Here is a 52,079-nt window from a genome sequence, read left to right on the forward strand (position 1 = left end):
CTGGCGAACAGTGCACTGTTCGCCAGTTTTATTTTGAATTTGTTAGGTGGGGATTCCCACTCGGCATCTTATGTCAAAGATTCACTTTCTAAAGAGACTGATTCCACTTTAGTTGTGGGCAGTTTAACATTGCCCGCCACAATTCCGCCTAAAATAAGGGCCACTCCGAGCCATTGTGACAAACTTACGTTTTCGGCTAAGACGAGCGATGACAAGATAACTGCAACCGGAAGTTCTGAGGCTGTTAATATCGTTCCAAGTCCTGGGCCGATATGCTTCATTCCAATAGAAAATAAGAGCGGTGGCAATGCTACGCCAAATAGTCCAAGGATCAATCCATAAGGTGCTACTCCCATTAAAACTGGTAAGTGGAATAAATCCGTTGGCGTGAAAAATAAAAAAACAGTGATCAATCCGCCAGTGGAAAGTAGAGCACTTTTCTGCACGGGTGGTGTATCTTTTTCCACGGAGCCGCTAAGAAAGATGAGAGCGGTATACGTTAAAGCGGAAAGCAGACCCCAAACTATCCCCTGCCATGATATTTGAACGCCGCCTTCTGTAATAATGCCGGCTGCTAAAATGGAGCCAATGATTAAAATACCAATCGAAACCAATTTCCCGATGCTTGGTGTTTTTTTATAAACCATCCACTCAATTAAAGAGCCAATCCATACAAATTGAAATAAAAAGATGATCGCAAGTGAAGCATCCAGGGTTTGCAGTGACTGATAATAAAATACACCTGTTAAACCAACTGGAATTCCTGATAAAAGTAATTTACCTATTTGAGGTAGAGAAAGTTTTTTCTTTTTCGAAAAAAGAGCGACCCCCCAGATTAGCAAGGTCCCAAGTAAGTATTGACTTCCTGTTACCTGTGTCACGGTAAAACCTGCCGAGTAAGCAAGCTTTACAAAGGTTGATAATACTCCGTAACAGCAGCCCCCTAAAAAAACAATTAGTGCATATTGCCAAGTTTTCATTTTTCCTACTCCTTTCATTCCATAAAAAAAGCCACACAGCTCTCATATGAAAGCTGTGTGGCGAAAATAGAGATATCTCTAGAAAAGTCCACAAACAAATAAATTTTGTTATTTAATTTGACTTTGTTACTTTAAAACAATTGAAAAAGAATGTCAATGAAATTATTCCTCGAAATAGAGCGGTCCTTATTGAACCGCTCTATTTTGTTATTTCTTATTGAAGTGGAAATAACAAAAAAAAACCAGGTGGGATCAGACCTCCATTACAGTGTAGTTGTGGGAGTTTGCCCTTTTTTCGCAACGTTTAATTCGAGTTTTTCACTTAAGAAAGTGGAGCCCAGAACCAGGCCGCCGCCAATCATTTGAATCCATGTCATGCCCTCGCTTAAGAAAATTGAGGCAATGATCACAGCTGAAATCGGATCAATGTAGCTAAGAACAGCAATTGTTTGCCCCTTGAGTTCTTGGAGAGAAGTAAAGTATAAAAAATAAGCAAAACCCGTATGCACAATACCAAGGATCAAGATAAAAATAATCGAAGTTGGGTTTAAACGACCCAAGTCTAAATTGCCCTGCCACAGTACATAGGGAAACAGAACCAAGGCGCCTGCCATTAATTGCACTAACGTGATTTCGAAACCAGATAAATTTTTGATGAACTTGTTCATTAAGACTACACTTGCATAAAATGCGGCCGCTAAAAGGCCATAGCAAATACCGAGGGTGTTGTTCTGCGAACCGCTTGTACCGCCAGCTCCAGGATTAACGATTAAAAATAGACCAATCATTGCCATTGCGATGCAAATAACCTTCACACTTGTTAGTTTTTCTTTAAGTAACCATGGTGCTAGGATCATCACAAATATCGGTGCAAAGTAATAGCTAATGGTGGCATTAGATATCGTCGTATACCGATAAGCCTCAAATAAAAAAATCCAATTAAGTCCAATCGCAGCCCCTGATAATAGAAGAAGAAGCGCATTTTCTTTTAACACTTGATAAGATGGCTTATGTTTGACAAGGAAACTAGCAAGAAGAAGGAATAGACTTCCGATGACCCCTCTCAAAAACGCTATTTCACTTGAAGACAGCTCAATCTTTTTTACAAAAACCCCAATGCTTCCAAAAATGAGCATCGTTAGGATGAGTCTCATTTTCCCTTTCATGTTGATCCCCCCTAGTTCTTTATCTAAATACCAAATGACTGATCCAACTGCTGTTGCAGCAAGGGCACCTTAAAATCATACCTTACTTTGTTATAAACTTGAATAACGTAAATTGTATGAAATGGATGATTTCGATTCATATTAAATGAAAGGAGGCATCCTGGAAATGAATTTTACTTGGTTATTTGGGCTATTATTTTTATCTCAACAAGTGAATATGCCAGACAGTTTATTAATCACTAACAACGGGCACCCTTTATCGGTTGTTAATTGTACTGATTTATCGATGAACTTACCTGGATTACCTATTATTAATACAGAAAAGTTAAAAAAATGTATGGATCAAATTGACAAACATATTTATAAAATGCCTAAAAATGCAATGAAAGATGAGTCCGGAAAAATTATACCCGAACATGTTGGGTATCGCTTATTTCGTCAGAGGTTCACAGAAAAAGTTTTTTCTTATTATTTTAACAATGGTTCATCTAAAATAGAGGTCCCCTTACTTACCATTTATCCTAGAGTTGACAGTGAATTACTTGGAAATATTCAAAATGAAAAAATCGGAAAATATGTGACATCCTTCAACACGTCTAACAAAGGACGAACCAATAACATTTATCTTGCAACCGAGGCTATTAATAATTTTGTTCTTTTCCCAGGTGAAATATTTTCCTTTAATAAAGTTGTTGGAAAAAGAACAGCAGGAAAAGGATACTTGCCTGCACCAGTGATCCTAAGAGGAGAATTAGCAAAAGATATTGGCGGTGGAATCTGTCAGGTATCATCTACCCTATTTAATGCAGTAGATAATGCCGGATTAGAAATTACTCAGCGTTCCTCACACAGCAGAAAGGTAACATACATTCCACCTGGGCGGGATGCCACCGTTAGTTGGAATGGACCAGATTTTGTTTTTAAAAATAAATACAATCAACCAATTCTAATACAATCAAAAACGGTAGGAAACAAGTTAACCATCGAGATATATTCTTCAGATGTCATTAACTATACTCCTAAAAAAGTGCCACACCTTCCTTATGATCAAAATCACCTACCCAAGTAAGGTTACGGGGTAATAAAATAGAATTAAACGAAAGCTGCCTGTCTCTTGATCTTGAGTGATAGGCAGTTATTTTTTGCGACAGGGTGGGTGAATACTATAGGGTAAAATTCCTTTCAGCTTAAAAAGGAGACGTAAAGATTATGAAGTGTAATAGTGGAGCCATTTTGACAGTAGCTATCTTGTCTATCATGAGTGGATGTCAGGAAAGTAGTTATGAGAACAATCACACTATAGATAAAGGAAAGATGGTGGAAGAAACGATGACCCCTTCAGTTCATGTAGATCCTGCCATTGACCTCTCAAGAAAACAAACCACCTCGATTATCATTGAATTTAAAACAAAACCAGCGAAAGTAGCTGTTATTGAAGCGGAAGCAAAGGGGATTCCATTAACAATAGAGGAAGCGAAGGAGCAGGTGGAAGAAAGCCATCTTACTTTTCAAAAGGAACTTCACGAGTTATTAGATAAGAACCAAGTACCTTATACCGTAAGGCACAAATATAAAACTGCCTTTAACGGTGTCTCTATGGAATTACCCGCAAATGAAATCAAAAGGTTGGCAGAATTCTCATCGGTCATTTCAAAAATATCTCTAAATCGAAAAATCAAACTAGACCCTCCTATTTTACCTTCTGAACAACTGTGAAAATAAAGTAAGGTTGTTCTTATCCTTCGTACATAAACACCCCTAAAACTGGAAAACTAAATAAAAATTGGGGGTGGTTCATGTTGAAGAAAAGGATCTTAAAGCCGCTTTTTAAGAAGCTAAATACGGAACCACAATTTCAGGAAAAGTCCAATGCACAGGAGATTGATTTAAAAAAACAAGATATTAGCAGTAATTATGATCAAAATTTAGCGACATTTAAGTCCATTTTCAGTGTTCCTAAAAATACGGATGTCAAGGTACGGGAGTTTACCATTCGTGCCCTAAATCGCCGTGCCTTTATCATTTTCATAAGTACAATGGTCGACTTAGAGCATATTAAAGAAAGCATATTGGAAAAATTATTGGGAAACGAGCAACCTTCAGTAAAGATTCCAGATATTATTTCATACCCAATGGCAAAGGCGTCCACCAATATAGAAGAAATTACTGAATTCATTTGTGGTGGAATCACAGCACTCTTTGTGGAAGGTGATTCTCAATGCTATTTATTTGAAACCACGAAAACTCGAGGCCGTTCCATTGAAAAATCAGATAATGAAGTGATTGTAAAAGGAGCAAAAGAAGCTTTTAACGAAAAGGTAGTTGACAATATTGCCTTAATCCGTAAAAAGATTAAAAATGAAAATCTTATCGTGGAAACTAAGATAATTACAAAGCGATCAAGAAACGATGTGTTTCTTGTCTATCAAAAGGACCTGGCAAATGATGAACTACTTCAAACCATAAAAGATAAGTTATCTTCGCTCGAAACCGATAGTATTCTCGATTTAAGTATTTTAGAGCAATACCTAGAGGAACGACCGAGGTCCTTATTTCCAACGATATTATATACGGAACGACCTGACCGGGCAGCTTCATTCATTGAAGAAGGTCACGTTATTTTGTTAATGTCAAATTCACCAAGCTGTCTTGTACTGCCTTGTACCTTTTGGGCATTGTTCCATTCACCGGAAGATCATTACCTACGTACACCATATGGTAACTTTATCAGGATTTTGCGATTTCAAGCTTTATTTGTCGCCGTTTTTGCCTCTCCTATTTATATTGCGATTACAAATTATCATGTAGGGATGATCCCGCCTGATTTATTAATGGCCATTGCTGGAACTAGGGAACGAGTCCCTTTTCCATCTGTTATTGAAATTTTAATGATGGAAATTGCTTTTGAACTTATTCGAGAAGCCGGATTACGTGTGCCATCCCCAATTGGCCCAACGATTGGGATTGTCGGTGCATTAATTTTAGGCCAAGCCGCTGTTCAAGCCAATATTATTAGTCCAATTGTTATCATAGTTATTGCCTTGAGTGGCTTAAGCTCTTTTATTATCAGTGATGTGAGCATGAATTTTGCTATCCGGATCACTCGCTTTTTGTTTATCTTTGCAGCTGGCTTTCTCGGTATTTATGGAGCCACTTCTTTATTTATCCTTGGCCTCTTTTATTTAGTTTCATTAAAATCATTTGGCACTCCTTACTTTGCACCCATGACGCCACATTCCTCCTCGTCAAAGGACTTACTTATCCGTCATGTTCCCTTTAAAGAAAGGTTTCGCCCAGGGTATGTAAAACCAAAGGATATGGTCAAACAAAGAAAGGGATAAAAAATCTTATGAAGCAGCAACCTGGAAAGCTTGGTATTCGTGAATATGTGTCCATCGCTATTTTAATGGTGGGTGCGAAAGCAAGTGAAGACACACCTGCTAAACTGTATAATCAGGTCCAAAACGCAGCATGGATGATCCCAATCGTAGCAGCTGGAATCGCTTTTATCCTGCTCTTTTTATTAATAAAAACGATGTCATTGTTTCAAGACAAAAATCTATTTTCGGTTATTCAAAAATTACTTGGACGATATATTGGGTTTTTTGTTTGCCTTCTGATATTGGTCATCAACTCATTTTCGATTTCGTTCGATTCAAGAACATATACAAATATCATTAAGACGTTTTATTTTCCAACAACACCAAATGTAATTATCTATGCCCTGTTAATGGCCGTTTGTACCTATGGGGCGAAAAAAGGAATTCGGCATATCGGTTCGGTTGCCTATCTTATCATTTTTTATGCAGTACTTTCCTTGTATCTTGCCTTATTTTTAAGTACTCAAGCAAGCAGTATTCAATCCCTTTTCCCAATTTGGGGTTCTGGAAAACTGGAAATTTTGAAGCAAGGCACACTTAATCTATCCCTTTTTTCTGAACTTCTTCTGTTTGCCATGATTACACCTTACATCAAATCAAGCAAAGAATTTCGCAAAGGAACATGGATTGCCTTAGTTTATGTCTGCTTCCAATTGATTGTTGCTATTATGGTTTACATCTGTTTGTTAGATACATCCTTACAAGGAATTGGTTATCCATTCCACACAGCCATTCGTTTTATTTCACTGGGAACTTTTATTCCGAATATCGAAATCGTCTTTTTCGTCATATGGTTACTGGCGGCATTTATTCGTTTCACAGCATTTTTGTACATCAATGCCCTTATGTTTGGTCATCTATTTAAAATTAAAGACTTTGAATTCCTGATTCCATCACTTGCGACGCTTTATTTATTGATTGGATCCATTCCGGAAACACCTATTGATGTCAGTCTAGGTATTAAACCGATTATTTCATATGCTTCTGGATCTGCGTTTATCACCATTCCAATCATTTTATGGTTGGTCGCATTGGTAAAAGGAGAATTTAAGCATGCAAAAAACAGCAACAGTATGTAAATTATTATTGCTTCTAGTCATTGTTAGCACATTAACAGGCTGTTGGGATCGTGAGGAACTTGAAGATAAAGCTTATGTGATCGGACTAGGATTAGATCACTCCAAACAAGACGGAAAAATCAAAGTCACCATGTTACTTGCCAATCCCGAAGTAGGGACTATGCAAGGGGGCGGCGGTTCAACAGAAAAGCCGCGAGAAATTGTCTCGTTTGATGCCAATGATTTCATTGCGGCAAAAGCGACAGGCAATGCCATCATCTCCCGTAATATTAGTTATGAACTATTAAAGATTATTGTGGTTTCCGAGGAATTGGCAAAAGACAAAAATTTTATGACAATCTTTTACGACGTCGTAAAAGATAAAGAGATTCGCTTGAGTAGTTATTTTGCAGTATCGAAAGAAAAGGCAAGTGAGTATTTTGTAAATAATCGTCCAAAAATGGAAACAAGGCCACATAAGTACTTTCAATTCATGGTCATTCACGGGATTGAAAATGGTTTCATTTCAGATTCTACTCTATTCCGCTTTTTTACCACATTGGAAAGAGAGACTGACAACTTTTTGGCGATGTACACAACAGCTGAAAGGGCAAAGAATCCTAAAATAAAAAGCGAAGATGAATACATCGCAGGGCAATTGAATGCAACAGGCGAGCTTGATGATACACAATTTATTGGGTCCGCAGTCTTCAGGAATGGAGTGATGATAGGGAAAATAAACGGTCAAGAAACACGCACGATTAATATTCTTGATGACACAACGAATATTAAAGATATATTGATGGATATACCAGATCCTTTTTCAAATAATCATAAACAGTTCGCAGCAAGAGTCTTAAAAACAAAAAGTAATAAAGTAAAAATGAACGTGAAGGGCGTTAGGATAAAGATTGATATAATGATACCGTTAAAGATTGAAATTTTGTCAAACCCATCAATGACCAACTATACCGAGAAAAAAAACCAGCAAATAATCAAAAAACAAATAGCACATCATTTCAAAAAAGTAAATGAAAGGTTATTAAAAAAAACCCAAACTAAATTAAAAGGTGCACCATTTCCCTTATCTATGTATGCTCGAAGATATTTTGGGACCATTCAAGAATTTAAGAAATTCAATTGGCGAAAATCGTACCTAAATGCGGACATAAGGGTGCACCCGAGTATTGACATTATTGATTATGGTAAACAAGCAAAACAAACGAAAAGGTAGGAATGAGGATGAGCTTAGTTATTTACGTTAGTCTTTTTAGTATTACTATATATACTATGGGATTTGCTGTTTCACTATGGAAGGGAAAACAAAAGATGAGTGGAGTGGCTGTTTTTTTCCTCGCCATTTGTATTATCATCCTGCCTTACTTCTCAATATTATAAAATGCGGACAGTGTCAGGCACTGTCCGCATTTTAATTGGCGGTTGGGGCTGGCACCGCCGTGTTCCTAATGAAAGGTGTATTTTGTCTTGGATGTGTAAACTTGATCTTTTTCTACTAATAAGGATGGGGAATTAGGGTGACTAGGTGGTTTCTGTGTTTCAAGACATAAGCCTAAATACTTTTCCGCCTGTTTTCCTCTGATCGAAAAATCATTCCCTAACATATTGCCAGTATATAAGACAACAGCGGGCTCATCTGTCTCAATTTCTAGTTTCCGTCCGCATTCCCGATCATATAAACTGATTTGCTTATGATTCTGAGCACTAAGGAGGAAGGGGTGGTCAAACCCGCCGCCAACTATTTGCGTTTGCGGATGGTCAGATTCAATTCCTCGAGCTACCTTTTGACCTTCTCTAAAATCAAATACTGTCCCATTCACAGGGATAACCTTGCCGGTTGGAAGAAGAGAGGCATCTAGTTCTAAGAATGCATCGCTTTTTAACTTTAACTCATGATCAAGAATGGTTCTTTTTAAATTCCCGCTTAAATTAAAATAAGAATGATTAGTTAAATTGACAATTGTTTTCTTATCAGAAACCGCCTTGTAGGTAATCAATAACTCATTATCCTCGTTGAACGTATAGATGACGGTAACATGAAGATTGCCTGGAAAGCCTTCTTCCATATCAGGGCTTGTATAGGAAAAGATGATATTCACTTCATTTTCTTTGTTCTCAACAGTAGAATCCCAAATAACGTTATGAAAACCATTCGGTCCGCCATGAAGATTGTTTTCTCCATCATTTTTGGACAAGTTATAGCACTCTCCATCTATTTCGAAGGACGCCTTTTTCATCCGGCCGGCATTCCTGCCAATTACACAACCGAAATAAGGGGAGTGATCGATATACTCTTGCAAAGTGTCAAAACCTAACACAACATTCTCTAAATTCCCATGACTATCTGGAACATTAATTTCCGTAATAATACATCCATAGTCAATACAGGTTAATTCCATCCCATTCGCATTTGTAATGGTATAAGATTTTACCTTTCTTCCATGCAGGGTTCCAAATACAGTTTCAGTTAGCTTCATCATAATCTCTTTTTAATTCCCTTTTCGAAGATCAAATAATTGATGATTAATCGCAACAGTATGCGGATATATATCTTTGTACACTTGATAGAATTCCTTATAGCGCTGAACGTTTTCTGGTTTTGGTTCATATACCTTATCAGCTTTAATGAAGACCTCTGCACATTCTTGAAGAGAGGGGAACCAATTCAATCCAGCTGCCGCAATCATCGCGGCCCCCATACCAGGGCCTTGTTCGTTTTGTAGCTTCACGACTCTTGTGTTAAAGAGATCAGCTTGTATTTGCAGCCATAATTCACTCTTCGCACCGCCGCCAATAGAAATAACGGTATCAATGGCCTTGCCATAATTGCGGAAGATTTCGACACTCTCATTAATCGAGAAAACAATCCCTTCGATGACCGCTCGAGTAAAGTCACCTTTGTTGTGGGAGCCGTCAATTCCAGTAAAAGTTCCTCTTATTTTTGCATCCGCATAGGGTGTGCGTTCACCTACTAAGAATGGAGTAAAGATTAGACCGTTCGCACCGATTGTGGATTGTGCGGCCTCGTCTAGTAGACTGTCGAATGATTGATCTTTGGCGAAGGTGTCCTTAAACCAGGTTAAGCTATAGCCAGCTGCAAGCGTGACACCCATGGTATAGTAGGAGTCTTTTTGCCCATGATTGAAAAGATGAACTTTACCACCGTAATTTTTGCTTTTATCGTTCTCATATGAAAGGAACACACCTGATGTTCCGATACTGCAAAGGGCCGTTCCTTCGGATAAAATCCCTGCTCCGATTGCACCGCAAGCATTGTCTGCTCCACCTGCGAACACCTTAGTCGATGAAGATAAACCAGTGAGCTCCGCAATCTCTGGCAAGAGCGTTCCGACGAAGTCTTCAGTTTCCACTAATGGAGGACATATGGCAGCAGAGATTTCAAATGTACGAAGAATATCGGCACTCCATGATTTGTTGACGACGTCTAACATCAGCGTACCCGCAGCATCTGAGTAATCCATATGTATTTTTCCTGTTATTCGATAGCGGAGGTAATCTTTTGGAAGTAAAAATACGTTTGTATTTTCTAGGTTTTCGGGTTCATTCTCTTTCACCCAAAGAATCTTTGGTAAGGTAAAGCCTTCTAGAGCAGGGTTTTTTGTTATTTCAAGCAGTTTACCGCCTAGCTGCTGATCAATTTTCTTGCATTGTGGGGTGGTTCTAGTGTCGTTCCATAGAATCGCATTTCTGATTACTTGATGATTTTTGTCCAGCAAGACCAACCCATGCATTTGTCCGGAAAAACTAAGACCCTCAATATCGGCTGGGTTTATGTTTGATTCAGTGACTAACTGCTGTAATGCAGCGATTGTTTTTTCTACCCATTCCTCTGGATTTTGTTCACTATATCCTGGCTGCTGCTGAATTAACGGGTAATCCTTTGAAACCGAATAACGAACATTGCCCTCTTGGTCAACGAGAAGGACTTTAACAGAGCTTGTCCCTAAATCTACCCCAATTACATATTTCATGTTGATCTCCTCACTTTTTATAGAGTTGTATAATAGTAAACTTACTTTGATGTTGAAAAAGTCCTTTTGAGGACAAGGTTACCAACTTTTTTCCATATTGTTAAAAATAAACGCTACCCTCCATGTTTGTTATAAAGGATAGCGACCTATATTTATCATGCGGTTTTTTTCCAACTTCCTTCCATTTCCTCTAATGTCTTGCCTTTGGTTTCAGGTACAAACTTCCAAACAAAAATGGCAGAAAGAACACTCATTAATCCGTAAAACCCATAGGTTACAGCGCCACTATATTCCATCATCATTGGATACGTAGAGGAAATAAGATAGTTCGCTGCCCATTGCGCCGCAACCGCAATTGCAACAGCGCGCCCACGGATATTATTCGGAAAAATTTCAGAAATCAATACCCAGCAGATTGGACCCCATGACATCATAAAGGAAGCAGTATAAACGATAATGAAGATTAAAGTACTTACTCCGATGACATCAAAATAAGCCAAACTAGAAACACCAAACATACCGATAGCCATACCAACAGAACCTATGATTAATAATGGTTTACGGCCCCATTTATCTACAGTCATAATCGCTACAAGGGTAAAAACAACGTTGATTAATCCCATAACTGTTGTTTGTAACATCGAAGCATCTTTTCCTGCTCCCATGCTTTCAAAAATCCTTGGTGCATAATACAAGGCAACATTGATTCCAACAAACTGTTGAAACACAGAAAGTAAGATTCCAATAACGATAACGGCTTTTCCGTAAGTAAATAGTTTCTCTGAAGAAGCATCGACCGTTTGTTTGATTTGTTGCAAAATCGTTTTTGCTGCTGATGATCCATTAATTTTTGCGAGAATCGCAAGTGCTTTATCATCTTGATTTTTCAAGGATAAATAGCGAGGTGTTTCAGGAACCATCAGTAAGAATAACCCAAACATTAGAGCTGGTACACCACACGATGCAAACATGTATCTCCAGCCAATATCATTTACCCATGCTTGACTTTCGCCGCTCGAAATCGAGAAGTTAACGAAATAAGCAACAAGCATACCAAGGATGATCATAAATTGGTTAAAGGAAACCAACCGGCCGCGGATATTTGCAGGGGCTATTTCCCCAATATACATCGGGCAAACGGCTGAAGCCAATCCAACACCAATTCCACCTAATATCCGATAAAGGTTAAAGGCAATTAACAATCCGATGGTTGGTTCCCCTTTGGTGAAAAATAAAAATTCTGGATAGGCAGCCCCTAGTGACGAAACTAAGAAAAAGATCGAAGCAAAAATGAGAGAATTTTTTCGGCCGAATTTCGAGGCAAAAAGTCCTGAAATGAAACCGCCGATAATACAACCAATCAGTGCACTTGAAATCGTTGCCCCATGAATAAATGCCCCTAAGTTCAGACTATCAATCAGATAAATTTTTATTGATTCCTCCGCACCAGAAATAACGGCTGTATCATATCCGAAAAGCAAGCCGCCAATGGCAGCTACCAGGGTAATTCCAAAAAGATAAAGCGAGTTCTTTTTTTGCTCCATCGTAATGTTTAAAGACAGTTTCATTTTAGGAAAATAAGATTCTACCATTCTTTAATAATAACAGCGCTTTCAAGTTGTTTAATATATAGGCTCTGTTAAAATAGGCTGTTGATTTCCGCTCCAACTTGCTAAAAAAATCAACAATGACCTTTAACACAGCCAATATATAAAGTAGATAAAAGCTCAACACCTAAAATCTGTCTTTATCCTCCTTTTATTTTGGATGAAATGAAAAACTAGGAAATTACTTCAGTTAAATGGTTTTCAAAAAAATGGACCCGCAACAACATTGACTTTCTTCAGTTAACGGGTCCATTTAGAAGAGAAGGCTTAATTTTTTAAACTTCTAAAAGATATTGGTTTAAAACAGCTTTTAAGCGTTCCGTTTTACCAGAAACATTTTTAATTGTGTCATTATTAAGAGCATATGTCTCAAGTGTGTGGAAGTTGGCTCTGCCTTGAACAATGTCCAGGCCAATTCCTTTCGTAAAGCTGCTGTAACGTGCGGCAATAACATCTTCAAAAACGCGATCTTCAATTAATTTATGAGCTACTTTCAAACCTCTTGCAAAGGCATCCATTCCAGCTACATGCGCATGGACTAGATCTTCAACTTCAAAGGATGTTCTTCTTACCTTGGCATCAAAGTTTAAGCCGCCGCGACCAAGACCACCGTTTTGTAGAATTTCATACATTGCTAGGGTTGTAGAATATAAATCAGTTGGGAATTCATCAGTATCCCAGCCAAGTAAAGGATTTCCTTGGTTTGCATCAACGGAACCAAGAAGGCCGCTTGTTCTTGCCACACGTAACTCATGTTCAAATGTATGTCCAGCAAGTGTAGCATGGTTTGCTTCCAGGTTTAATTTAAAGTAATTCTCTAAGCCGTATTGTCTTAAGAAGGCAATTGTTGTTGCTGCATCTGTATCATATTGGTGGGTGGTAGGCTCTTTTGGTTTTGGCTCAATTAAGAATTGACCTGTAAAGCCGATTTCCTTCGCATAATCAACGGCCATATGCAAGAATCTTGCTAAGTTATCAAGCTCAAGTTTTAAGTCTGTATTTAATAATGTTTCATAACCTTCACGTCCGCCCCAGAATACATAGTTTTCTGCGCCAAGGAGTTTTGCAGTTTCTAAGCCTTTCTTCACTTGTGCTGCTTCATAGGCAAATACGTCAGCATTACAAGAAGTGGCAGCACCATGCACGAAACGTGGATTAGTAAACATGTTAGCTGTATTCCACAATAGTTTTGTATTACTAGTTTTCATGTAATCTTTAATCATTTCAACAATGATATCTAAATTTTTATTTGTTTCACTTAAGGTTCTGCCTTCCGGTGCAACATCGCGATCATGGAAAGCGAAAAATGGTACGCCAAGCTTTTCAAAAAGTTCAAATGAAGCTTCTACTCTTGCTTTTGCTAAATCCATCCCAGTGAAGTGATTCCATGGTCTTTCCATTGTAGCGGCACCAAAAGGATCAGATCCATCCGCAGTAAAGGTGTGCCAGTAAGCAACTGAAAAACGTAAAATGTCCTTCATAGTTTTGCCGCCAATGACTTCCTCAGGGTTGTAATACTTGAATGCTAATGGATTTTTAGAATCCTTTCCTTCATAAGCCACCTTGTTTACGCTTCCAAAATAGGTATTCATTTTTGTTTGAACCATGTTTTTTCCCTCCTGAAATAAATTGTTATTTAAAACTATGTAGCTTCAGTAGATGTTTATTCCTGTTAGTTTGTTGTTTGGATAAACTAACTTGATTACATCTTATAAAATTAAAGAGCTTTAATCAATAGTTTTTTTTGAATATTTTATGTATATTTCCGACAAATGTTGACTTATAATAGGATTATATAACTATAAAACATCGAAACTTAATTTATGCATTATACAAATGGGGGTGCAAACTTGTGATTATTGCAGATCAAATGTTAGTCAAAAAAATGAATCAAAAGGTACTATTAAATGAAATCGTTTCCAATTCGCCTATTTCGAGGGCAAGATTATCTGAAATAACAGGTTTAAATAAATCGACTGTTTCTTCCCAAGTTAATACGCTAATGGAAAAGAATCTTATTTTTGAAATCGGGCAGGGGCAATCTAGCGGTGGAAGAAAGCCTGTCATGCTCGTTTTTAATAAGAATGCTGGTTATTCAATTGGGATTGATATCGGTGTTGATTCTATAAATGGCATCTTAACGGATTTAAAAGGAAACATTGTCTTGGACCAATATCAGCATCTAGAAAATCCTTCTCTTGATAAGAACAAAGACGTTTTATTTTCAATGATTGAGGATCTCATCAAGCAAATGCCAGATTCCCCTTACGGATTGATTGGCATTGGTTTATGTATCCCAGGTCTTGTCGATACCGATCAAAAGGTCATTTTCACCCCAAATATCGACTGGAATTATGAACTTGACTTAAAATCGCTCATTGAGCAGGAATTTCAGGTACCAGTTTTTATTGAAAATGAAGCCAATGCAGGCGCCTATGGAGAAAAAGTATTTGGGGCAGCTAAAAATTATGAAAACATAATCTACGTTAGCGTGGGAACTGGAATCGGGATCGGAATTGTTATTAATAATAATTTATATCGAGGGGTTAATGGGTTTGCCGGAGAAATGGGCCATCTGACTATCGATTTTAATGGGCTCAAATGCAGTTGTGGAAACCGAGGATGCTGGGAATTATACGCCTCTGAAAAAGCATTACTAAATACTTTTCAGAATAACGATACCATCACTTCCTATCAGGAACTAATTAATCTAGCAAACCAAAATGATCCGGATATATTAATGGCATTACAAAATTTCGGCTTCTACCTTGGGATTGGATTAACAAGTATCTTAAATACATTTAACCCACAAGCAGTTATTATCCGAAACGACATTGTTGAAGCTCTCCCTATGGTGTTGAATTCGATTCGAAATTCTATTTTATCAAGAAGTAATGACAAGCTTAATAACAGTCATGAGTTATTATTGTCTTCCTTGGGGAAAAATGCTCCCGCCTTAGGGACATCCTCGATTGCTATTGAACATTTCTTAGAAAAGTTTACATCGTAAAATTGTATGGCTATTTCGCCAGGTGGAAAGGTGGAGGACGATTTGAAAAGAACAGTATATATTACAAGAAAGCTACCCGATGATATGATCGATAAACTTTCAAATCATTTTCAGGTGAGAATGTGGCACGAGGAACATGTCCCTGTTCCAAGGGATGTTTTACTAAAAGAAATAGAAGATGTGGATGGGCTTATTTGCCTTCTAACAGAAAAGATAGATGAAGAGGTCCTAAGTAAAGCCAAACAGTTAAAGGTTATTAGTAACATAGCAGTGGGCTATAATAATATCGATATTGACTTTGCTGCTAAGAGGGGAATCGTCGTAACCAACACCCCTGGCGTGTTAACCGAAACGACAGCTGATTTAACGTTTGCCCTATTAATGGCGACTGCACGCAGAGTCGTGGAGTCATCTGATTTCCTGCGCAGTGGGGAATGGGGGGCATGGTCCCTTATGCAGATGACTGGACAAGATATTTATGGTGCAACCTTAGGGATTATTGGATTAGGAAGAATTGGAGAAGCGCTCGTCAAGCGGGCAAAGGGCTTTGATATGAATGTTCTCTATTATAACCGGACACGGAAACCGGAAAAAGAAGAAAAGCTAGGGATTCACTACAGGGAAATGAAGGGTTTGTTGCAGCAATCTGATTTTGTCTGCCTTCTGTTACCTTATAGCGCCGAGGTACACCACCTAATTGGAAAAGAAGATTTGTCCCTAATGAAAAGAAATGCCATCTTGATCAATACGGCTAGAGGTGGTCTTGTCGATGAGGATGCTTTATTTCAATCATTGAAGAATGGGGAGATTTGGGCTGCTGGGCTGGATGTGTTCGAACAGGAGCCAGTTCCAATTGATCATCCATTATTATCTCTGCCGAATGTGGTTACATTGCCTCACATTGGAAGTGCCAGTGTGAAAACAAGAATGAGTATGGCTCATTTAGCTGCCGATAATATGGTAAGTGTATTAACTGGTAATGAAGCAATTACCGCAGTGATTAGCCATAAATAATAAATGTAAAATACGATACTTGTCTGAAATATTTGTTAAAAAAGGTGGTTGTTTAAAGAGTTGTCAACTCCATTTAACTATATAATTATTGGTAATTTTTCCGATATCTAGTTAATAATGAGAAGAAAATTCAATTTTTATCATGGACACGAGAGACTTGGAGTATCAGGAGATTAATTGATTTGAATCTATCAAAAGAACCAATTGTATTTCACTTCTGTAAAATCCTTCCTCAAATATGACAAAAATCATATGTTACGATGAATTTGCGAAAGATCGGCAAATTGTCAAAACAGGAGGAAGAAACGATGATGAAGAAAAAAGCAATTCTAACTGTAGCTGCTGCGGCAACGTTAATGATGTCAAATCCGGTATTAAATAAAGCCCATGCTGCCACTACTAGCCCTTCCGTGCAGGAAAAGGTATATGTTTACCAAGGGACTAATATGAATGAGATTAATAGTGTAATCCAAAAATATCTTACTAGTTTAGGATTTTCATTTTCACATAATACAGTAAAGCAGCCTGTTCCGGCTCAACCAAATCAAACCGTACCAACTCAGGAGCCTGCTCAAACAGCGACACCACAACCTGTGCAGCAACAACCGGTAACTGCGACACCACCAAGTTCAACACCAACTACAAGTTCGTTAAGTGCTTATGAGCAAAAAGTAGTTGATCTGACCAATCAAGAACGGGCAAAAAATGGTTTACCAGCACTTAAAGTGGATGTAACACTTAGCAAAATGGCCCATGAAAAATCCCGTGATATGTCTGCAAATGGCTACTTCAGCCATACAAGCCCGACATACGGTTCACCGTTTGATATGATGAAAAAATACGGCATCACCTACCGATATGCAGGTGAAAACATTGCGATGGGACAGCGAACTCCTGAAGAAGTAGTCAAGGCTTGGATGAATAGTGAAGGTCACCGTAAGAATATCCTTAGCCCGAACTACAACTATATCGGTGTTGGTTATGTATCACAAGGTAATTACTGGACACAGGAATTTATAGGTAAATAATGAGGGCTCGGGGACAATATGTCCCCGAGCTTTTTGCAGTATTTATTTTGGTTACCACTACCTGTAGTGCTCAAAGCGATACCTCAAGCTGGATTCGCTCATTGAAACCTAAAATTCGCCCATTGAACTCAAAAATTCGCCCATAAAACCCAAAAATTCGCTCATAAAACTCAGAAATTCGCCCAATGAAGAGAAAAGTCGTTAAATAATCAAAAATAAACAAATACGCAAGTGTAATTTTATACCAAATATCATTTTTAATGAGTTATACCAACGTTAATAACGGAAACAGGCAATAAAAAAAGTACACCTCCTTCTTAAAGAGGTGCACTCCTGTTGGGTTTTCATATGTATCAAACAAGTGAGTCAAAGATTTACATATTTAAGGGAGCTGCTGTTTAACTAGTGCTCTTCCTAAGGTACCGGCTCCACCTACGCCAAATACCATGATAGCCACGCGTGCTATCCCCTCTAATATGTACTATAACGCTAAAATATTAATAAAATATGAACTAGATGTTAATCGTTCATTAATTTTAATAAAGGGAAGTTTTCCTGGAAAGCGTGAACAAGCGTATGAATAAATTATTTTAAAGGAATCCAGATTTCAGAGTAGTAATCAGGGCACCAGGGATCTCCAGCTGGATAGACTTCTAAATCAGGTGTGCCTGCATGCTTGAAATCGCTAGAGGGAAACCATTCAGAGTATATTTGTTTCCATACTTTCTGGATTGCCTCGGGCATTGGGCCGTGAACTTCAAATACTCCCCACTTTGAAGCGGGTATCTCGAGATTCAAAAAACCTTCTGGCGTGTCACCGTTATGTTCCGTTACAATCCAGTAATCCATTAATTGCTGCTGAGTGTCTCGTTTATCGACACATACCCCAAGGACGCCATTAATTTCCCCATTATTCAATTGGAGTAATAAATCGTTGGTTCCATCTGCATGAACATCCGCCCACATTTTGGGGATCTCCATTAAGTTTTCCCCATTTGCACATGATAACTCTCGCTTGATTCCGATAACTTGGAAACTGTCTCTTTCAATAATTTTGTAATTCATATAATTCATCCTCCTTACCTCTATTTGTAATTATAAGTCTTTTTAACAACCAATTTGTTACAAGCAAAAATAATTCATTTTTCTATTTCTCTATTTTTTACATACTATCCTGTCAGTCGCGAAAAATAATATAAAAAATAGCAGGGAAGGTAAGAAGATATGTTTTCATTTCGAGGCGATGCGCATAAAGTTTACCTTCGGCTTAACAAAGCCATAAACAACGGTGAATCCACCAAACATATGAGGGAATACATAGAAATTGAAGAGGTTCAAAGACTGTATCAATCACTTGATAGCAGCATGTTGCAATTAATTAATTATCGAATGATCAAGGAAAAGAATGGATCTGGGATTATACCGATTTTTGTTTCTTCTGTCCCATGGCTTTTGTTTCTATTTTCCAAACCTTTGATGGACTTCCTTTTCAAGGATGGAAGCAAACTTTGGGCAATATTTGGGGTTGCATATTTGATGATTTTAACTTTAAGTGTCATCCTTCATTTTCGAGAAAAGGCATGGGCTGCTTTTCATATGGAAATCATTCAGGATATTTTAAAAGAAAGAAATCAATGAACTCTCTACCAATCGAAGCTTAAACATCAAAAAACCGTCAAGCTCACACCAGTCTTTGCCGGTTTTTCTCATTTGCAATACCAAGTTAAATGGAAGAAGGAAAGTTCCTCTTCAAAGGCGAAATAAAATGATAGAATTCTATAAAGTTGAGTGGATGGATAAGGAGTCAGGAATAGATTAAATGATAAAAGTCCAAATGACAAAGGTGATGGGATGTTTTTTTTATTTTTAACGGCGATGATTATTTGTTTTGTCGTGGGTACAACTTTATTAATTAAAGGTACAGTAACAGTCGGGGCCATTGCTATTGGTGCCGGAATACTACTGTTGCTGTTTATTTTGATTTATTATGGAAAAAAGAAACATCGAAAAAAGAAATACGATTGGACTCCAGACTGTGATTGTATTCCGGACTTTGATGGGGATTGTGGGCCGGATTGTAATTAAAAAAATGAGATTGCTAGATATCGTTCCTTGTCATCGGATGAAGTCTCGGAGTATTACGATTAAGGGGTATACTCTCCCCTTATGTGCAAGATGTACGGGTATCTTGCTAGGCTATTTATTTTTCCCGTTTTTGCTGATTGCGGGTATACATTTGTCATTATGGCTCGGACTCCTTTTAAATGTCCCGATGGTTCTTGATGGTTGGACACAGAAAAGGAAATATAGGATGAGTAATAATGTCTTGAGGGTTATCACTGGTATAATGAGTGGATTGGGGCAAAGCGTCCTTATCGTAAGCGGCAGTGATTATATAATTTCCATGCTTTTAGGTTGATAGAGTAGGTGCAAAATTTGGCTGTCATGGCAACAGCCAAATTTAACCTAGAACACACTCTAAAATGACTAGTTAAACGGATAGAACTGATAGGTCAGCACACCAACAATGATTCCTGTAATCAATCCAAAAAATACTTCTGCCGGTTGATGGCCTAATAATTCTTTCAGCTTTTCTCTAGACTCTGTTTTCTTTAACTTCGGGTTTTTTAAGGTGTCAATTAAAAGATTAAAATCAGCTAACAATGTATTTAATACCTCTGCATGATAGCCTGCATGTCTTCGAACTCCGGTCGCATCATGCATGACAATTAGTGAAACGATCACAGAAATCGCAAATTCATTAGAATGGAGTCCTGAAGTTAAACCGATAGCAGTAGTTAATGAAATAATTGTAGCTGTATGAGAACTAGGCATTCCGCCAGTGCTAAACATCAAGTTCCATCTTAATTCTCCTGAAGCAAAATAGTGTATCGGAATTTTTACAAATTGGGCAACAAACATTCCTAAAAGGGCGGCTAAAATGGGATAGGATATAAACATGTAATCCTCCTAATTTGAGTTTTTCCTTAGAATATGGCTTACTTTTGATTGGTCTAAACTTGACTTAAGAGCCCTGCTTTTTCAGTACAAATAAATTAAGTCCGGAAAAATTGTAAGACGGTTCCTTTCCTTTCAGAGACTTTCACCTCCGCATTAGCACCATTGATGAAGGTGATTTGTGTTGGGAGGTGCCCGCAATCAATATCATAAATAATTGGGATATTAAGCTCATCGGCAAGGTCTTGATAGACATCCTCCATCGTATAGTTTTCCACAGACCTATTCGCTTCACTCCGGCCAAACATCAGTTCTAACAGTTTTCAAACCACCAGCTAACCTCATCCATAAATTCCCCTCGTAGATCTAAAAAATTTGTCCCGTGCGCTGTAGCTATACCTGTCTTTAAGGTAATAGCTAGTAATAATCCACTAATATCTGAGTATCTTAATATCCACTTATTTTTTATATTTACAAAGTCAATATGTTTGAGAGTCTCAATCAATAATTCGCCGTCCCACGGCGGAATAAGGATGTCAATTTCATTGTCACACATCATGGCATTAAAATCAGCCGCACGTTTTAGCGCTGGGGCTGATTTTGCCTTGTTTTGAGTCCAAGCAGTTTCCCCACAGCTCACCGTGAAGCCTCTTTGTTCCATTCGGCTGCATCCAAGTTTAAGTACTTCATGTAGCTGTGACGGAACCCCTGAAGAGGGTGCGGTTACTCCTTTTTTCAAATGCGGATAGGTAATCAAGATGAACCCTCCAAACGTTTTTACATGATTTTACCAAAATGTGAGAAGGGGGGCTACATTTTAATCTATGACCCAAATAGTAATACAACACGTTTTCGGATTTTTTGGAAAAAATTTTACAAAAATTAAAATTCATCTTTTTGTCAAATTAACTATAGCCATTTGGAAATGAAAACGCTATAATTAAATTATGAAACAACGTACCACGATGTGGAACAAAAATAAAAAGCTGATTTCAGTTAAATATAAGGAGATGTAGAATGTGGAAACAAGGTACTCGACACACCCCGATCATGCAAAGACATTTACAACAGAAGAACTTCGCAGGCACTATCTGATAGAAGAGTTATTTGTACCAGGTGAAATTAAGCTAGTTTATACGATGGAAGACCGTGCCATTGTAGGTGGCATCACACCAATGGGAGAGGCAGTTTCATTAAAGGGCTATGATGAAATTAAGGCAGAATACTTCTTAGAACGAAGAGAAGTTGGGATTTTCAATGTTGGTGGAAGCGGGAAAATCACCGTTGATGGTGAGACTTATGAAATGGACAACAAAGATTGCTTGTATGTTGGTTTAGGGAAAAAAGAGTTACTCTTCACTAGTGAATCAACCGTAAGTCCAGCCAAGTTTTATTTATTCTCTGCACCAGCTCATAAAGAGTATCCCGTTCAACACGTAGCATTTAAGGATATTGAAGGTGATCGCTTAGGAACCCTTGAGAATGCAAATGACCGAGTGATTCGCCGCATGATCCATAACGAGGGAATCCAAAGCTGCCAAGTGGTTATGGGAATGACGCAATTAAATACTGGAAGCGTTTGGAATTCAATGCCAACTCATACACATGACCGCAGAATGGAAGTTTACCTCTACATTGATTTAGATGAAAATGCAAGAATGTTCCATATGATGGGGGAGCCAACCGAAACGCGTCATCTTGTGATGAAGAACGAACAAGCGGTTATTTCACCGCCGTGGTCGATTCATTGTGGCGGAGCAACTAGCAATTATACTTTTATCTGGGCCATGGCGGGAGAGAATAAAACCTATAATGACATGGATCAAGTATCCATGGACCAATTGAGATAACTTATAAACTGCTAGATTAAAACATAAAAGAAGAGGTGCTTAATAAATGAGTTTAAGAGATTTTTCACTAGATTTTTTTAAGTTAACAGATAAGGTTGCGATTGTAACAGGAGGAAATACGGGTCTTGGCCAAGGATATGCGATCGCATTAGCTAGAGCCGGAGCAGATTTATTTATTGTTTCCCACGATACCAATTGGGAAGAAACCAGAGCTCTTATTGAAGAGACAGGAAGGAAAGTCCACTTTCATCAGGCCGATTTAACGGTAAGGGAAAATATTAAGAATATTGTCTCTGAGTGTCTGAATGTTTATGGGAAAATAGATATCCTCGTGAATAATGCAGGAACGATCCGTCGCACGCCATTACTAGAATACAAACAAGAAGATTGGGATGCGGTCATGGATATTAACTTGAACGCAGTCTATTTTCTAAGTCAAGAGGTTGCTAGAGTAATGGCGAAGCAAGAATGCGGAAAAATTATCAATATCGGATCGATGCTGTCTTTCCAAGGTGGTAAATTTATTCCTCCATACACAGCAAGTAAGCATGGGGTGGCGGGTCTTACAAAAGCATTTGCAAACGAATTAGGACATTACAATATCCAAATTAATGCGATTGCACCAGGGTATATTGCTACCGCTAATACGGCACCAATTCGTGAGGATGAAGGACGGAACGCGGAAATTCTTTCACGTATTCCAGCTGGCAGATGGGCAGATCCATCAGATCTTATGGGGGTAGTTGTCTTCTTATCTAGTCAAGCCTCCGATTATATGAATGGACATATTCTAGCAGTCGATGGTGGTTGGTTAGCCCGTTAATCAGGGTTATTACCTAAGCTAAAGGCGGTTCAAGTTATATTGTAAATCAAAGCCGCCTTTGCTTTATTTGATTCAGGAACATAACACAGCATGTCTCAATTTTTTTGCTTGAAAATTACCCATCATAAACCGAAAGGTAAGGTATGCAAATTATGAAAATTATGAAGACGATTGAAAAGATTCCTGGTGGTCTAATGCTGGTTCCATTGTTTTTAGGGGCGATAATTCACACTCTCGCACCAAAATCTGGTGAATATTTCGGTTCATTTACGAATGGTTTAATGACCGGTACGGTACCAATTTTAGCCGTATGGTTCTTCTGTATGGGTGCAGGTATTAATATTAAAGCGACAGGTACGGTTTTAAGAAAATCAGGAACACTTGTCGTAACAAAGATAGCGGTCGCATGGGTAGTTGCGATCGTTGCATCTATGTTTATCCCGGATGGTGGAATTCAAACAGGCTTTTTTGCTGGATTCTCAGTTCTTGCTTTGATTGCATGTATGGATATGACTAATGGCGGTCTATATGCTTCAATTATGCAGCAGTACGGTTCCAAAGAAGAAGCAGGTGCGTTTGTACTAATGTCACTTGAATCGGGTCCACTAGTAACTATGTTAATCCTTGGCTCAACTGGTTTAGCGGCATTTCAACCGCAAGCATTTGTAGGCGCTGTCTTACCTTTCTTAGTAGGGTTTCTACTTGGTAACTTGGATAAAGATTTCCGTGAATTTTTCAGTAAAGCAACACACACAATGATTCCATTCTTTGGTTTTGCCCTCGGTAACTCGATTGACCTAACAGTAATTGCAAAAACAGGTCTTGCTGGAATTTTATTAGGTCTTCTTGTAATCGTTATCACTGGGATTCCATTAATCCTGGCTGATAAATTTATCGGTGGCGGAAACGGTACAGCAGGACTTGCTGCTTCTAGTACAGCTGGAGCTGCAGTTGCCAATCCAATGATCATTGCCACAATGAAACCAGAGTTTCTTCCTATTGCGCAATCGGCTACTGCTTTGTGTGCAGCTTCGGTAATTGTAACATCCATATTAGTACCTATCCTTACGGCCTATTGGTCCCAGCATATGAAAAAGAAAAACAATGGACCAAGTGTACATAAAGGAAACAAAGCCACTGCTTGATAATCAAATCAAGGGAGACATATTCTTTGTATGTCTCTCTTTCAATTAATAGGAGGATTGATCCGTATGAGTAGAATTATTACTGTAGGAGAACCTATGGCACTCTTTGTAGCGGAGAAAGAAGGTTCATTGGAGAACACAGAGCGTTTTGACCGTTTTGTTGCAGGTGCTGAGGTCAACTTCTCCATTGGTATGTCACGTTTAGGGCATCCGGTTACATATATCACCCAATTGGGAATGGACCCGTTTGGGAAAAATATAGAAAATTTTCTTCAGCAGAATGCGATTGATACCATGTATGTGACGTATGATGCGAACTATTTAACAGGTATGCAGTGGAAGGAAAAGGTAGTAAGCGGTGATCCAGAAGTGTTTTCAGCTAGAAAGAATTCTGCTGCTTCACATATGAATCTAGAAACGATCGCTCATTTGAACTGGGATGGCTTTGACCATATTCATTTGACAGGGATTCCCCCTGCATTGTCCGCCGGTTGCCGAGAGATGGTATATGAAATAATGAAAGAGGCACGAGCAAGAGGCGTGCAAATTTCTTATGATCCTAATTTGCGTCCAGGCCTTTGGGCTGACAAGCAAGAAATGGCTCAAGTCATTAACGACCTGGCCTGCCGAGCAGACATTGTTCTTCCAGGCATCGAAGAGGGAAAGCTGTTAACGGGTAAACAAGACGTCCAAGAAATTGCTGATTATTATCACGCAACCGGTGTAAAAACAGTTGTTATTAAGCTCGGGGCAAAAGGTGCATTCACAAGCTCAGACGGTGAGCAATTCTACACTAATGGTTTCCATGTAGAGAGAGTTGTTGACACGGTAGGTGCTGGTGACGGGTTTGCTGTCGGGGTGGTCAGCGGGATATTGGAAGGTCTGCCCATCATGGAAGCGGTAAAACGCGGGGCAGCTATCGGTGCACTTGCAGTTATGTCTCCAGGAGATAACGATGGTTTACCTGATAGAGACAAATTAGAAGCTTTTATGGGAGAATCGCTGGTCAAGGGTTAACATTAATTGTACTACAAAAGTAAAGAAAACCGATTTTTGGTTTCCTTTACTTTTGTATGTTAGTGCTTCTCTGTATAACCAAGATTTCTTGAGATAGCTTTACTATACTGTTTCATTTTTTCAATTAATGTATCGTTGATCAGATCCATTGTTACTCGATTACTTGGTCCAGAAATACTAAAACTCGCAATAATCTTTCCTTTATGATCAAAGATTGGAGCAGCAATACATCTTAAGACTACTTCATTCTCGGCATTATCTAATGCATAGCCTTGGCTCTTAACCTTTTCGATTTCTTCAATAAATTCTTCCTTAGAGGTTATTGTGGAAGGTGTTTTGGGAATGAAATTTATATTTGAAATGAGTTCGTTAAATTCGTCCTGGTTCTTGCCTGAAAGTAATATTTTTCCAACCCCGGTACAATACATGGGAGCACGGCTTCCAATCCGGGAATACATGCGAATCGTTTGCGTACTTTCAATTTTATCAATATAGACAACTTCACCGCGGTCTTCGATGCATAAATGAACGGTTTCGTTGACTTCTTGTGATAATTTTTCTAGAAACGGTTTCGAAACAGTTACAATATCTGAGTTATTTAAAAGATTTCTCGAAAGAAAGAGGACTTGTAATCCAAGTTTATATTTGTCTGTTTCTTCATCTTTCACGACATAATTCATACTCGATAACGTAGCTAACAGTCTATGAATGGTGCTTTTTGTTAGTCCAACCTGCTCCGATAGTCGTGTAATCTGGATACCATCTGGATATTCAGATAGCTTATTTAATATAGTTAGAGCTCTTTCAAGTGATTGAACATTAGACATCTCTTTCTACCTCTTTTTCAGTGATATTCATTTCACGATTTTAAAACACTGTTCTGTTATATGATACGGTATAGAGAATCTTTTGTAAATTTAATTAAAACTATTGGAAAATAACGATTCAAAAAAAGAGAGAAGTGACTGACATGATGAAAAAAATGAATATATTAACGAAAATTGCAGCATGTGGCGTAGTAGCCGTGGTAAGGGCAGATTCAAAGGAAGAGGCAGTTAACATTTCCGAAGCTTGTGTAGAAGGCGGTATTCAAGGGATTGAGGTTACTTTTACCGTACAAGGCGCAGATGAAGTAATTAAAGAATTAGCAACCCTTTATCAACATAATAAAGATGTAGTGATTGGTGCAGGAACGGTCCTTGATGCGGCAACAGCACGGATTGCGATTTTGGCGGGGGCGCAGTTTGTTGTCAGTCCTGCATTTGATCAGGAAATAGCAACCCTTTGTAATCTCTATCAAGTACCTTATATGCCTGGCTGTATGACGATCACTGAGATGAAACATGCATTAGAAGCGGGGGTAGATATCGTGAAACTATTCCCTGGAAGTGCATTTGGTCCAGAGTTTGTCAAAACAGTAAAAGCTCCGCTTCCACAAGTAAACATTATGCCAACTGGCGGTGTCGATTTAGACAACGTGGACCAATGGATCAAAAATGGCTGTGTGGCTGTTGGAGTAGGCGGTAATCTAGTGGCACCGGCTAAAACAGGGGAATTTGACAAAATCACCGAATATGCAAAACAGTATATCGAAAAAGTTCAAGCGGCAAGAGGATTATAATTTTGTTTTTCTATATTTTAGGCTATGTAGCTCATTATTGATTTTGGCCCATGTTGATTGTAGCTGAAATCAACAGCCAAGTATAACAGAGCCATATTTTAAAAAATGAAAATAATACCAGCTTTTTGATACAATGAATTATATAAAGGAGGAATAAACGATGCCGACATTTTTGAAAGACACGACTACATTAAGCAATGGAGTAAAGATGCCATGGGTGGGATTAGGCGTTTTTAAAGTAACCGAAGGGGAAGAGGTTATTCAGTCTGTTAAAGCTGCTATCAAAAACGGATACATAAGCATTGATACAGCCGCTATTTATGGTAATGAAGAAGGTGTAGGTCAGGCGATTAAGGATTCTGGCGTTCCCCGTGAGGATCTGTTTATTACGACAAAGCTTTGGAATTCCGAACAGGGATATGAATCAACGTTAAATGCGTTTGAAACAAGTCTTACTAAACTTGGACTTGATTACTTAGATCTTTATTTAATTCACTGGCCAGGAAAAGAAAAATATAAAGAAACATGGAAGGCGTTTGAAAAACTTTACAAAGAGGGGCGTGTGCGCGCGATTGGCGTAAGTAACTTCCAGGTTCACCATTTAGAAGATTTAATCAGTTCTGCAGAGATTAAACCGATGGTAAATCAGGTGGAGTTCCATCCGCACTTATCCCAAAAAGAGCTTCTTGCCTATTGTAAAAATGAAGGAATTCAACTGGAAGCATGGTCTCCTTTAAAACAAGGGCAGCTTCTAAGTGAACCGGTTCTAGAAGATCTTGCGCATAAATATAATAAATCTGTTGCTCAAGTCATCTTACGCTGGGATTTACAGCATGGAGTGGTTACAATTCCAAAATCAATCAAAGAACATCGCATTATTGAAAATGCGGATATTTTTGATTTCGAATTATCCACTGAGGATATGGACAAAATTGATGGATTGAATCAACATAGCCGTGCTGGGTCCCATCCGGATACGATGAGCGTAGGCTTTTAATATTTCAAGCGTCTGCCATTCAGAAATAAATGGCAGACGCTTTTTTTACTTCAACTATCTTATCATTCCTTCCTATTACTATGTTGAAGTAAATTATAAAAAATAGTACGTATGCTATAATGTTCTATATCTTAATTGGTGCAGAAACTCAGGAAGGAGCAGGACACGTGAACATCCCATTAAATCAAAAACTCATCAAAGAAATGTGTGGCACTGTCTCCTTCAAACGAGGAGATTATTTTTATCAAACGAATAAAGTCACATTTGAACAATATCGACCTGACCGTTGTCAAGCTACGGTAACAGGAGAGGAAGTCTTCCATGTGACAATCGAAGCGGATGGCAACGATGATATTTTAACGGAATGCAGCTGCCCGAAGTTAGCCTCTTTTACAAAGGATTGTCAGCATATTGCCGCCGTTTTATTGTCCATTTACGAGCACCAGCAGAAAGGAACCATCCCGATGGTTCCCAATTCAACTAACCAGGATCTGACGGAAGGGTTACTGACACTTTTTACGGATCAGCCTGTCCGCTCAAGCAGTCATCAACTCCATTTTGAAAAAAGAAATGTACTTGATATCGAGTTTACCTGTAAACCCATGGAGGTTGGCAAGGGAAGATACCTATTCGCTATCGAAATGACCGTCGCATCAACTGAGGTGGAAAATATCCGAATGTTTTTGGGGCGGGTAAGTACGGGAAAGACTTACCCACTTTCGAGCTCATTCCAATACGATCCAAATCTCCATTGCTTTCAAAAAGAAACCAATGCCATTTTGGAGCAGCTCATCCAAGTACTACGGGATGAAAAGGTTTATGTGGATGTGGTGCCTGACACCAATCAACATCAGATGCTGTTCATTCCATCATCCTCTTGGGAACGGATGCTTCCGTTGCTCATAAAAATTCCCTATGTGAAGGTGAAATCTGAGGGACATACCTTTCAAGGTCTGCACTTATCAGCCGAATCACTGCCATTACAGTTTGATTTTACAAAAGCGGTAGGAAACGGTTATCAACTGAAGGTTAAAAACTTGCATCGGATGATTTTCTTAAGTGCCTATCATTCCGTTTTATACGAAGGGAAAGTAAAACAACTAGAAGATCAGGACTATAAACGCCTATCGGATCTGAAAAAGATGTTGGATGCCTCAGGGACCAATCAAATTCCCATTCCGCAAGAGAAAATCCGGTTTTTTCTGGAAAAAGTGGCGCCAGGATTAAAAAAACTAGGACAGGTTACGATTGCAGAAACGATTACGAAGCAATTGATGAACACACCACTCGTGGCCAAACTCTACTTGGATCGTGTCAAAAACCGCTTGCTGGCGGGACTCGAATTTCATTACGAAAATTGGATCATTAATCCATTGGAAAGTAGAAATCTCCCATCTGGCTCTTTAGTAATCCGTGATGTAGAAAAGGAAGATGAAATCCTCCAGCTCTTTGAGGATAGCTCATTTGCCAAGACAGATGGTGGATATTTTCTTCATAATGAAGAACTGGAGTATGACTTTCTGACCTATGTCGTTCCAAAGATCCAAAAGCTCGTCCGAATTTATGCGACGACGGCTGTAAGAAATCGGATTTCTAGAGGGGAATTTCGCCCGCAGGTTAGGGTGAGGGTCAAAAAGGAACGAACCAATTGGCTTGAATTTAAATTTGAAATGGACGGCATTCCTGAAAGACAAATACGTGAAGTTTTGTCGGCTTTAGAGGAAAAACGGAAATATTATCGTATGCCTAATGGGTCGCTGCTCTCGCTTCAGACGAGAGAATTCGATGAAATTCAGCGTTTTCTTTACTCACCACTAGCAAAGAATAAGGATCTCGCCAGTGGTTTGGATTTACCAATTGAGCAGAGTCTTCAACTTCTTGATGCGGTTGAGGTTAGTGATGCGTTTAAGTTAGAGGAATCCTTTCGGCAGTTCCTTGATCACCTTCACAATCCAGGCCGGTTGGAGTTTGAGGTGCCAACGAGTTTAGAGCCCATCCTTAAAGATTATCAAAAGCATGGGTTTAAATGGATGAAGACTCTGGCATACTACGGCTTCGGCGGGATACTGGCCGATGATATGGGACTAGGAAAAACGATTCAAAGCATCGCATTTATCATGTCCGTTCAGTCCGATATCCGTAAAAATAACCAGCCAGCCCTCGTTGTTTGTCCATCATCCTTGTCGTATAACTGGCTAAGTGAAATCAGGAAATTTGCTCCCCAGGTAAAGGCCGCTGTCATTGATGGAACAAAAGCAGAGCGAACCAAGCTTCTGAAGGATGGGAAGGATATCGATGTAATGATCATCTCCTACCCGTTACTACGCCGCGAGATCAGTTGGTTTGAGAAGCAATCCTTTCATACGGTGTTTTTTGATGAAGCGCAAGCCTTTAAAAATCCGTTGACGCAAACAGCCCGTGCAGCAAAGATGTTACAGGCCCATCATCGCTTTGCACTTACGGGGACACCCGTGGAAAATTCCTTGGAAGAGCTGTGGTCAATTTTTCATGTTGTCTTTCCTGAACTATTCCTTGGGCTAAAGGAATATAGTAAGCTTTCAAGGAAAAACATTGCACGGAGAATCCGTCCTTTTTTACTGCGCAGGTTGAAGGAGGATGTCCTTGCCGAACTTCCTGAAAAAATGGAGTCACTGGAGTCTGTGGAACTGCTCCCAGAACAAAAAAAGCTGTATGCAGCCTACTTGGCGAAACTAAGGCATGACACATTAAAGCATCTGGACAAGGACACGATTCGAAAAAATAGAATCAAAATCCTAGCGGGTTTGACTCGTTTGCGGCAGATTTGCTGTCATCCAGGCTTGTTTGTCGATGGGTATCAAGGGAATTCAGCGAAATTCGAACAACTCCTGCAGATTGTTGACGAATCAAAGCTTTCTGGAAGAAGAGTATTAATTTTTTCACAGTTTACGAAAATGCTTGATCTTATTGGCCGAGCGTTAACTGCGAAAGGATTGCCTTATTTTTACCTGGATGGACAGACTCCATCTGAAGAACGAGTTGAAATCTGCGAGCGCTTTAACCGCGGTGAACGGGATTTGTTCCTCATTTCCTTAAAAGCAGGAGGAACTGGTCTTAATTTGATGAGTGCGGATACCGTCATTTTATATGACACGTGGTGGAACCCGGCTGTCGAGGAACAAGCAGCCGATCGTGCCCACCGGATGGGCCAGAAAAATATCGTCCAGGTCATCAAGCTGGTTGCCCGAGGGACAATCGAGGAAAAAATGAATGAACTGCAAGATAAAAAGAGACATCTTATCGAAGAAATAATCGATTCTGATGAGAAAGTCATGTCAACTCTTACTGAAGAGGATATCAGGGAGATATTGATGATATAGAAAAAAGGAGCTGCAGCGCAACTCCTTTTTTTAATAGCTTTTATGCCCCGATGATATTCAATGATTGACGGAGACCTTCTAAAGCAAATTGCCTGATAAATCTAAAGGCAAATAATGCGATGATCGGGGAAAAGTCAATCGGACCCAGAGGGGGGATAAACCTTCTGAACAATCCTAAATATGGTTCGACAAGCTTGGCAATCCAGATACCAATCTTTGTTGCTTGAAACTGAGGAAACCAGGAACTGAAAATAGATATTAAGATTAACCAATAATAAATCTCAAAAGCATACTGTCCAATCAGTAAAATATTCGAGCCCAATATAGATCTTCCATTCTATAATAATTTTTTAATCGTACAAACCTAACTTATGTATACATATACGATTGAGGTCCAATAAAGTTTCAAAATATTAATAAAGAACTTTCAACCTATTTCTGTTGAAGAGGGTTAAGAACTTCTGTAATAAAATCGGCATAGCTGTCGATATGAAAATCAGCTTCAATGTTTCGATTTTGAAATGCACACGTTTTAATATTTAATTCTCGAGCGGGAATTAAATCTAAGTCACGGTCACCGACGACCAAATCAATATAGTGACTTTTTAGAACATATTCGTAGGAGGAGCTGTGGGGTTTTCTTGTAAAACCTTGTTCCTCAACAGAAACAATCTCTTTAAAGTATTTGTCTAAATGATATTTTTTAAGCAGAAAGATGGTCGATTCCTTATCGCGGTGCGTAACAATAATATTGTGATCAACAGAAGATAGGGCTTCCGCTAAGTGCTCAAATGGCTTGCTTTCCGTCTTTGAATAATAGTTATGTAAGGTTTGATACTCAAGTCTCTGCTTCTCATCTATTCCATAATGTTTAAAGGCTGTTTTGGAATCAATTTTTAGCCATTTTAGAACCTCATCGCGATCAAGGTCTTGCTTGCTTAAGTTGATGAAACCTGAGACAAGTGCTGGATAGGTATCAAAAAGAGTGCCGTCGAAATCCCATAATACGTTAATAATAATCCCTCTTTTCAGAAACGTTTGATTTTATCTTTAATGAGATTACCATAAGATTAAATAAAAAAGAAACGATCAGGTCACATTGATGTCTGAAATTTGTTATACTTTTCATGGGTAATGTACATGTTAAAAGATAGAAATGGGGGATAACCATGTCATTTGATAACTCAAAACTGGGGTTACCATACTTTAGCTTAGAAGCAGCAGCAGTGGACAAGAGTCCGAGTGAAATGGTCATTACAGACCAGAACAAAGAAAATTATTACATAGTCTCTCGCGAAGTATACGAGGACGGCCCGCAACAACATGGTTACCTTGTTGTTGTAGAAGAAGGAGAGTAGTGATACTCTCTTTTTTTATTACTTTTTGAAAAAGTCCAACATGTGTCTGTAATTGGTTCTTTTTACCAATAATGTATTTGATATGAAGAATAGGAGTGAAAAAATGAGCTATCAGCAAAAAACAAAAGAAACCGATCATAGTGTGATCGAGTTTATTGAAAATGTCGAAAACCCGAAAAAACGTGAGGATGCGTATAAACTAATAGATATATTTTCTGAAACAACAGGTTATGAGGCAAAGATGTGGGGGCTGAGTATTATTGGATTCGGCTCCTATCATTATAAATATGAATCTGGCCATGAAGGAGATGCCCCTTTAGTTGGCTTTTCGCCACGAAAGGCAAAAATTAGTTTGTATTTTGCACCGGGTGAAACAAAGCGTGAGGAATTGCTAAAGGACTTTGGGAAACATACAACTGGAAAAGGGTGTGTATACATCAATAAGGCCGCTGATATTGATATCGATGTATTAAAAGAGCTAATTACCCAATCGGTTCAATTTTTGCAAAAAAAATATCCGAATAACAATTATTAACTCTATTAATCGATTACTATCAGCAGAAATAACAAGCGCTTCCCACTAATAATATTTAGAAGCGCTGTCTTTATGATGAGGTCACTCTAGCAAAGAGAATTTCACCTTACCCAATAAAATTAGCCAATTCCTGTGTAAACTTTTTCTGCTCTTCCCAGAACAAACCATGACCACTGTGTTCAAACCAAACAAGCTTAGAGTTGATAATTCCCTGATGAAGGATGGAAGCCAGCGGTGGCAAACAAATTTGATCATGTTGACCATGAAGAATCAATGTAGGCACCTGAATTCTCTTGATATCTGTAAATAAGGTTTCATCTCTTAAGGAGTTTAGTAAGCCTGCAGTGGAATGCCCTGCTGCTTCAATTCCTAATTGAAAGAACCAGTCCGAGAAAGGTTTAGTGAGCGCCTGATGGAAGAACATGTTCGTGAAATCAGAGAGCATTTTCGGCCGATCGTTATAAATCTGCCCCAGTAGTAAATTGACATCCTTCGCCTCTAATCCAAAAGGAAAGCCTGGCCGCTTTATAAAACTAGGGGCAGCCGCACCAAAAAGGGCTAATTTCGATACCCCAAAGCCCTTATGGCGTTCCATATACCTGATAACAATCGCTCCACCTACAGAATGACCTGCAAGCGTGAAACTCTGTAAACGAAGTGCTTTAACAATTTCTCGAATATCATCAGCAAGTCTATTGTACGAGTACCCTTCCCAAGGTTTATCTGACTTGCCAAATCCCCTTAGATCGATCCCAATACACCGATATCCCATCGCAGGAAGGACATTAAACTGATATTCAAATAATTTATGATTGGCTGGCCAGCCATGGACAAAGAGGATGGTTTTACTACTTTTACGATTTACATCTTCAACATATATATTCACTTCAGGTGCCACTTTAACATAATATCCCATTTTTATCCCTCCTTTGAAAAAGGTATGGAAAAGTCCTTTTATCAATAAGCTATTCATAGATAGCTAGGCTAATACATTGGTGAACATTTTGGTACAAGTTGTAAATTTCTACTTTTTATTTTATATAATAGTTTAAAATGATAAATGTAGGAGAATGGATCGCACTCTCCTTTATAAAAAAATATATATGTGAAAATGTGAGCAAATTAACTTTCATACAACATAGAATTTTTTTCTGAAAATAATTATCTGGAGCTGGTTTTTGATATGGAGAAAAAGAAGGTCGTCATAATAGGTGGAGGAATCACAGGTTTAGCAACAGCATTCTACCTGCAAAAGGAGATCAAGGAGAGAGCACTGCCGCTTGAAGTCAAGCTATATGAAGCTAGTGACCGTTTTGGCGGTGTGATTCACACGGTGAAGAGGGATGGCTTTATGATTGAAAAAGGTCCCGATTCCATTCTGGCTCGAAAAGCCAGTGCGCTTAAATTAATTAAAGAAGTCGGCTTAGAAGACAAAGTGGTCGCGAATACAGCCGGGAAATCTTATATATACGCTAGAGGAAGGATCCATTCGATGCCTGAGGGAGCATTTATGGGTATCCCAACACAGGTTACACCAATTGCGTTCTCAGGACTCTTTTCCCCACTAGGAAAACTACGGGCAGCAGGTGATTTTATTTTACCAAAAGGAAAGGAAAAGGCAGATCAATCCCTCGGTGAGTTTTTCAGAAGAAGGCTTGGGGATGAAATAGTGGATAACTTAATCGACCCTCTACTGTCAGGAATTTACGCAGGCGATATCGACCGCTTAAGCTTAATGTCATTGTTTCCGATGTTCTATCATATGGAGCAAAAACATCGAAGCCTTGTGCTTGGCTTGAAAAAAACGATGCCAGCCCCACCTAAAACAGCGAAAAGAGAACCTTCAAAAAAAGGAATGTTTATCTCCTTATCAACCGGTCTGGAATCGTTAATTGAAGAAGTGGTCAAGCGGATGGATGAGGGAACTGTTAGGAAAGGAGTCCCTGTTGAAAAAATTGTGAGAGATCAAAACCACTATTCGATTACCTTCGCTAATGGAACGGTTGAACAGGCGGATAGCGTGGTCATTGCGACAGAACATTTCCATGCACAAAAAATGCTTTCTGATTATCCGTTCATGCACACGTTTGATGATATGCCATCCTATTCTGTGGCCAACGTTGCCATGGCATTTCCAAAGTCGGCAATTAAACAGGACATCGAGGGGACAGGCTTTTTAGTGTCGAGAAACAGTGACTTTAGAATAACTGCCTGCACATGGACGCATAAGAAGTGGCCTGGTACGACACCAAAGGATATGGCCTTATTACGCTGTTATGTTGGAAAACCAAATGATCAAGCGGCAGTTGATTTATCAGATGAAGAGATTATAAATGTTGCATTACGGGATTTAAATAAAACCATGAACATAACCGATAAACCATTGTTCCATATCATCACAAGATGGAAAAAAGCGATGCCGCAATACAATGTTGGTCATATTGAACGGATGAAGAGTGTGAAGGAATCACTGACTAAGGAATTACCCGGAGTATTTCTAGCTGGAGGTTCCTATGAAGGTGTTGGTATTCCAGACAGTATCGACCAGGGAGAGGCGGCAGTTAAAAAGGTACTCGAGTTTTTAAGGTAGTCATTAAGACGGAGTAGGGATTTGAGATTCCTGCTCTATTTTTTTGACTGGAATCAATATCCTTTAATAGGGGATTTTCCAATAAAATGCCAAAATCGAGAGGGAGCATACCTCTCTCTTTTTATTTATAGAATAACTTCTAATGACTTTTTGTGTAAGTTTTGTTACCAACTTTTTAACTGATTCGAATGTAAAAATGGTATGTATGTCAATTTGATGGCGGATTTTCTGAAAGAAATAACTAATCAATTAATAGGCGCGGAGTCTTGGTATCTATGGTTTTTACTATATCAATATCATAAATGAGAGTAATTCCCACTTAAATATATGTTGTTTAATAGAAGAATTATTATTAAAATAAAGATAGATTGTTTAGTAAATAGAAATTTTCATTTTATAAAAAATTTGAAAGATTGTACTTCTTAGTTGATACCTCTATGTAATTAATTTTTTAATATTATAAAAAAGGGGAAATGCATATGAAGAAGATTAGTTTAGCATGGCAGATTTTCATTGGTCTGACACTTGGTATTATTGTCGGTGCGGTTTTTTACGGAAATCCACATGTGGCAAGCTACCTTCAGCCAATTGGAGATATATTTATTCGCTTAATTAAGATGATTGTTGTCCCAATTGTAATCTCCAGCCTTATTGTTGGTGTTGCTGGTGTTGGTGATATGAAGTCTTTAGGAAAACTGGGCGGGAAAACCCTGCTTTATTTTGAAATCATTACCACGATTGCGATCATTGTTGGACTTCTTGCTGCGAACGTGTTTCAGCCAGGAGATGGCGTTGATAAATCGAAACTTACAAAAACGGATATTAACAGCTATGTAAGTACAGCCGAAAAAACTGAGGCCCATTCCATGATTGACACTGTTGTGAATATTGTTCCGACGAACATCATTCAATCATTAGCTAACGGAGAAATGTTACCGATTATTTTCTTCTCTGTTATGTTTGGACTTGGTGTGGCAGCGATTGGAGAGAAAGGGATACCAATTATCAATTTCTTCCGAGGTACGGCCGATGCGATGTTCTATGTCACAAACCAAATCATGAAGCTCGCGCCATTCGGTGTGTTTGCATTAATTGGTGTTACTGTTTCGAAATTTGGAATTACCTCATTAATTCCACTGGGGAAACTAGTCCTGGTTGTATACGGATCCATGTTTTTCTTCATCCTTGTCGTCCTTGGATTAGTAGCAAAAATTGCCGGATTCAATATTATCCACCTCATTAAATATTTAAAAGACGAATTAATTTTAGGTTACACGACAGCAAGTTCAGAAACCGTTCTTCCAAAAATTATGGAAAAAATGGAGAAATTGGGCTGTCCTAAATCGATTACATCTTTCGTAATTCCAACAGGATATTCCTTTAATCTAGATGGATCTACGCTTTACCAAGCGATTGCCGCACTGTTTATTGCGCAAATGTATGGAATCCATTTGAGTATTGGACATCAAATTACATTAGTTCTTGTATTGATGTTAACATCTAAAGGAATTGCTGGGGTACCAGGTGTATCGTTTGTTGTTCTACTAGCCACTTTGGGCAGCGTAGGTATTCCTGTAGAAGGGCTAGCATTTATTGCCGGAATTGATCGTATTCTTGATATGGCTCGTACTTGTGTAAACATTGTCGGAAACTCTTTGGCTGCAATTGTTATTACAAAATGGGAAGGCCATGAGCTTAAAAATTATCAGGAACGTAAGGTAGCTTAAAATAAGGAAAACGGGACATCTTCTGAAATGGGAGATGTCCTTTTTCATTGGGCTAATGATTCCGAATCTTAAATAAAGTCAGGTAATATTATTGACTTATAAAAGTTTTACATACTAAAATGGATAAAACCGATAGAAATACTCATGTTTTAATTTGTATATAAACCAGAAAATTGATTTTCCAAATCTATGGAATATGGTTGGAAAGTTTTTAATACACTGAGAAAAACTGACTAGAAGCAGGTGCTAAAATGATTATTCGTAATGCTGCAGCGGATGAGTCATCATTCATTCGAGAACAAAGAGTAAACTCATATGAAGAACATGCCCAAAACATTCCTGAAGATCATTGGAAGGCTCTTAAACACGCAATCTCGTCGGATGCTGATGCGCAGGAGGATGTGGAACGAATTGTTGCTGAAATTGAAGGGAAAATAGTAGGCAGTGTTGCCTTGTTTCCTGCAAAAACCGATGCCTACGAAGGATTGATAGATGAGTTGGATTATCCTGAAATACGAATGCTCGCAGTGATACCGCAAGCTCGAGGCAATGGGGTGGCAAAAGCACTGATTTCAGAATGTATTCGACGAGCGAAAGTGCAAGGCTGTCATTCAATCGGCCTGCATACCGCAGATTTTATGAAAAGTGCGATGGGACTATACGGGCGCCTTGGTTTTGAAAGGTTACCGCAATTCGATTTTGAACCTGCGGATGACGGCATCATTGTGAAAGCGTATCGACTTACTTTTGATTAGTACTTTATTGTTTTGGAAAGCTGGTACTAGAAATTATTTTGTAAAACCCACTTGACAGGTAGGAAAAGTCAGAATAAAATGTAAATAATTCAAATAGATTCAGAGAACGATTAATTTAATATTTAGCTGATTGGAAAACCAAAGGCTTATACTCTTAATTAGGGTATAAGTCTTTTTTTATTCGAAGGGGGACAAATCATGATCTATCCGATTAGTAAGTGGAGTCCACATTGTTGTCAGTCATTTTGTATTTTTTCAGGTTTATGGTAGATGAATAGAATCAAAGGGTCTTTTTTTAGACTATAAAACCAAGTATTCCTATGTGATATTATGAGTTTAAGGGAGGATAAAAATATGGCAATTGTGGATCAAGCAAAAGCAAAATATATTCTTTCGACACTAAAGGGTATGGAGTATGGTTCTGTGGTCATAACCGTTCATGACGGTACGATCACTCAAATTGATAAGACAGAGAAAACGCGATTTGCACAAAATAAGAAAACATCTAAATAACAAAGATGATTTGCAAAAAGTGACCACACTTATTATTGGATTTATTTTTAAAAAATTTAGCCGATCAGTCTACTGAAGGCTACTTATTTTCTAGACTATGCGAGAGATGATTGTTGCTCACCGGACTTATCTTAACTCCGAAAAGCAGACAACCGACCTTTAAGCGATAGTCTTAAGAATAGGTAGCCTTTTTTGTTTAAAAAAAGGAGGAAATCACAAATGAAACTAGCTTACAAATTCACAACCGTACTTATTCTTATCGCCCTTATTCTAGCAGGGTGCAGCAGTCAGTCTAGTAATCAAAGCACTGAGAAAAAAGATGGGGGAACCAAACAAGAGGCTGCGAAACCAAAAGAACCTGTCCAATTATTAAATGTTTCATATGACCCAACCCGAGAACTATATGAAGAGTTTAACGGAGAATTCGCTAAGTATTGGGAAAAGGAAAAAGGTCAGAAGGTAACCATTCAACAGTCACATGGTGGTTCAGGAAAACAAGGACGTGCTGTCATCGATGGTCTTGAGGCAGATGTTGTTACGCTGGCATTGGCATATGATATCGATGAGATTGCAAACTTAGGCGGCTTACTTTCGAAGGATTGGCAAAAGAAGCTGAAGGATAACTCGACTCCGTATACGTCAACGATTGTGTTTCTAGTTAAAAAGGGGAACCCAAAAGGGATTAAAGATTGGGACGACTTAACGAAAAAGGGAACTTCAGTCATAACTCCAAATCCAAAGACATCCGGTGGTGCCCGTTGGAATTACTTAGCAGCTTGGGCATACGCAAAAGATAAATATAATGGGGATGAAACAAAAATTAAGAAATTTATGAGCCAACTGTACAAAAATGTTGAAGTATTAGATTCTGGTGCCCGCGGAGCAACCACCACTTTCGTTGAACGAGGCATTGGTGATGTCTTGATTGCCTGGGAGAACGAGGCTTTCTTAACACTTAATGAATTAGGAAAAGACAAATTTGAGATTGTTGTCCCATCCATTAGTATTCTTGCTGAACCACCGGTTGCTGTGGTCGATAAGAACGTCGAGAAAAAGGGAACGAAAGAGGTAGCTGAGGCCTATTTGAATTATTTATACAGTGATGTAGGACAGGAAATTATCGCAAAGAATTATTATCGCCCCCGTAATCAAGCGATTCTTGACAAGTATTCAAATATCTTTCCAAAAATTAATTTAGTGACGATTGACAAAGATTTTGGAGGATGGAAAAAAGCACAGGAGACGCACTTTAATGATGGCGGGACGTTTGATCAGATTTATCAGCCTTTGTAAGTAGTTTAGTTAGACGGGTGTCCTTCATCAGGTGTGATGGGGATGCCCTACATGTATCTTATCCGGAAGGGGTCAACCTCATGGCTCGTTTAGCAAATTTAAAAGTGAAAAGAAATAGTGTTCTGCCGGGATTCGGCCTTTCGCTCGGATTTACGATGTTTTATATAAGCATCCTTGTCATTCTGCCATTATCCATGATATTTATTAATTCGATGACCGTCGAGTGGCCGAAAATTTGGGAGACCATTTCTGATCCGAGGGTGGTTGCCTCCTATAAACTGAGTTTTGGTGTCGCCTTTTTCGCCGCTTTTATTAATGTTATTTTTGGCGTACTAATCGCATGGGGGCTGGTACGTTATCAGTTTTTTGGTAGAAGAATCATTGATGGGCTAGTTGATTTGCCTTTTGCCTTACCAACAGCGATTGCCGGGATTGCCTTAACGACCTTGTATACGGAAAATGGCTGGGTTGGGCAGTTTTTAAGTTTTAAAGTGGCGTTTACTCCGCTCGGTATTACATTAGCATTAACATTTATCGGGCTGCCCTTTGTGGTGCGCACCGTTCAGCCCGTCCTGCAAAGCTTGGAAAAAGAAATCGAAGAAGCATCAGCTAGTTTAGGAGCAAACCGATCACAAACATTTGTAAAAGTTATTTTTCCAGAAATCCTGCCAGCTGCACTAACGGGGTTCGCGCTTGCCTTTGCCCGGGCGCTTGGGGAATATGGCTCGGTCGTCTTTATTGCAGGGAATATGCCGATGAAGACAGAAATAACTCCGCTGCTAATCATGACCAAGTTAGAACAATATGATTACGCCGGTGCTACAGCGATAGCAGCCGTTATGTTGATTTTTTCCTTTACGATGCTACTTATTATTAATGTATTGCAGTGGTGGACGAATCGGAAATTTATTTAGAGATAACTAGTGTTAGAGGAGGTTTTATCGGTTTCGCAAACAAACTTGGTATTTCCGCAAACAAACATCTGTCACAAAGCGAAATATTAGAAAACTTGGCTGTTTGCATCAAGATTGTTGTTTTTGCTGATGTAAAATTACACCTTATCAGGTAGCTTATAAAATTTATCAGCGGAATATTACCTTTTATCAGCGAAACTAAGCCATATATCAGCGAAAATGATATTTTATCAGCGAAACTAAGTCATATATCAGTGAATCAATATTAGCAACCAAAAAAGGATCGATTTTTTGATCCAGAAGGAGGTACCTATGGCTGGAAAAGTTCCAATCCAATATTCCAGTACACCGCTTCAAACTACAGCCCGCAATTCAGAACCCCGACTCGTACGCTGGTTACTAATCACACTCGCATTAGCATTTTTAGGTTTGTTTTTGGTGTTACCGTTGGTTGCCATTTTTATAAAAGCCTTTGATAAGGGTATAGCCGTTTTCCTAGAGGCCGTTAGCAATCCAGATGCATTATCTGCAATCAAGTTAACTTTGGTCATTACCTTGATTACCGTGCCACTTAATGCCATCTTTGGTGTGGCAGCCGCCTGGGCCGTAACCAAGTTCAATTTTAAGGGAAAAAGTCTACTGATTACGATTATTGATCTGCCATTTGCCATCTCCCCAGTCATCGCCGGATTGGTATTTGTTCTATTATTTAGTGCGCATGGCTTATTTGGACAATGGTTAATCGACCATAATATCAAAATTATTTTCGCGGTGCCTGGAATCGCCCTTGCCACACTTTTAGTGACATTGCCCTTTGTCGCCCGGGAACTCATTCCATTAATGCAAACTCAGGGGACGGCCGATGAGGAAGCATCCTTGACACTGGGTGCGAGCGGCTGGAAGACATTCCTTTTGGTAACTCTGCCGAATATTAAATGGGGATTATTATATGGGATTATTCTCTGTAGTGCTCGAGCAATTGGGGAGTTTGGAGCTGTTTCAGTCGTTTCAGGACATATCCGCGGAATGACAAATACGATGCCGCTCCATATTGAAATTTTATACAATGAATATCAATTTTCCGCGGCATTTGCGGTTGCTTCCTTAATGTCATTTTTTGCCATCATCACCTTGGTTGTAAAAAATGTCATTGAATGGAAAGCAAAAAAATCATTTGAACCTGGAGAAGGAGTTCACTAAGATGAGCATTCAAATTCAAAATATCTCAAAATCATTTGGAAACTTTCAAGCCCTCGACCAAATTAATCTTGATATTCAAACAGGTGAGCTCGTCGCTCTTCTTGGTCCATCTGGTTCTGGGAAAACATCACTTCTAAGAATCATCGCAGGCTTAGAAGGTGCGAATCAGGGAGCCATTTTGTTCGGAGAAGAAGACATGACCCATATCAGTACAAAGGAGCGGAAAGTAGGATTTGTCTTCCAGCATTATGCCTTGTTTCGTCATATGACTGTTTTTGAAAATGTGGCCTATGGATTAAAAGTCCGGCCAAGGAAAACGCGTCCTTCCAAAACCGAAATAAAAGAAAAGGTCATGGAATTACTAAAGCTAGTAAAATTAGAAGCCTTTGCTGAAGGGTATCCTTCCCATTTGTCAGGCGGCCAGCGGCAGCGGGTGGCATTAGCGAGAGCACTGGCTGTTGAGCCCAAGGTTCTCTTGTTGGATGAACCATTTGGTGCGTTAGATGCCAAAGTCCGCAAAGATCTTCGCAGATGGCTTAGAAAGCTCCATGATGACTACCAGATTACGAGCATTTTTGTGACGCACGACCAAGAGGAAGCGCTGGATGTTGCCGACCGAGTTGTTGTGATGAATGAAGGGAAGATTGAGCAAATCGGCACGCCAGAGGAAGTATATGAAAATCCAAACAGTCCTTTTGTTTATCACTTTTTAGGGAATGTTAATTTGTTTAAAGGGCGCCTCCATAAAGGGAAATTACGACACGGTAATTTTGAAGTCGATGCACCTGAATTCTCCGCAACAGAGAATACCGAGGCAGTCGGTTACGTTCGACCGCATGATATAAGTATCGAAAGAGAGGCTAGCCTGGATTCAGTTGCTGCAAAAATTAATTATATTCATTTAGTCGGAGCCTCCGTCCAACTTGAACTGATTCGAAAAGATAATGGCGAGTTCCTGGAAGTGGAATTAAGAAAGGAGCAATTTCGAAGCCTCGATCTAAAGTCAGGGGAAGAAGTGTTTGTAAAACCAAAACAACTAAAGGTCTTTATTCCCCAGGATTATTCCATTTAAAAAAGGCGAACAGGGCCAGGCCTTGTTCGCCCAAATAGATTTTGAAGACTGGTATTGTCTTAAATTAAGGGTTGTTGCCGGAAGAAAGAAACCTATAGAAATGGTCCGACTATTATCGTTCTTTGAAGTTTATCGCAAAAAATTCGATGTGGGCTACATATGGAAGGATAATTGTTTTATTAAGTATACATGAAATGATTAAAATACTTTGGTCTGTGTTAGCTGTGAATATAATTCTAGTGCTTCTTTCACATTTAAACCTTTGTGAACGATTCCATTAATTGAGCGGATCATTGCTTCAGGATATTCGGATTGCCAGATATTACGACCCATATCAACACCGGCAGCACCTTGATTCATTGCGTTATAAGTAAGGTCTAAAGCATCTTTAATTGTATCTAATTTAGGACCACCAGCAATGACGATTGGTACAGGGCAAGTGCTGGTTACTGTTTCAAAATCCTCACAATAATAGGTTTTAACAATATCTGCACCCATTTCAGAAGCAATTCGAGAAGCTAAGCCTAGGAATCTAGCATCACGCTTTTCTAGTTCTTTCCCAACCGCTGTAATAGCCAGAACGGGGATACCATATTCATGTGATTCAGTAACCACATTCGCTAAGTTAGTGACGGTTTGTGTTTCATATTCAGAACCAACAAAAATAGACACACCAACACCGACTACATTATGTCTAATCGCTTCTTTTACTGGAGTAACAATTCGTTCATTGGAAAGATCACTTAGAACACTTGGACCTCCAGAAACTCTTAAAAGCATTGGTTTTTTTACGTCCTCTGGAATGCAGGAATCAAGGGTACCACGTGTTACGAATAATGAGTCAGTATGTGGTAACAGATTCTTAACTGTCTCACCAGGTTTTTCTAGACCATGGATTGGTCCGAGAAAGTAGCCGTGGTCAATTGCAAGCATAACGGCCCTTCCGTTCGGTAAAATTTGATTCATTCTATTTTTAAATCCCCAATTCATCTCATTCACTCCTTGATTTTTGGATTTTTAACGATAACTGAATCTCTTTCACTAATATGTGGAGACTTTATAAACACCGCTTTAAAATCAACGGTATTCGTATTTTTTAAGTAGTGTGCTTCCATAGGACTTACTTGAAGCATATCACCTGGTTTTACGTGAACAGGTTCACCATCTATATAAATATCTATTTCTCCTTCAAGAATATAGAAGATTTCTTCGCAGGTAGTATGATAGTGATTATCGTGATCATCACCTGGTTTTAATAGAACCACACCAATATCAACGTTTGGTCCTTTTGTTAAGTATTTGGGTCCATGGGTGCCATAACGATATTCATTATTTTCTTCGTTTGTGTGAAACATTCGTTTCACCCCCTTTCAAATTTTACAGTTAATCCAGGTGCGATCCACATATGATTCGTCTTACCTGAATCAGCCAATTTAAGTTGTTCGCCGTAAACCTTACGCCAATTTTCATAGATTGAGAGATATTTTTGGTGGTTTTCTTGGTTAGGATAGTGAATTCTTTCCCATTTCACTAAATCAGTAATTGCGGATTCTAGGCTGGGGAATAAACCAACACCAAGTCCTGCCATAATGGCTGTGCCAAGTGCAGCTGCTTCTTTCTCAACTGGTACTTTTACAGGGATTCCGAGAACATCGGCCAACGTTTGGCTCCAAAGTTTCCCTTTTGAACCTCCACCAGCAAAGATGGCTTCTTTAGGAAAGTGACCTGTAACCTCTTCGACAATTTTTAAGTTGCCATAGGTAACGAGCGCGGCATTTTCTTGTATCGATTTAAACATTTCTTTTTTTCCGGTTTTGTTAGGGTCTAATGTGAGGTTTAAAAAGGAAGGGGCAGCATGTCTCCAAGAGATATAATCCATGACATCTGAGAAAATAGGGATAATTCCATTTGATCCGACAGGGACGTCTTTCGCTTTTTCTTCAAGAATTTCATAAGCATCACGACCTGTTTGTGCAGACTCAAGTTTTTCTGTTTCACAAAAGGCGTCTCTAAACCATCTCATGACAAGTCCGGGGAAGAAGGCGATGGTTTCGATTTGCCAAAGTTCAGGGACCGCGTGACAATTAACACGAATTCGATTATGTGAATCAACAATCGGAGCCTCAATATTAATTTCTTGCTGCCAAAAACTACCTCCGCAAATAAAGGTTTGGCCATTCTTGATCGCACCTACCCCGACGGAGGCCAACTGTGCATCGCCGCCGCCGCTAATTACGGCAGTTCCTTTAGCAAGGCCAGTAGAAGATGCGATGGACTCTGATACGACTCCAAGGAGTTCTCCAGCTTCATTAACAGGAGGGAAAATATTGCTTTTTAGCTGACAAGCCTCGGCAATTGCAGGCGTCCAAGCTCGATTCTTTAAATCGAAAAGTCCTGTTGTACAGCCATTGGAAGGGTCTACTTGGAGTTTGTTTGTGAGCTTAAAGAGGATCCAATCATTTATCATAGTTAAGTAGTTAATTTGCTCGTAGACTTCAGGCTGGTTGTTTTTTATCCAAAGGATACGGGGAAGAGCGCCCAAAGCAAATGTTTGACCTGATAATTCATATAGTTTTTTTTCAAGATCTGGGTCAGTATTCTTAAGTTCTTTGGCTTCTTCCATCGCGCGGGCATCCACATTGGCACATGCCCAAATTTCTCTTCCGTTTGCATCGTAAAGGACAAACCCTTCGCGCATACTTGTTGCGCTTATAGCTTTAATGTCTTTGGGGTCGATGCCCGACTGAGCAAGCACCTGAGATATACAGGTTTGAATAATCCCCCAGTTTTTACTTACATCGAAATCCATGGAACCTGGAAAACGTAGATCTTCCAGATGTGTCCATTCAACTTGTGATGAGGCAACCTGCGTGCCAGCTGTATCGAAGAGAACAGTTCTAACGCTTCCTGTCCCTGCATCAAATACTAGGATGTACTCCATTCAAAGCAGCCTCCTTTTTTATTAACGCTGTCGCAGTTTCTTCATCAGTGATGATGGTGTTGATATAACCTCCTTTTAATGCACCGTATATGGCCTCCACTTTATGGGCACCTCCTGCAACTCCAATGACATTATGTAACTTTTTCAAGGTGCTAAGTTGGGTGCCAATTAAGCGATTATGATGGGGTAAATCAAGAATCTTTCCTTGGGCATCAAAAAATTGACCTAGAATATCTCCTACGGCATTATGATTTTTAATGAAGATTAATTCATTGAGAGTCATTTTTTCTTCTTTAATAATCGTGGAAGCTGTTGATAGACCGCCAATCCCTACGACCACATGGTTGGAAAGACTGGCTAGGTCGAGAAGGTTGCTTACAGAAGGCTCTGATAACATATTTTTTGCCATTTCTTCTGACGATGCTAGGAATGGTGCAGGAATAACATGAATCCCGCCCTTGAATTTATCGAGTCCACTTTCAGAGGAATATTCCCGCTTTTGGAAGTAGTAGTTCACACCACCTGTAAGTGTTACCATAGAAATTTCGATAGAAGGATCAATGGTTAATGATTCAATTGTCCGAGAGACAGCTTCTCCCCATCCAAACCCAATCAATTCATTGTTCGAAATATTACTTTCAATAAATTGTGCAGCAGCTTTTGATAAAGACTGACTAAGATTGTCTTTTGGGGTTGGAATGACAAAAGCATGATCAATTTTAAATGAATGAATGAGGTCCTTTTCAATTTCTAAACAATTAACACCGGGACCTTTAATATGAAACTGAACAATATTTTCTGCTCTTGCACGATCAAGTAAACGTACAACTTTATTTCTCGATAAATTTAATAAATCTGAAATCTCTGTTTGTGTGAGATTGTCCTTGTAGTAATACCAGGCGACCTTAACCAGGAGGTTTTCAGTAAAGACATCATTGCTCGCCATATTTTATCAACCTTTCAACAAATAATCAGTGTCTAGACAAATGTTTAACTCTAATACTGAGTATAGGCCCCGAAAATAAAAAAGTCAATAACTTCAAAATATTTTGATAATTCAATACATACGTGTTGACTATAGGCCATTTGTCAATTAATATTTGGAATGTAAGCGGTTTAATTTCGGAATCAACACTTTGAGTAGGCTTGAACAAAAGTTAACTATATTAAAAAATGTTTAGTTTTTAATAGTTTTATAGTCTAGCAAGGTAGGTGAATAAAATGCATGACCAGCTAATTCATATTCGTCAAATCTATAAGCAATTTGCTGGAAACCCTGTATTAAAAGGTGTGGATTTAACTCTTAATAAGGGCGAAGTTTTTGCGATTGTCGGAGGAAACGGTGCTGGTAAATCGACATTAATGAAAATTATTACTGGTTTATATCGTCCTGATGAAGGGCAAATTGTGGTAAAGGGTGAAGATGTATCGTTTCATCAACCAGCGGATGCCCATAGGCATGGGATCTACTTAGTACCACAGGAACCGCTAATCTTCCCTAATATGACGATTCGCGAAAACATTACCATCGGTTTAAATGAGAATAAAGTCGAGTGTGAGAAGAGAATTAAGAATTACCTTTCTGTTTTAGGTTGGAATTTGGATATTAACCGCAGGGGCTTAAGCTTATCCATAGCTGAGCAGCAGCTTGTTGAATTGCTTAGAGGATTAATTCGAAATGCAAAAATACTAATATTAGATGAACCTACATCAACTTTAACTTTTAGTGAGATTAATTCCCTCTTTTCTACTATTAAAAAACTAACCAGCGATGGTTTGGGTGTTTTCTATATTACCCACCGACTTAAAGAAATATTTGAGCTCGCGGATTCAGTCGCAGTCCTTCGCGATGGACTGATATCAACCAAAGGGGCTATAAGAGATTTCACCTATGACAAATTATTAGAAGGGTTAATGCCTGAACAAAGTAAGGGCGCTTCTGATAGAGAAATAGGATTGGAATCTACTGAACCGAAGGTACTTAGGGTGGTAAGGGATGCTAAACCATCGAAAGGAAATTCAGATAAGGCGATTTTAATGGTTAAAGACTTATCAGGGCACCGTTTTCAAAATATCACCTTTGATCTCTATCCTGGTGAAATCTTAGGGATAGCTGGTGTCGTCGGTGCAGGCCGTACGGAGCTTGCCTCCTCAATCTTTGGATTAGAACCATGGGAATCAGGAGATGTATTGTTGCAACAAGAGAGTATTAAGAAGCTTTCTATACGCGAGCGAATTAATCGTGGTTTAGCATATGTCCCTGAAGATCGACATCAACATGGTATTTTCTCCATTGCCTCTATTAAAATGAACATCACATCAACAATTCTGCATAAATATAAAAGAATATTCCTCCCATTTAAAAAAGAAAAAGAAATTTCAACTATAGCAATTGATACCTTGAAGATAGTCACTACCGGACATAACCAATTGTTAAGCAATCTATCTGGTGGTAATCAGCAAAAGATTGTTCTATCGAAGTATCTAGAAACAAAACCTAAAGTCATTATTTTAGATGAACCGACGCGAGGCATTGATGCTTGTGCGCGAGGGGATATTTATAAAATTATCGATGATTTAAAGAAGAATGGGTTAGCCGTTATCCTGATTTCCTCAGATACAGAAGAAATTGTTCAACTAAGTGATCGTGTCCTTGTTATGCATGAAGGTCAGATGACCTCTTCAATAGAAAAAGAGGATTTAACTGTAGATTCCATAACCTCAGCTGCATTCGGGATTAAAAAGGAGTTGAAGGTTCTATGAATCTCTTTTCAAAGGTTATGAAAGCAAGAGAAGTCTCGATTATGATTCTCATTATTGCGTTTATCGGAATTGTCGGTGGAATTAATAGTAAGTTTGTGACTGGTAACAGTCTGATACTACTTGTTAGCAGTAGTATCATTTTACTCATATTAGCTGTTGGTCAATCTTTTGTCTTGTTAACCGCCGAAATAGACGTGTCAGTTGGTTCCACTATGGGAATATCGGCAGCTGTGTGCGGCTTACTCTTAACAAATGGTATATCAGGATGGTTAGCCGCTATAGTGGTACTATTTGTCGGAATACTTGCAGGGATGTTTAATGGTATCGGTGTTGCCTACCTTAAAATTCCGGCGATTATTATGACATTAGGTACGTTAGGTATATTAAGAGGTTTAATGATTATTTTAACAGGAGGAGAGTGGATTGAGGATATTCCAAACTATTTCAAAAAGCTTTCAGGCGCAGATTTCATTGGTCTACCTTTCCCTATTTGGATTGGACTTATTATTCTCCTTGCGGCATTTCTGGTTTTAAAGCTGACCAAATTTGGCCGTTATTTCTATGCCGTAGGGGATAATGCGGATGGTGCTAGACTCATAGGTATTCCTGTGTCAAGGATTAGAGTGTCTGCCTTTGTGCTTTCAGGTTTGTCTGCCTCTATTGCAGGGATGATTTTTGTAATGAATATAGGCTTTGTCCCTAACCAAACGGGTAATGGTATGGAACTTCAAGTTATTGCTGCTGCCGTATTAGGAGGTGTAAGCCTTAACGGTGGACTTGGAACAGTGTTTGGGGCTGGACTCGGAGCGATTTTCCTTACTGCAATTAATAGCTCATTAATATATTTGAAAATTCCAGCTTACTGGAATAATGCGATCTCAGGGTTTTTATTACTGCTAATTGTCATTAGTGATTCTAGATTCCAAAGCTATTTGAAAAATAGTCAGTTTAAAAAAAGCAATAAACCTCATAAACAAGAAGATGTTGTAAAAGGAGTGATTCAGAATGATGACAAAACTGACCAAGCCACTCTTTAGGTGGGAAAGTGCACTGGTTGTTTTCTTAATCATTGAAATCATTTTCTTCAGTGCTATGAATCCGGACTTTTTGAACTTTACAAATCTGATTTTTAGCATGAATGACTATGTTTATATCGGAATGGCCGCTATTCCTATGACCTACGTTATTATTACTGGCGGAATTGATGTTTCCGTTGGATCTACGATTGGATTGACTTCAATCACTATTGGCGTGCTATGGATGAGTGGTATAAATGTGTGGCTGGCAGTTTTGCTTGCCCTGGTGATGAGCGCCTGTGCTGGTGCAGTGAATGGCGTGATTATTGCTAATAGTAACGTCCAGCCATTGGTTGTTACTTTGGGGAGTATGTTTCTTTTCTCTGGGATTGCCTTAGTAATTTCCGGCGGCAGCAGTGCATCTGGATATGAAGGCATCAGTGGTTTCCCAGACTCATTTGTGCAATTAGCAAATGGAGATACTTTTGGTTTACCTAATCCGATATTATTTTTTCTCTTCTTTATGATTATATTTGCAGCAATCTTACACCTCACACGATTTGGCAGACAAGTGTTTCTTATCGGCATTAATATCAAGGCAGCCCGTTTTAGCGGAATTCGTACTAAATCCATTTTGGTTTGGTCGTATGTCTTAGCAGGTTTAGGAGGTGGTATCAGTGGTGTAATCTTAACATCCTACTTCGGTTCTGCGAGGTCAGACCTCGGGGCGGAAGCGGTGTTGCCTGTCATTACTGCAGTTGTCTTGGGAGGGACCAGTATCACAGGTGGAAAAGGTAGCGTTGTTGGAACAGGAATAGCAAGTATTGTTATTGGGATGATGCAATATGGTTTACAAATGATGAGTATGACCAATCAGGAAACAAGTGTGGTTATTGGATTTTTATTAATCATTGCAGTTTTACTCCGTTTAACAAATTGGAGTACTATCCAATTATTTTTTAAAAAGTTAAATAATAAAAAGGCTCTTAATAAAGAGTCCTCAAAAGGAGTGTAGATTAATGAAAAAATCATTATTAATAAAGCTATTCACTATTGTTTTATCAGCATTGCTACTGCTCGCAGCTTGTAGCAGCGGTGGGGAAAAGACTTCAGGCGGGGAAAAATCAAACAAGAAAGATGTTAAATTAGCATTTATCCCTAAACTTACTGGTGTTGGATTTTTTACATCTGGTGGTGCAGGGGCTAAAGAAATGGCAAAAGAACTTGGCGTTGAATTAACTTATGATGGACCAAGCGAAGCTTCTGTTGCAGGACAGGTAAAATACATTAATAACTTTGTAAACCAAGGTTATAAAGCCTTGATGATTTCATCGACATCTGTAGACGGCTTAAACCAAGCATTGGACCGTGCGAAAAAGCGTGGGGTTAAAATCTTAACTTGGGATTCAGACGTAAATCCAGAACACCGTTCATTCTATATTAACCAAGGAACTCCTGACCAATTAGGCGGATTACTTATTGATATGACCGCTGAACAAATTCCAGATAAGGCAAAAGTAGCCTTCTTCTATTCCAGTCCTACTGTTACAGACCAAAACCAATGGGTCGAGGCAGCTAAAGCAAAAATTAAAGCTGAACATCCTGGCTGGGAAATTGTTACGACGCAATACGGAGAAAATGATGCCCAAAAATCTTTAACAGTTGGCCAAAATATCATTAAGTCGTATCCAGATATCGATGCTGTCATTTGTCCAGATGCTACAGCATTACCTGCTATGGCTCAAGCTGCAGAAAACCTTAAAGTGGCAGGGAAGATTGCCATCACTGGTTTTTCAACACCAAACGTTATGAGAGACTTTGTTAAACGTGATACTGTTAAGCAATTCGGACTTTGGGATGTTAAAAAGCAAGGTGCCCTTGCTGCCTATGTTGCATACCTAATGACTGTTGAAGGTAAAGACCTAAAAGTTGGCGATGAGTTCGAAGTACCAAATGTTGGTCACGTTAAAATCGAGCCTAATACAATCCAAGGGTATGATTACACAGATGATCACAGCGGGATCATTCTATTACCAGAACGTGTAGTCTTTAAGAAGGATAATATTGACAATTACGATTTCTAAAATAGAGGAAAGACTGCCTTAGTTGGCAGTTTTTCTTTTATAGGCTATGTTAAAGCTTATTGTTGATTTTGGCACCCTGTTGATCTACGTTCCAGGCGTGAAGACTCCTGCGGGAGGACGGGGCAGGGGAGACCCCGCAGGAGCGCAGCGAGGGCACTGAAAAACTTACGTTTTTATTTTTTATGGTTGAACAAAAGACAAAAAAAGCAACTTTCTTCCGAAATAGAAGATAAAGTTGCTTGTTCCCCTTGGCTATTCTTATTCCTTTTCATTTAGAAGCTTTATAATCCGTTTT

At 38.9% G+C, this 52,079-nt stretch carries 47 protein-coding genes and 2 pseudogenes; 32 read left to right on the forward strand and 17 right to left on the reverse strand.

Annotation, left to right across the window (positions count from 1 at the left end; translation table 11 throughout):
- Positions 1-68: 68 nt before the first annotated feature.
- Together J7E66_RS21550 and J7E66_RS21555 are read right to left on the reverse strand one after the other, a co-directional pair.
- Positions 69-980, reverse strand: a complete 912-nt coding sequence (locus J7E66_RS21550; RefSeq protein ID WP_215003627.1) for an EamA family transporter — start codon at positions 978-980, stop codon at positions 69-71.
- 263 nt (positions 981-1,243) lie between these two features.
- Positions 1,244-2,146 carry a DMT family transporter gene (locus J7E66_RS21555; protein WP_215003629.1) on the reverse strand — a complete coding sequence of 301 codons (903 nt, stop codon included), beginning with the start codon at positions 2,144-2,146 and terminating at the stop codon, positions 1,244-1,246.
- 166 nt (positions 2,147-2,312) lie between these two features.
- On the opposite strand from J7E66_RS21555, the gene J7E66_RS21560 reads away from it, so the two are divergent.
- From J7E66_RS21560 to J7E66_RS21580, 5 genes are all read left to right on the forward strand, one after another.
- Complete coding sequence (locus J7E66_RS21560) at positions 2,313-3,215, forward strand: VanW family protein (protein WP_215003631.1); 903 nt, start codon at positions 2,313-2,315, stop codon at positions 3,213-3,215.
- Positions 3,216-3,355: 140 nt separating this feature from the next.
- Positions 3,356-3,862, forward strand: a complete 507-nt coding sequence (locus J7E66_RS21565; RefSeq protein WP_215003633.1) for a protease inhibitor I9 family protein — start codon at positions 3,356-3,358, stop codon at positions 3,860-3,862.
- A gap of 80 nt (positions 3,863-3,942) precedes the next feature.
- Complete coding sequence (locus J7E66_RS21570; RefSeq protein ID WP_215003635.1) at positions 3,943-5,487, forward strand: spore germination protein; 1,545 nt, start codon at positions 3,943-3,945, stop codon at positions 5,485-5,487.
- Positions 5,488-5,495: 8 nt separating this feature from the next.
- Positions 5,496-6,605: a GerAB/ArcD/ProY family transporter gene (locus J7E66_RS21575; protein WP_215003638.1), complete on the forward strand. Its 1,110-nt coding sequence runs from the start codon at positions 5,496-5,498 to the stop codon at positions 6,603-6,605.
- Complete coding sequence (locus J7E66_RS21580) at positions 6,580-7,818, forward strand: Ger(x)C family spore germination protein (RefSeq protein ID WP_215003640.1); 1,239 nt, start codon at positions 6,580-6,582, stop codon at positions 7,816-7,818. Before J7E66_RS21575 ends, J7E66_RS21580 begins: the two co-directional genes overlap by 26 nt.
- Positions 7,819-8,047: 229 nt before the next feature.
- Here J7E66_RS21580 and J7E66_RS21585 read toward each other — a convergent pair whose 3' ends face one another.
- The 4 genes from J7E66_RS21585 to xylA all read right to left on the reverse strand — a co-directional run bounded on the left by J7E66_RS21585 (position 8,048) and on the right by xylA (position 13,808).
- A complete protein-coding gene (locus J7E66_RS21585) occupies positions 8,048-9,079 on the reverse strand; it encodes an aldose epimerase family protein (RefSeq protein WP_215003642.1) in 1,032 nt (343 codons plus the stop codon).
- Positions 9,080-9,091: 12 nt separating this feature from the next.
- Positions 9,092-10,594 carry a xylulokinase gene (xylB, locus tag J7E66_RS21590; RefSeq protein ID WP_215003644.1) on the reverse strand — a complete coding sequence of 501 codons (1,503 nt, stop codon included), beginning with the start codon at positions 10,592-10,594 and terminating at the stop codon, positions 9,092-9,094.
- Positions 10,595-10,749: 155 nt separating this feature from the next.
- Positions 10,750-12,138 (reverse strand): D-xylose transporter XylE, encoded by a 1,389-nt coding sequence (gene xylE / locus J7E66_RS21595; RefSeq protein WP_215003715.1) that lies wholly within the window; start codon positions 12,136-12,138, stop codon positions 10,750-10,752.
- A 338-nt stretch (positions 12,139-12,476) separates the two neighbouring features.
- Entirely contained in the window at positions 12,477-13,808 is a 1,332-nt protein-coding gene (gene xylA, locus J7E66_RS21600) for a xylose isomerase (RefSeq protein ID WP_215003646.1), read from the reverse strand.
- A gap of 245 nt (positions 13,809-14,053) precedes the next feature.
- Between xylA and xylR the strand changes: the two genes are divergently transcribed.
- The 3 genes from xylR to J7E66_RS21615 all read left to right on the forward strand — a co-directional run bounded on the left by xylR (position 14,054) and on the right by J7E66_RS21615 (position 17,253).
- A complete protein-coding gene (gene xylR, locus J7E66_RS21605) occupies positions 14,054-15,211 on the forward strand; it encodes a transcriptional repressor XylR (RefSeq protein ID WP_215003649.1) in 1,158 nt (385 codons plus the stop codon).
- A gap of 42 nt (positions 15,212-15,253) precedes the next feature.
- Complete coding sequence (locus J7E66_RS21610) at positions 15,254-16,225, forward strand: 2-hydroxyacid dehydrogenase (protein WP_215003651.1); 972 nt, start codon at positions 15,254-15,256, stop codon at positions 16,223-16,225.
- 311 nt (positions 16,226-16,536) lie between these two features.
- The gene (locus J7E66_RS21615; RefSeq protein WP_215003653.1) at positions 16,537-17,253 is read left to right on the forward strand and encodes a CAP domain-containing protein; all 717 of its coding nucleotides are present in this window, start codon (positions 16,537-16,539) and stop codon (positions 17,251-17,253) included.
- Positions 17,254-17,838: 585 nt separating this feature from the next.
- Here the strand turns inward: J7E66_RS21615 and J7E66_RS21620 are convergent.
- Positions 17,839-18,318 (reverse strand): GyrI-like domain-containing protein, encoded by a 480-nt coding sequence (locus J7E66_RS21620; protein ID WP_215003655.1) that lies wholly within the window; start codon positions 18,316-18,318, stop codon positions 17,839-17,841.
- A 159-nt stretch (positions 18,319-18,477) separates the two neighbouring features.
- Between J7E66_RS21620 and J7E66_RS21625 the strand changes: the two genes are divergently transcribed.
- The 3 genes from J7E66_RS21625 (at position 18,478) to J7E66_RS21635 (ending at position 19,672) form a co-directional block, all read left to right on the forward strand.
- Positions 18,478-18,891, forward strand: coding sequence for a hypothetical protein (locus J7E66_RS21625; RefSeq protein ID WP_215003657.1), 414 nt, complete (start codon positions 18,478-18,480; stop codon positions 18,889-18,891).
- A gap of 213 nt (positions 18,892-19,104) precedes the next feature.
- Positions 19,105-19,338 carry a hypothetical protein gene (locus J7E66_RS21630; RefSeq protein ID WP_215003725.1) on the forward strand — a complete coding sequence of 78 codons (234 nt, stop codon included), beginning with the start codon at positions 19,105-19,107 and terminating at the stop codon, positions 19,336-19,338.
- Between the two features lie 37 nt (positions 19,339-19,375).
- Positions 19,376-19,672: a DUF2085 domain-containing protein gene (locus tag J7E66_RS21635; protein WP_251033075.1), complete on the forward strand. Its 297-nt coding sequence runs from the start codon at positions 19,376-19,378 to the stop codon at positions 19,670-19,672.
- Between the two features lie 68 nt (positions 19,673-19,740).
- Here the strand turns inward: J7E66_RS21635 and J7E66_RS21640 are convergent, their stop codons facing one another.
- Positions 19,741-20,214 (reverse strand): divergent PAP2 family protein, encoded by a 474-nt coding sequence (locus tag J7E66_RS21640; protein WP_215003660.1) that lies wholly within the window; start codon positions 20,212-20,214, stop codon positions 19,741-19,743.
- A 95-nt stretch (positions 20,215-20,309) separates the two neighbouring features.
- Positions 20,310-20,968: pseudogene (locus J7E66_RS21645) on the reverse strand (LD-carboxypeptidase).
- A 262-nt stretch (positions 20,969-21,230) separates the two neighbouring features.
- Here J7E66_RS21645 and kduI point away from each other — a divergent pair.
- From kduI to J7E66_RS21665, 4 genes are all read left to right on the forward strand, one after another.
- Complete coding sequence (kduI, locus tag J7E66_RS21650; protein WP_215003662.1) at positions 21,231-22,061, forward strand: 5-dehydro-4-deoxy-D-glucuronate isomerase; 831 nt, start codon at positions 21,231-21,233, stop codon at positions 22,059-22,061.
- Positions 22,062-22,107: 46 nt separating this feature from the next.
- Positions 22,108-22,884: a 2-dehydro-3-deoxy-D-gluconate 5-dehydrogenase KduD gene (gene kduD / locus J7E66_RS21655; RefSeq protein WP_215003664.1), complete on the forward strand. Its 777-nt coding sequence runs from the start codon at positions 22,108-22,110 to the stop codon at positions 22,882-22,884.
- Positions 22,885-23,036: 152 nt separating this feature from the next.
- On the forward strand, positions 23,037-24,029 hold the full coding sequence (kdgT, locus tag J7E66_RS21660) for a 2-keto-3-deoxygluconate transporter (RefSeq protein ID WP_215003666.1): 993 nt from the start codon (positions 23,037-23,039) through the stop codon (positions 24,027-24,029).
- 66 nt (positions 24,030-24,095) lie between these two features.
- Positions 24,096-25,046 carry a sugar kinase gene (locus J7E66_RS21665; RefSeq protein ID WP_215003668.1) on the forward strand — a complete coding sequence of 317 codons (951 nt, stop codon included), beginning with the start codon at positions 24,096-24,098 and terminating at the stop codon, positions 25,044-25,046.
- Between the two features lie 59 nt (positions 25,047-25,105).
- Here the strand turns inward: J7E66_RS21665 and J7E66_RS21670 are convergent, their stop codons facing one another.
- Positions 25,106-25,873, reverse strand: coding sequence for an IclR family transcriptional regulator (locus J7E66_RS21670; protein WP_215003671.1), 768 nt, complete (start codon positions 25,871-25,873; stop codon positions 25,106-25,108).
- A 146-nt stretch (positions 25,874-26,019) separates the two neighbouring features.
- On the opposite strand from J7E66_RS21670, the gene J7E66_RS21675 reads away from it, so the two are divergent.
- From J7E66_RS21675 to J7E66_RS21685, 3 genes are all read left to right on the forward strand, one after another.
- A complete protein-coding gene (locus J7E66_RS21675; protein ID WP_215003719.1) occupies positions 26,020-26,667 on the forward strand; it encodes a bifunctional 4-hydroxy-2-oxoglutarate aldolase/2-dehydro-3-deoxy-phosphogluconate aldolase in 648 nt (215 codons plus the stop codon).
- Positions 26,668-26,827: 160 nt separating this feature from the next.
- Positions 26,828-27,664 carry an aldo/keto reductase gene (locus tag J7E66_RS21680; protein WP_215003673.1) on the forward strand — a complete coding sequence of 279 codons (837 nt, stop codon included), beginning with the start codon at positions 26,828-26,830 and terminating at the stop codon, positions 27,662-27,664.
- A 167-nt stretch (positions 27,665-27,831) separates the two neighbouring features.
- Positions 27,832-31,023, forward strand: coding sequence for a DEAD/DEAH box helicase (locus tag J7E66_RS21685; RefSeq protein WP_215003675.1), 3,192 nt, complete (start codon positions 27,832-27,834; stop codon positions 31,021-31,023).
- Positions 31,024-31,063: 40 nt separating this feature from the next.
- Here J7E66_RS21685 and J7E66_RS21690 read toward each other — a convergent pair whose 3' ends face one another.
- Both J7E66_RS21690 and J7E66_RS21695 read right to left on the reverse strand, forming a co-directional pair.
- Positions 31,064-31,345: a YggT family protein gene (locus J7E66_RS21690; RefSeq protein WP_215003677.1), complete on the reverse strand. Its 282-nt coding sequence runs from the start codon at positions 31,343-31,345 to the stop codon at positions 31,064-31,066.
- Between the two features lie 110 nt (positions 31,346-31,455).
- Complete coding sequence (locus J7E66_RS21695) at positions 31,456-32,055, reverse strand: HAD hydrolase-like protein (RefSeq protein WP_251033076.1); 600 nt, start codon at positions 32,053-32,055, stop codon at positions 31,456-31,458.
- A 137-nt stretch (positions 32,056-32,192) separates the two neighbouring features.
- On the opposite strand from J7E66_RS21695, the gene J7E66_RS21700 reads away from it, so the two are divergent.
- On the forward strand, positions 32,193-32,381 hold the full coding sequence (locus J7E66_RS21700) for a hypothetical protein (protein ID WP_215003679.1): 189 nt from the start codon (positions 32,193-32,195) through the stop codon (positions 32,379-32,381).
- A 103-nt stretch (positions 32,382-32,484) separates the two neighbouring features.
- On the forward strand, positions 32,485-32,916 hold the full coding sequence (locus J7E66_RS21705; RefSeq protein ID WP_215003681.1) for a DUF1801 domain-containing protein: 432 nt from the start codon (positions 32,485-32,487) through the stop codon (positions 32,914-32,916).
- A gap of 106 nt (positions 32,917-33,022) precedes the next feature.
- Here the strand turns inward: J7E66_RS21705 and J7E66_RS21710 are convergent, their stop codons facing one another.
- Positions 33,023-33,832, reverse strand: a complete 810-nt coding sequence (locus tag J7E66_RS21710; RefSeq protein ID WP_215003683.1) for an alpha/beta fold hydrolase — start codon at positions 33,830-33,832, stop codon at positions 33,023-33,025.
- A gap of 267 nt (positions 33,833-34,099) precedes the next feature.
- On the opposite strand from J7E66_RS21710, the gene hemY reads away from it, so the two are divergent.
- The 8 genes from hemY (at position 34,100) to J7E66_RS21750 (ending at position 42,980) form a co-directional block, all read left to right on the forward strand.
- Entirely contained in the window at positions 34,100-35,506 is a 1,407-nt protein-coding gene (gene hemY / locus J7E66_RS21715; RefSeq protein WP_215003685.1) for a protoporphyrinogen oxidase, read from the forward strand.
- 479 nt (positions 35,507-35,985) lie between these two features.
- The gene (locus J7E66_RS21720) at positions 35,986-37,233 is read left to right on the forward strand and encodes a cation:dicarboxylate symporter family transporter (RefSeq protein ID WP_215003687.1); all 1,248 of its coding nucleotides are present in this window, start codon (positions 35,986-35,988) and stop codon (positions 37,231-37,233) included.
- A 251-nt stretch (positions 37,234-37,484) separates the two neighbouring features.
- The gene (locus tag J7E66_RS21725; protein ID WP_215003689.1) at positions 37,485-37,988 is read left to right on the forward strand and encodes a GNAT family N-acetyltransferase; all 504 of its coding nucleotides are present in this window, start codon (positions 37,485-37,487) and stop codon (positions 37,986-37,988) included.
- 354 nt (positions 37,989-38,342) lie between these two features.
- The gene (locus tag J7E66_RS21730) at positions 38,343-38,501 is read left to right on the forward strand and encodes a YezD family protein (RefSeq protein ID WP_215003691.1); all 159 of its coding nucleotides are present in this window, start codon (positions 38,343-38,345) and stop codon (positions 38,499-38,501) included.
- A gap of 219 nt (positions 38,502-38,720) precedes the next feature.
- Positions 38,721-39,794 carry a sulfate ABC transporter substrate-binding protein gene (locus J7E66_RS21735; protein WP_215003693.1) on the forward strand — a complete coding sequence of 358 codons (1,074 nt, stop codon included), beginning with the start codon at positions 38,721-38,723 and terminating at the stop codon, positions 39,792-39,794.
- An 80-nt stretch (positions 39,795-39,874) separates the two neighbouring features.
- A complete protein-coding gene (gene cysT / locus J7E66_RS21740) occupies positions 39,875-40,708 on the forward strand; it encodes a sulfate ABC transporter permease subunit CysT (protein ID WP_215003695.1) in 834 nt (277 codons plus the stop codon).
- 312 nt (positions 40,709-41,020) lie between these two features.
- Positions 41,021-41,908 (forward strand): sulfate ABC transporter permease subunit CysW, encoded by an 888-nt coding sequence (gene cysW, locus J7E66_RS21745; RefSeq protein ID WP_215003697.1) that lies wholly within the window; start codon positions 41,021-41,023, stop codon positions 41,906-41,908.
- Between the two features lies 1 nt (position 41,909).
- Positions 41,910-42,980 carry a sulfate/molybdate ABC transporter ATP-binding protein gene (locus tag J7E66_RS21750; protein WP_215003699.1) on the forward strand — a complete coding sequence of 357 codons (1,071 nt, stop codon included), beginning with the start codon at positions 41,910-41,912 and terminating at the stop codon, positions 42,978-42,980.
- A 198-nt stretch (positions 42,981-43,178) separates the two neighbouring features.
- On the opposite strand, the gene lsrF is transcribed toward J7E66_RS21750, so the two are convergent.
- Genes lsrF through J7E66_RS21770 form a run of 4 tightly spaced genes read right to left on the reverse strand, consistent with a single transcriptional unit; the run spans position 43,179 to position 46,867 of the window.
- Entirely contained in the window at positions 43,179-43,970 is a 792-nt protein-coding gene (lsrF, locus tag J7E66_RS21755) for a 3-hydroxy-5-phosphonooxypentane-2,4-dione thiolase (protein ID WP_215003701.1), read from the reverse strand.
- A gap of 5 nt (positions 43,971-43,975) precedes the next feature.
- Positions 43,976-44,335: a cupin domain-containing protein gene (locus tag J7E66_RS21760; protein WP_215003703.1), complete on the reverse strand. Its 360-nt coding sequence runs from the start codon at positions 44,333-44,335 to the stop codon at positions 43,976-43,978.
- A 5-nt stretch (positions 44,336-44,340) separates the two neighbouring features.
- Entirely contained in the window at positions 44,341-45,921 is a 1,581-nt protein-coding gene (lsrK, locus tag J7E66_RS21765; protein WP_215003705.1) for an autoinducer-2 kinase, read from the reverse strand.
- A complete protein-coding gene (locus J7E66_RS21770; protein ID WP_215003707.1) occupies positions 45,899-46,867 on the reverse strand; it encodes a sugar-binding transcriptional regulator in 969 nt (322 codons plus the stop codon). The genes lsrK and J7E66_RS21770 overlap by 23 nt, the downstream gene beginning before the upstream one ends.
- Before the next feature lie 275 nt (positions 46,868-47,142).
- Between J7E66_RS21770 and J7E66_RS21775 the strand changes: the two genes are divergently transcribed.
- The 4 genes and pseudogenes from J7E66_RS21775 to lsrB all read left to right on the forward strand — a co-directional run bounded on the left by J7E66_RS21775 (position 47,143) and on the right by lsrB (position 51,784).
- On the forward strand, positions 47,143-48,684 hold the full coding sequence (locus J7E66_RS21775; protein ID WP_215003709.1) for a sugar ABC transporter ATP-binding protein: 1,542 nt from the start codon (positions 47,143-47,145) through the stop codon (positions 48,682-48,684).
- Positions 48,681-49,601, forward strand: a pseudogene (locus J7E66_RS21780) (ABC transporter permease subunit); the annotation flags it as partial. The gene J7E66_RS21775 and the pseudogene J7E66_RS21780, both read left to right, overlap by 4 nt.
- Before the next feature lie 88 nt (positions 49,602-49,689).
- Complete coding sequence (locus J7E66_RS21785; protein ID WP_251033073.1) at positions 49,690-50,715, forward strand: ABC transporter permease; 1,026 nt, start codon at positions 49,690-49,692, stop codon at positions 50,713-50,715.
- A gap of 4 nt (positions 50,716-50,719) precedes the next feature.
- Positions 50,720-51,784, forward strand: coding sequence for an autoinducer 2 ABC transporter substrate-binding protein LsrB (gene lsrB, locus J7E66_RS21790; protein WP_215003713.1), 1,065 nt, complete (start codon positions 50,720-50,722; stop codon positions 51,782-51,784).
- Positions 51,785-52,079: the final 295 nt, after the last annotated feature.

The sequence above is a fragment of the Bacillus sp. ISL-7 genome (assembly GCF_018613065.1).

Excerpts from the sequence above, each read along its gene's own strand:
- J7E66_RS21550 (WP_215003627.1), bottom strand. The coding sequence starts at position 980 with ATGAAAACTTGGCAATATGCACTAATTGTTTTTTTAGGGGGCTGCTGT.
- J7E66_RS21555 (WP_215003629.1), bottom strand. The coding sequence starts at position 2,146 with ATGAAAGGGAAAATGAGACTCATCCTAACGATGCTCATTTTTGGAAGC.
- J7E66_RS21560 (WP_215003631.1), top strand. The coding sequence starts at position 2,313 with ATGAATTTTACTTGGTTATTTGGGCTATTATTTTTATCTCAACAAGTG.
- J7E66_RS21565 (WP_215003633.1), top strand. The coding sequence starts at position 3,356 with ATGAAGTGTAATAGTGGAGCCATTTTGACAGTAGCTATCTTGTCTATC.
- J7E66_RS21570 (WP_215003635.1), top strand. The coding sequence starts at position 3,943 with ATGTTGAAGAAAAGGATCTTAAAGCCGCTTTTTAAGAAGCTAAATACG.
- J7E66_RS21575 (WP_215003638.1), top strand. The coding sequence starts at position 5,496 with ATGAAGCAGCAACCTGGAAAGCTTGGTATTCGTGAATATGTGTCCATC.
- J7E66_RS21580 (WP_215003640.1), top strand. The coding sequence starts at position 6,580 with ATGCAAAAAACAGCAACAGTATGTAAATTATTATTGCTTCTAGTCATT.
- J7E66_RS21585 (WP_215003642.1), bottom strand. The coding sequence starts at position 9,079 with ATGAAGCTAACTGAAACTGTATTTGGAACCCTGCATGGAAGAAAGGTA.
- xylB (WP_215003644.1), bottom strand. The coding sequence starts at position 10,594 with ATGAAATATGTAATTGGGGTAGATTTAGGGACAAGCTCTGTTAAAGTC.
- xylE (WP_215003715.1), bottom strand. The coding sequence starts at position 12,138 with ATGGAGCAAAAAAAGAACTCGCTTTATCTTTTTGGAATTACCCTGGTA.
- xylA (WP_215003646.1), bottom strand. The coding sequence starts at position 13,808 with ATGGTTCAAACAAAAATGAATACCTATTTTGGAAGCGTAAACAAGGTG.
- J7E66_RS21615 (WP_215003653.1), top strand. The coding sequence starts at position 16,537 with ATGAAGAAAAAAGCAATTCTAACTGTAGCTGCTGCGGCAACGTTAATG.
- J7E66_RS21620 (WP_215003655.1), bottom strand. The coding sequence starts at position 18,318 with ATGAATTACAAAATTATTGAAAGAGACAGTTTCCAAGTTATCGGAATC.
- J7E66_RS21625 (WP_215003657.1), top strand. The coding sequence starts at position 18,478 with ATGTTTTCATTTCGAGGCGATGCGCATAAAGTTTACCTTCGGCTTAAC.
- J7E66_RS21630 (WP_215003725.1), top strand. The coding sequence starts at position 19,105 with ATGTTTTTTTTATTTTTAACGGCGATGATTATTTGTTTTGTCGTGGGT.
- J7E66_RS21635 (WP_251033075.1), top strand. The coding sequence starts at position 19,376 with ATGAAGTCTCGGAGTATTACGATTAAGGGGTATACTCTCCCCTTATGT.
- J7E66_RS21640 (WP_215003660.1), bottom strand. The coding sequence starts at position 20,214 with ATGTTTATATCCTATCCCATTTTAGCCGCCCTTTTAGGAATGTTTGTT.
- kduD (WP_215003664.1), top strand. The coding sequence starts at position 22,108 with ATGAGTTTAAGAGATTTTTCACTAGATTTTTTTAAGTTAACAGATAAG.
- kdgT (WP_215003666.1), top strand. The coding sequence starts at position 23,037 with ATGAAAATTATGAAGACGATTGAAAAGATTCCTGGTGGTCTAATGCTG.
- J7E66_RS21665 (WP_215003668.1), top strand. The coding sequence starts at position 24,096 with ATGAGTAGAATTATTACTGTAGGAGAACCTATGGCACTCTTTGTAGCG.
- J7E66_RS21670 (WP_215003671.1), bottom strand. The coding sequence starts at position 25,873 with ATGTCTAATGTTCAATCACTTGAAAGAGCTCTAACTATATTAAATAAG.
- J7E66_RS21675 (WP_215003719.1), top strand. The coding sequence starts at position 26,020 with ATGAAAAAAATGAATATATTAACGAAAATTGCAGCATGTGGCGTAGTA.
- J7E66_RS21680 (WP_215003673.1), top strand. The coding sequence starts at position 26,828 with ATGCCGACATTTTTGAAAGACACGACTACATTAAGCAATGGAGTAAAG.
- J7E66_RS21700 (WP_215003679.1), top strand. The coding sequence starts at position 32,193 with ATGTCATTTGATAACTCAAAACTGGGGTTACCATACTTTAGCTTAGAA.
- J7E66_RS21705 (WP_215003681.1), top strand. The coding sequence starts at position 32,485 with ATGAGCTATCAGCAAAAAACAAAAGAAACCGATCATAGTGTGATCGAG.
- J7E66_RS21710 (WP_215003683.1), bottom strand. The coding sequence starts at position 33,832 with ATGGGATATTATGTTAAAGTGGCACCTGAAGTGAATATATATGTTGAA.
- hemY (WP_215003685.1), top strand. The coding sequence starts at position 34,100 with ATGGAGAAAAAGAAGGTCGTCATAATAGGTGGAGGAATCACAGGTTTA.
- J7E66_RS21720 (WP_215003687.1), top strand. The coding sequence starts at position 35,986 with ATGAAGAAGATTAGTTTAGCATGGCAGATTTTCATTGGTCTGACACTT.
- J7E66_RS21725 (WP_215003689.1), top strand. The coding sequence starts at position 37,485 with ATGATTATTCGTAATGCTGCAGCGGATGAGTCATCATTCATTCGAGAA.
- J7E66_RS21730 (WP_215003691.1), top strand. The coding sequence starts at position 38,343 with ATGGCAATTGTGGATCAAGCAAAAGCAAAATATATTCTTTCGACACTA.
- J7E66_RS21735 (WP_215003693.1), top strand. The coding sequence starts at position 38,721 with ATGAAACTAGCTTACAAATTCACAACCGTACTTATTCTTATCGCCCTT.
- cysT (WP_215003695.1), top strand. The coding sequence starts at position 39,875 with ATGGCTCGTTTAGCAAATTTAAAAGTGAAAAGAAATAGTGTTCTGCCG.
- cysW (WP_215003697.1), top strand. The coding sequence starts at position 41,021 with ATGGCTGGAAAAGTTCCAATCCAATATTCCAGTACACCGCTTCAAACT.
- J7E66_RS21750 (WP_215003699.1), top strand. The coding sequence starts at position 41,910 with ATGAGCATTCAAATTCAAAATATCTCAAAATCATTTGGAAACTTTCAA.
- lsrF (WP_215003701.1), bottom strand. The coding sequence starts at position 43,970 with ATGAATTGGGGATTTAAAAATAGAATGAATCAAATTTTACCGAACGGA.
- J7E66_RS21760 (WP_215003703.1), bottom strand. The coding sequence starts at position 44,335 with ATGTTTCACACAAACGAAGAAAATAATGAATATCGTTATGGCACCCAT.
- lsrK (WP_215003705.1), bottom strand. The coding sequence starts at position 45,921 with ATGGAGTACATCCTAGTATTTGATGCAGGGACAGGAAGCGTTAGAACT.
- J7E66_RS21770 (WP_215003707.1), bottom strand. The coding sequence starts at position 46,867 with ATGGCGAGCAATGATGTCTTTACTGAAAACCTCCTGGTTAAGGTCGCC.
- J7E66_RS21775 (WP_215003709.1), top strand. The coding sequence starts at position 47,143 with ATGCATGACCAGCTAATTCATATTCGTCAAATCTATAAGCAATTTGCT.
- J7E66_RS21785 (WP_251033073.1), top strand. The coding sequence starts at position 49,690 with ATGATGACAAAACTGACCAAGCCACTCTTTAGGTGGGAAAGTGCACTG.
- lsrB (WP_215003713.1), top strand. The coding sequence starts at position 50,720 with ATGAAAAAATCATTATTAATAAAGCTATTCACTATTGTTTTATCAGCA.